Annotated in this window: 53 protein-coding genes and 1 pseudogene (1 of these 54 cut by a window edge); 25 read left to right on the top strand and 29 right to left on the bottom strand. The window is 67.4% G+C overall.

The window, feature by feature from the left end; genetic code table 11:
• Positions 1-717, bottom strand: partial view of a LysR substrate-binding domain-containing protein gene (locus tag G3N62_RS02190; protein ID WP_124668785.1) — the 5' portion only. The gene continues 201 nt to the left of window position 1, outside the view; the window shows 717 of its 918 coding nt (coding positions 1-717); the start codon lies at positions 715-717; the stop codon falls past the left edge of the window.
• Positions 718-935: 218 nt separating this feature from the next.
• Here G3N62_RS02190 and G3N62_RS02185 point away from each other — a divergent pair, with 218 nt between their 5' ends.
• Positions 936-1,724, top strand: a complete 789-nt coding sequence (locus G3N62_RS02185) for a hypothetical protein (RefSeq protein WP_206141133.1) — start codon at positions 936-938, stop codon at positions 1,722-1,724.
• A 15-nt stretch (positions 1,725-1,739) separates the two neighbouring features.
• On the top strand, positions 1,740-3,026 hold the full coding sequence (locus G3N62_RS02180) for a Xaa-Pro peptidase family protein (RefSeq protein ID WP_206141132.1): 1,287 nt from the start codon (positions 1,740-1,742) through the stop codon (positions 3,024-3,026).
• Positions 3,027-3,071: 45 nt separating this feature from the next.
• On the opposite strand, the gene G3N62_RS02175 is transcribed toward G3N62_RS02180, so the two are convergent.
• The 4 genes from G3N62_RS02175 to G3N62_RS02160 all read right to left on the bottom strand — a co-directional run bounded on the left by G3N62_RS02175 (position 3,072) and on the right by G3N62_RS02160 (position 6,219).
• Positions 3,072-3,839, bottom strand: a complete 768-nt coding sequence (locus G3N62_RS02175) for an ATP-binding cassette domain-containing protein (protein WP_034185621.1) — start codon at positions 3,837-3,839, stop codon at positions 3,072-3,074.
• A 33-nt stretch (positions 3,840-3,872) separates the two neighbouring features.
• Positions 3,873-4,586 (bottom strand): ABC transporter permease, encoded by a 714-nt coding sequence (locus tag G3N62_RS02170; protein ID WP_034185620.1) that lies wholly within the window; start codon positions 4,584-4,586, stop codon positions 3,873-3,875.
• Positions 4,583-5,272 (bottom strand): ABC transporter permease, encoded by a 690-nt coding sequence (locus tag G3N62_RS02165; protein WP_034185619.1) that lies wholly within the window; start codon positions 5,270-5,272, stop codon positions 4,583-4,585. Before G3N62_RS02165 ends, G3N62_RS02170 begins: the two co-directional genes overlap by 4 nt.
• A 173-nt stretch (positions 5,273-5,445) precedes the next feature.
• Positions 5,446-6,219, bottom strand: coding sequence for an ABC transporter substrate-binding protein (locus G3N62_RS02160; protein ID WP_034185618.1), 774 nt, complete (start codon positions 6,217-6,219; stop codon positions 5,446-5,448).
• A gap of 550 nt (positions 6,220-6,769) precedes the next feature.
• Between G3N62_RS02160 and G3N62_RS02155 the strand changes: the two genes are divergently transcribed.
• The 3 genes from G3N62_RS02155 to hutC all read left to right on the top strand — a co-directional run bounded on the left by G3N62_RS02155 (position 6,770) and on the right by hutC (position 9,222).
• Complete coding sequence (locus G3N62_RS02155) at positions 6,770-7,084, top strand: hypothetical protein (protein WP_080287695.1); 315 nt, start codon at positions 6,770-6,772, stop codon at positions 7,082-7,084.
• A gap of 132 nt (positions 7,085-7,216) precedes the next feature.
• Complete coding sequence (locus G3N62_RS02150; protein WP_124668784.1) at positions 7,217-8,344, top strand: porin; 1,128 nt, start codon at positions 7,217-7,219, stop codon at positions 8,342-8,344.
• A gap of 182 nt (positions 8,345-8,526) precedes the next feature.
• Positions 8,527-9,222, top strand: a complete 696-nt coding sequence (hutC, locus tag G3N62_RS02145; RefSeq protein ID WP_034185960.1) for a histidine utilization repressor — start codon at positions 8,527-8,529, stop codon at positions 9,220-9,222.
• 15 nt (positions 9,223-9,237) lie between these two features.
• Here hutC and G3N62_RS02140 read toward each other — a convergent pair.
• Positions 9,238-10,474, bottom strand: a pseudogene (locus tag G3N62_RS02140) (glycosyltransferase).
• A gap of 93 nt (positions 10,475-10,567) precedes the next feature.
• On the opposite strand from G3N62_RS02140, the gene G3N62_RS02135 reads away from it, so the two are divergent.
• Together G3N62_RS02135 and G3N62_RS02130 are read left to right on the top strand one after the other, a co-directional pair.
• Positions 10,568-11,188, top strand: a complete 621-nt coding sequence (locus tag G3N62_RS02135; protein WP_049031889.1) for a TetR/AcrR family transcriptional regulator — start codon at positions 10,568-10,570, stop codon at positions 11,186-11,188.
• A gap of 192 nt (positions 11,189-11,380) precedes the next feature.
• Positions 11,381-11,734 (top strand): hypothetical protein, encoded by a 354-nt coding sequence (locus G3N62_RS02130; protein ID WP_034185614.1) that lies wholly within the window; start codon positions 11,381-11,383, stop codon positions 11,732-11,734.
• A gap of 37 nt (positions 11,735-11,771) precedes the next feature.
• Here the strand turns inward: G3N62_RS02130 and G3N62_RS02125 are convergent, their stop codons facing one another.
• The 4 genes from G3N62_RS02125 to G3N62_RS02110 all read right to left on the bottom strand — a co-directional run bounded on the left by G3N62_RS02125 (position 11,772) and on the right by G3N62_RS02110 (position 15,812).
• Positions 11,772-12,569 (bottom strand): alpha/beta hydrolase, encoded by a 798-nt coding sequence (locus tag G3N62_RS02125; protein ID WP_059558527.1) that lies wholly within the window; start codon positions 12,567-12,569, stop codon positions 11,772-11,774.
• A 109-nt stretch (positions 12,570-12,678) separates the two neighbouring features.
• Entirely contained in the window at positions 12,679-13,596 is a 918-nt protein-coding gene (locus tag G3N62_RS02120; protein ID WP_021157347.1) for a LysR family transcriptional regulator, read from the bottom strand.
• 171 nt (positions 13,597-13,767) lie between these two features.
• Positions 13,768-14,013, bottom strand: a complete 246-nt coding sequence (locus G3N62_RS02115; RefSeq protein WP_031399027.1) for a DUF3717 domain-containing protein — start codon at positions 14,011-14,013, stop codon at positions 13,768-13,770.
• A 263-nt stretch (positions 14,014-14,276) separates the two neighbouring features.
• Positions 14,277-15,812, bottom strand: a complete 1,536-nt coding sequence (locus tag G3N62_RS02110) for an amino acid permease (RefSeq protein ID WP_124668783.1) — start codon at positions 15,810-15,812, stop codon at positions 14,277-14,279.
• A 587-nt stretch (positions 15,813-16,399) separates the two neighbouring features.
• Between G3N62_RS02110 and G3N62_RS02105 the strand changes: the two genes are divergently transcribed.
• From G3N62_RS02105 to G3N62_RS02080, 6 genes are all read left to right on the top strand, one after another.
• Positions 16,400-17,932 carry a sensor domain-containing diguanylate cyclase gene (locus G3N62_RS02105; RefSeq protein ID WP_059558532.1) on the top strand — a complete coding sequence of 511 codons (1,533 nt, stop codon included), beginning with the start codon at positions 16,400-16,402 and terminating at the stop codon, positions 17,930-17,932.
• A gap of 129 nt (positions 17,933-18,061) precedes the next feature.
• Positions 18,062-19,132: an FUSC family protein gene (locus tag G3N62_RS02100; protein ID WP_124609035.1), complete on the top strand. Its 1,071-nt coding sequence runs from the start codon at positions 18,062-18,064 to the stop codon at positions 19,130-19,132.
• A gap of 329 nt (positions 19,133-19,461) precedes the next feature.
• Positions 19,462-20,796, top strand: coding sequence for an argininosuccinate synthase (gene argG / locus G3N62_RS02095; protein ID WP_034185610.1), 1,335 nt, complete (start codon positions 19,462-19,464; stop codon positions 20,794-20,796).
• A gap of 212 nt (positions 20,797-21,008) precedes the next feature.
• Positions 21,009-21,506, top strand: coding sequence for a shikimate kinase (locus G3N62_RS02090; RefSeq protein WP_124668782.1), 498 nt, complete (start codon positions 21,009-21,011; stop codon positions 21,504-21,506).
• Between the two features lie 362 nt (positions 21,507-21,868).
• Positions 21,869-22,663 (top strand): polysaccharide lyase family 7 protein, encoded by a 795-nt coding sequence (locus G3N62_RS02085; RefSeq protein ID WP_124668781.1) that lies wholly within the window; start codon positions 21,869-21,871, stop codon positions 22,661-22,663.
• Positions 22,664-22,748: 85 nt separating this feature from the next.
• Entirely contained in the window at positions 22,749-23,231 is a 483-nt protein-coding gene (locus G3N62_RS02080; RefSeq protein WP_206141131.1) for a LysR substrate-binding domain-containing protein, read from the top strand.
• 27 nt (positions 23,232-23,258) lie between these two features.
• Here the strand turns inward: G3N62_RS02080 and G3N62_RS02075 are convergent, their stop codons facing one another.
• From G3N62_RS02075 to G3N62_RS02065, 3 genes are all read right to left on the bottom strand, one after another.
• Positions 23,259-24,308 carry a LysR family transcriptional regulator gene (locus G3N62_RS02075; protein ID WP_124668779.1) on the bottom strand — a complete coding sequence of 350 codons (1,050 nt, stop codon included), beginning with the start codon at positions 24,306-24,308 and terminating at the stop codon, positions 23,259-23,261.
• Between the two features lie 99 nt (positions 24,309-24,407).
• Positions 24,408-24,827 (bottom strand): ATP--cob(I)alamin adenosyltransferase, encoded by a 420-nt coding sequence (locus tag G3N62_RS02070; protein WP_034185607.1) that lies wholly within the window; start codon positions 24,825-24,827, stop codon positions 24,408-24,410.
• A gap of 124 nt (positions 24,828-24,951) precedes the next feature.
• Positions 24,952-25,752, bottom strand: a complete 801-nt coding sequence (locus G3N62_RS02065; protein WP_034185606.1) for a helix-turn-helix transcriptional regulator — start codon at positions 25,750-25,752, stop codon at positions 24,952-24,954.
• A gap of 169 nt (positions 25,753-25,921) precedes the next feature.
• Between G3N62_RS02065 and G3N62_RS02060 the strand changes: the two genes are divergently transcribed.
• Positions 25,922-26,548 (top strand): LysE family translocator, encoded by a 627-nt coding sequence (locus tag G3N62_RS02060; RefSeq protein WP_034185605.1) that lies wholly within the window; start codon positions 25,922-25,924, stop codon positions 26,546-26,548.
• Between the two features lie 13 nt (positions 26,549-26,561).
• Positions 26,562-27,314 (top strand): class I SAM-dependent methyltransferase, encoded by a 753-nt coding sequence (locus G3N62_RS02055; protein WP_124668778.1) that lies wholly within the window; start codon positions 26,562-26,564, stop codon positions 27,312-27,314.
• Between the two features lie 20 nt (positions 27,315-27,334).
• Here the strand turns inward: G3N62_RS02055 and G3N62_RS02050 are convergent, their stop codons facing one another.
• The 4 genes from G3N62_RS02050 to G3N62_RS02035 form a co-directional block, all read right to left on the bottom strand.
• Positions 27,335-28,024, bottom strand: coding sequence for a DUF2848 domain-containing protein (locus tag G3N62_RS02050; protein ID WP_049035523.1), 690 nt, complete (start codon positions 28,022-28,024; stop codon positions 27,335-27,337).
• A gap of 72 nt (positions 28,025-28,096) precedes the next feature.
• Entirely contained in the window at positions 28,097-28,483 is a 387-nt protein-coding gene (locus G3N62_RS02045) for a cupin (protein ID WP_124668777.1), read from the bottom strand.
• Positions 28,484-28,528: 45 nt separating this feature from the next.
• Entirely contained in the window at positions 28,529-30,007 is a 1,479-nt protein-coding gene (locus tag G3N62_RS02040; protein WP_124668776.1) for a 4-hydroxyphenylacetate 3-hydroxylase N-terminal domain-containing protein, read from the bottom strand.
• 36 nt (positions 30,008-30,043) lie between these two features.
• Positions 30,044-30,571: a flavin reductase family protein gene (locus tag G3N62_RS02035; protein ID WP_226193648.1), complete on the bottom strand. Its 528-nt coding sequence runs from the start codon at positions 30,569-30,571 to the stop codon at positions 30,044-30,046.
• Between the two features lie 273 nt (positions 30,572-30,844).
• Here G3N62_RS02035 and G3N62_RS02030 point away from each other — a divergent pair, with 273 nt between their 5' ends.
• Complete coding sequence (locus tag G3N62_RS02030) at positions 30,845-32,056, top strand: IscS subfamily cysteine desulfurase (protein ID WP_124668774.1); 1,212 nt, start codon at positions 30,845-30,847, stop codon at positions 32,054-32,056.
• A 40-nt stretch (positions 32,057-32,096) separates the two neighbouring features.
• Here the strand turns inward: G3N62_RS02030 and G3N62_RS02025 are convergent, their stop codons facing one another.
• On the bottom strand, positions 32,097-32,639 hold the full coding sequence (locus G3N62_RS02025; protein WP_034185598.1) for a MarR family winged helix-turn-helix transcriptional regulator: 543 nt from the start codon (positions 32,637-32,639) through the stop codon (positions 32,097-32,099).
• 129 nt (positions 32,640-32,768) lie between these two features.
• Between G3N62_RS02025 and G3N62_RS02020 the strand changes: the two genes are divergently transcribed.
• The gene (locus G3N62_RS02020; RefSeq protein ID WP_059558579.1) at positions 32,769-33,362 is read left to right on the top strand and encodes a nuclear transport factor 2 family protein; all 594 of its coding nucleotides are present in this window, start codon (positions 32,769-32,771) and stop codon (positions 33,360-33,362) included.
• A 28-nt stretch (positions 33,363-33,390) separates the two neighbouring features.
• On the opposite strand, the gene rtcR is transcribed toward G3N62_RS02020, so the two are convergent.
• Positions 33,391-35,007: an RNA repair transcriptional activator RtcR gene (gene rtcR, locus G3N62_RS02015; RefSeq protein WP_069704556.1), complete on the bottom strand. Its 1,617-nt coding sequence runs from the start codon at positions 35,005-35,007 to the stop codon at positions 33,391-33,393.
• Positions 35,008-35,672: 665 nt separating this feature from the next.
• On the opposite strand from rtcR, the gene G3N62_RS02010 reads away from it, so the two are divergent.
• The 4 genes from G3N62_RS02010 to G3N62_RS01995 all read left to right on the top strand — a co-directional run bounded on the left by G3N62_RS02010 (position 35,673) and on the right by G3N62_RS01995 (position 40,317).
• Positions 35,673-36,812 (top strand): slipin family protein, encoded by a 1,140-nt coding sequence (locus G3N62_RS02010; RefSeq protein ID WP_034185957.1) that lies wholly within the window; start codon positions 35,673-35,675, stop codon positions 36,810-36,812.
• A 62-nt stretch (positions 36,813-36,874) separates the two neighbouring features.
• Positions 36,875-38,098 (top strand): RtcB family protein, encoded by a 1,224-nt coding sequence (locus G3N62_RS02005; protein WP_069704604.1) that lies wholly within the window; start codon positions 36,875-36,877, stop codon positions 38,096-38,098.
• A gap of 55 nt (positions 38,099-38,153) precedes the next feature.
• Entirely contained in the window at positions 38,154-38,969 is an 816-nt protein-coding gene (locus tag G3N62_RS02000) for a nucleotidyltransferase domain-containing protein (RefSeq protein WP_034185595.1), read from the top strand.
• Positions 38,970-39,165: 196 nt separating this feature from the next.
• On the top strand, positions 39,166-40,317 hold the full coding sequence (locus tag G3N62_RS01995) for a DUF1176 domain-containing protein (protein WP_185733014.1): 1,152 nt from the start codon (positions 39,166-39,168) through the stop codon (positions 40,315-40,317).
• Between the two features lie 9 nt (positions 40,318-40,326).
• Here G3N62_RS01995 and G3N62_RS01990 read toward each other — a convergent pair whose 3' ends face one another.
• Positions 40,327-40,995 (bottom strand): O-methyltransferase, encoded by a 669-nt coding sequence (locus tag G3N62_RS01990; protein ID WP_124668772.1) that lies wholly within the window; start codon positions 40,993-40,995, stop codon positions 40,327-40,329.
• A gap of 148 nt (positions 40,996-41,143) precedes the next feature.
• On the opposite strand from G3N62_RS01990, the gene G3N62_RS01985 reads away from it, so the two are divergent.
• The gene (locus tag G3N62_RS01985) at positions 41,144-42,439 is read left to right on the top strand and encodes an aminotransferase class I/II-fold pyridoxal phosphate-dependent enzyme (protein WP_034185592.1); all 1,296 of its coding nucleotides are present in this window, start codon (positions 41,144-41,146) and stop codon (positions 42,437-42,439) included.
• Between the two features lie 163 nt (positions 42,440-42,602).
• The gene (locus G3N62_RS01980) at positions 42,603-43,328 is read left to right on the top strand and encodes a hypothetical protein (RefSeq protein ID WP_034185591.1); all 726 of its coding nucleotides are present in this window, start codon (positions 42,603-42,605) and stop codon (positions 43,326-43,328) included.
• Between the two features lie 14 nt (positions 43,329-43,342).
• Here the strand turns inward: G3N62_RS01980 and G3N62_RS01975 are convergent, their stop codons facing one another.
• Entirely contained in the window at positions 43,343-43,846 is a 504-nt protein-coding gene (locus G3N62_RS01975) for a hypothetical protein (RefSeq protein ID WP_124668771.1), read from the bottom strand.
• A 66-nt stretch (positions 43,847-43,912) separates the two neighbouring features.
• Positions 43,913-44,188 (bottom strand): DUF4148 domain-containing protein, encoded by a 276-nt coding sequence (locus G3N62_RS01970; RefSeq protein WP_034185589.1) that lies wholly within the window; start codon positions 44,186-44,188, stop codon positions 43,913-43,915.
• Positions 44,189-44,504: 316 nt separating this feature from the next.
• Here G3N62_RS01970 and G3N62_RS01965 point away from each other — a divergent pair, with 316 nt between their 5' ends.
• On the top strand, positions 44,505-45,665 hold the full coding sequence (locus G3N62_RS01965; RefSeq protein WP_124668770.1) for a porin: 1,161 nt from the start codon (positions 44,505-44,507) through the stop codon (positions 45,663-45,665).
• A gap of 201 nt (positions 45,666-45,866) precedes the next feature.
• Here the strand turns inward: G3N62_RS01965 and G3N62_RS01960 are convergent, their stop codons facing one another.
• Positions 45,867-46,262 (bottom strand): hypothetical protein, encoded by a 396-nt coding sequence (locus G3N62_RS01960; protein ID WP_226226888.1) that lies wholly within the window; start codon positions 46,260-46,262, stop codon positions 45,867-45,869.
• A gap of 140 nt (positions 46,263-46,402) precedes the next feature.
• On the opposite strand from G3N62_RS01960, the gene G3N62_RS01955 reads away from it, so the two are divergent.
• On the top strand, positions 46,403-46,690 hold the full coding sequence (locus G3N62_RS01955; RefSeq protein WP_034185587.1) for a DUF4148 domain-containing protein: 288 nt from the start codon (positions 46,403-46,405) through the stop codon (positions 46,688-46,690).
• Between the two features lie 79 nt (positions 46,691-46,769).
• Here the strand turns inward: G3N62_RS01955 and G3N62_RS01950 are convergent, their stop codons facing one another.
• The 6 genes from G3N62_RS01950 to G3N62_RS01925 form a co-directional block, all read right to left on the bottom strand.
• Positions 46,770-48,200, bottom strand: coding sequence for a heavy metal sensor histidine kinase (locus tag G3N62_RS01950; protein ID WP_034185586.1), 1,431 nt, complete (start codon positions 48,198-48,200; stop codon positions 46,770-46,772).
• The gene (gene irlR / locus G3N62_RS01945) at positions 48,197-48,880 is read right to left on the bottom strand and encodes a heavy metal response regulator transcription factor IrlR (protein WP_006490455.1); all 684 of its coding nucleotides are present in this window, start codon (positions 48,878-48,880) and stop codon (positions 48,197-48,199) included. The genes G3N62_RS01950 and irlR overlap by 4 nt, the downstream gene beginning before the upstream one ends.
• Positions 48,880-52,092, bottom strand: a complete 3,213-nt coding sequence (locus G3N62_RS01940) for a CusA/CzcA family heavy metal efflux RND transporter (protein ID WP_124668769.1) — start codon at positions 52,090-52,092, stop codon at positions 48,880-48,882. Before G3N62_RS01940 ends, irlR begins: the two co-directional genes overlap by 1 nt.
• A 125-nt stretch (positions 52,093-52,217) precedes the next feature.
• Positions 52,218-53,687, bottom strand: a complete 1,470-nt coding sequence (locus G3N62_RS01935; protein ID WP_185733013.1) for an efflux RND transporter periplasmic adaptor subunit — start codon at positions 53,685-53,687, stop codon at positions 52,218-52,220.
• Positions 53,688-53,713: 26 nt separating this feature from the next.
• Positions 53,714-55,024, bottom strand: a complete 1,311-nt coding sequence (locus tag G3N62_RS01930; RefSeq protein ID WP_124668768.1) for a TolC family protein — start codon at positions 55,022-55,024, stop codon at positions 53,714-53,716.
• A gap of 240 nt (positions 55,025-55,264) precedes the next feature.
• Complete coding sequence (locus tag G3N62_RS01925) at positions 55,265-56,455, bottom strand: phosphotransferase (protein WP_124668767.1); 1,191 nt, start codon at positions 56,453-56,455, stop codon at positions 55,265-55,267.
• Positions 56,456-56,518: the final 63 nt, after the last annotated feature.

The raw sequence follows: 56,518 nt of genomic DNA, 5'->3' as shown, positions 1-56,518 counted from the left end.
CACCGCCGCACCGTGATTGACGGCGACCTTGATGCCGGTCGGGCTCTGGCTCGTGTAGATCACGTGATACTGCCGCCCGAGTGCCGCCAGTGCCGCGAGTCCACGCTGACGGTAGCAGCATGTTTCCGGAAACAGCGCGAGCGGCACGGACGCGCCGTCCGGTAACACGAAATCGCGATGCGCGGCCCACACCACGTCCTCGCGGCCGAGATGACGCCCACCGCTTTGCGCGCCGTGCCTGACGACCAGTGCCAGATCGAGTTCGCCCGCCTGCAGGCGCTCGATCAGCTCCAGCGACATTCTGCAATCGATATGCGGGCGCGCATCCGGCCGCAGGCGATAGAACTTTTCGAGCAGATCGGGCAACCAGAGCTCCGCGTAATCCTCAGGCAAGCCGAAGCGAATCACGCCATGAGCGCTCGTGCGTTTGAGTGCCGCTATCGCTTCGTTCTGCACCTGAATGATGCGGCGCGCATGGATCAGGAAGTTTTCCCCGTCTCGCGACAATGCCAGACGGCGACTGTCGCGCAGAAACAGGTGCGTTTCCAGCCGCTCTTCGAGCGTACGGATGCGAAGGCTGATCGTCGATTGCGTCCGGTGCATCTGCCTGGCTGCGGCGGTCACGCCGCCGCTGTCGACCACCGTGATGAACGCGCGCACCAGTTCTCCGTCGAGCGAGCTGAGTTGAGACCAATCGGGTTCGCTGATGTCAGTCATCGAAATTACTCGTTATCCAAGGGAATTTGTCGATCGAATCATTGACGCATCGATAGGCCGATTGTTGTCGAAAACAATTCAGGCCACAAACGCCTCACCCCTCGAAACTGGAGCCAACCGTGCAAGCAAGCCCGCCTCTCGCCGACGCAGAATGTACTGATCTGAGCGATATCGTCGATACCGACCACTATCCGTTGCATGACCCCGGGCACGCCGGAATGCGCGACCTGCTCGCAACGTGCCGGGCCCAGCTGACCGCCAGCGGCAGCGCGGTGTTGCGCGGCTTCCTGCGCCCCACCGCACTGGAACAGGCGCGCGTCGAAGGGCTCGGCTTCGCGAAAAAAACCTATTTCTCGAGCCGCAAGGTCAATGCGTATTTCACCGCCGACGATCCGTCGTTGCCCGCCACGGATCCGCGCCGCATCTTTATGGATCGCACGAGCGGCTTCGTCACGCGCGACGTGATCCCGGCCGATGCAATCGTTCACCGGATTTACGTGGCGCGTGCGATGAAGCAATTCGTCGCTGCATGTCTCGGCGAAACGCAGATCTGGGAATACGCGGACCCGTACGCCGGACTGGTTCAGAACGTCATGCCGCCGGGCACCGAACAGCCGTGGCACTACGACACCAACGAATTCATCGTGTCGATGATGACGCAGCAGCCCACGGCAGGCGGCGATTTCGAGTACTGCCCGAACATCCGGTCGCCCGAGGGTGAAAACTACGATGCGGTCGGCGCGGTGGTGCGCGGAGAGACGCGCACGCCGATCAGCGTGATTACGCTGCAGCCGGGCGATCTGCAACTGTTCAAGGGCCGTTTCTCGCTGCACCGCGTGACCCAGGTGCGCGGCGACATCGATCGTCACACTACGATCTTCGCCTATTCGAAGAAGCCCGGGGTGGTCGGCCGCCTCGAGCGAACCCGCCAGCTGTACGGCCGCGTATCCGAAATGCATCTGGAAGCCGAACAGACACTGGTCCGCGCGGACAACCTGGTCGACTGACGATGCGATTTCCCGATGGGTAGATCCATCCCATTACTTCGTTGTACTGACACTTATAACGTTACCCCTGCCATCATGACGATGCTTCGACCGACTCACCGCCCGGAAGATTGCGAGCCTACCGCCGACGAAATCGCCCAGATCCAGCGCGACCGGCTTGCCGCGGTTCGCCGCGAACTGAAGAAACGCGACCTGACCGCCGCTATCCTGTTCGACCCTACCCACATGCGATACGCCACCGGCTCTCGCAACATGCAGGTGTATTCGATGCGCAATCCCGCACGCTATCTGTTCGTGCCGGCCGAGGGAAAAGTCGTGCTGTTCGAATACGCGGGATGCGAATTCCTGGCCGACGGACTCGATACCGTGGATGAAGTCCGGCCCGCGACCGCGATTTCGTACTACTTTTGTGACGACATGCTGCGTCAGATCACGGAGCGCTGGGCTGACGAGATTGACGATCTGGTTCGCTCGTGCGGTGGCGGCAAGCGGATCGCGATCGAAAGTGCGACATCGGCGGCCGCATTTGCGTTGCAAGCGCGCGGCTACGAGATTTCGGACGCCCAGGAGCCGCTCGAACGCGCCCGTGCAATCAAGGTGCCGAACGAGATCAAGATGATCCGCGCGTCACTGCGCGCGGCGGAAGCGGGTGTGCGCAAGCTCGAGGCCGCCCTCGTGCCCGGCATCAGCGAGAACGAGCTGTGGTCGTACCTGCATCAGCATGTGATCGAGACCGACGGTGACTATGTCGAGACCCGCTTGATAAGCTCGGGCCCGCGCACGAATCCATGGTTCCAGGAAAGCAGCCCACGCAAGATCCAGGCGGGAGAACTGGTCGGGCTCGATACCGACGTGGTGGGCCGCTTCGGCTACTACGCGGATTTCTCGCGCACTTTTCTTTGCGGCGACGGTCCCGCGTCCGCCGCGCAAAAGACGCTGTACCGCCTCGCCTATGAGCAGATCCACACGAACATGGAGAACGTAAGGGCCGGCACCACGTTCCAGGAATTCATCGCGAAGGCGTGGCAGATCCCGCAGCCGTATCGCGCACGCCGCTATTTCGCGCTGGCCCACGGCGTCGGGATGACAGGCGAATACCCGTATATCTGTCATCGCGAGGACAACGATGCAAAGGGCTACGACGGCGTGATCGAACCCGGCATGACGCTGTGCATCGAGAGCTACATCGGCCACGAGGACGGAGGCGAAGGCGTGAAGCTCGAGGAACAGGTCTACGTCCGCGACGACGGCCAGCTCGAACTGCTGTCCGACTACCCGTTCGAGCGCCGCCTGCTCGCCTGAACGCCGCGCGAGACCGATCCCACGGGGCCTTTATGAAGCCGTCTCCTACTTCAAGCGCCCCGACAGAAACTGCCCGAGCCGCTCGCTCTTCGGATTCACGAGAATCTCCTGCGGATCGCCTTCCTCCTCGATCTTCCCCTGATGCAGGAAGATCACGTGATTCGACACGTTGCGCGCGAAGCCCATCTCGTGCGTGACGACGACCATCGTGCGGCCTTCCTCGGCGAGCTTCTGCATCACCTTCAGCACTTCGCCCACCAGTTCGGGATCGAGCGCCGACGTCGGTTCGTCGAACAGCATCACCTCCGGCTCCATCGCGAGCGCACGCGCGATCGCGACGCGCTGCTGCTGGCCGCCCGACAGGTGCGACGGATACATGCCCTCGACGCGCGGCGCGAGCCCGACCTTCTCCAGATACGTGCGCGCGCGTGCGATCGCTTCGTCCTTGCCGATCCCGAGCACGGCCATCGGCGCCTCGATCACGTTCTCGAGCACCGTCATGTGCGCCCACAGGTTGAAGTGCTGGAACACCATCGACAGCTTCGTGCGCATCCGTTGCAGCTGCTTCTGGTCGGCCACGCGCAGCGCGCCGTTGCGGTCGCGGGTGGTCTGGATCGGCTCGCTGCCGATCGTGATCTGCCCCGAGCACGGCTGCTCGAGGAAGTTGATGCAGCGCAGGAACGTGCTCTTGCCGGAGCCGCTCGAACCGATGATGCTGATCACGTCGCCGGCCTTCGCCTTCATCGACACGCCCTTCAACACCTCGTTGTCGCCGAATTTCTTGTGCAGGTTGTCAACGGTAAGCTTGTACATGCTGGGTCCTTCGTTGCGAATCGTGCGGATGCGTTAATGGCTGCGCGGCGCGAGGTACGCGAGCCAGCGCGTCTCGAGCTTGCGGAACGCCCAGATGAGCGTGAACACGACGGCGGCGTACAGCACGGCAGCGATGCCGTAGGCCTGGAACGACATGTAAGTCGCCGAATTGACGTCGCGCGTGACCTTCAGGATGTCGGGCACGGTGGCGGTGAACGCGAGTGTCGTTGCGTGCAGCATCAGGATCACTTCGTTGCTGTAGCTCGGCAGCGAGCGGCGCAGCGCGGACGGCAGGATGATGCGCGTATACAGCTTGAAGCGCGACATCCCGTAGGCCATCCCGGCCTCGATCTCGCCGGCCGAGGTCGCCTTGATCGCGCCCGCGAAGATCTCCGTCGCATACGCGCATTCGTTCAGCACGAACGCGAGCAGCGTGCAGTTCATCGCGTTGCGGAAGAACGTGTCGAGCAGCACGTGGTCGTGCACGACCTGCAGGCTGTAGATGCCCGTGTAGCACATCAGCAACTGCACGTAGAGCGGCGTGCCGCGGAACACGTACGTGTAGAGCCAGACGGGGCCCGAGATCCAGCGATTCGACGACGCACGCGCGATCGCGAGCGGCACGGCGAGCGCGAAACCGAGCGCGATCGACACGACCAGCAGCCACAGCGTGATCGCGAGGCCGCTGAAGCGGTAGCCGTCGGAATAGAGATAGCTTTGCCAGTACTGGCTGACGAGTTCGATCACAGTGCGAGCCTCCGGACACCGACGGAATAACGCTTCTCGAGGTGATGCAGCACGACGTTCGACACCGTCGTGATCGCGAGGTAGATCGCGCCCGCAGCCAGCGTGAAGAAGAAGAAATCGAGCGTGCTCTTGCCCGCGTCCTGCGACGCCTTCACGACGTCGGCCAGGCCGATGATCGACACGAGCGCGGTCGCCTTGACGAGCACCTGCCAGTTGTTGCCGATGCCGGGCAGCGCGAAGCGCATCATTTGCGGAAACAGGATGCGATGGAACACGCGCCAGCCGCTCATCCCGTACGCGAAGCCGGCTTCGAGCTGGCCGCGCGGCACCGCGAGGAACGCGCCGCGAAACGTCTCGGTGAAGTACGCGCCGTAGATGAAGCCGAGCGTGATGACGCCCGCCACGAACGGGTCGATGTCGATCTGGTCCCAGCCAAGCATGTCGGTGAAGTTGTTCAGCAGGATCTGGATCCCGTAGAACAGCAGCAGCATCAGCACGAGGTCCGGCACCGCGCGGATCAGCGTCGTGTAGAAGGTGCCGATCGACTTGAGCATGCGGTTCGTCGACAGTTTCGCGCTCGCGCCGATGAGGCCCAGCACGAGCGACGCGGCGAGCGACAGCACCGCGAGCTTCACGGTCTCGACCGTGCCGGCCCACAGCAGCGGGCCAAATCCTTGGAAGATCATATGTGGGGTCCAGAGCGAGGTGGCTGGATTGTCAATAGCCATTAGCCGTGCATCAAACGATATCTGCGCACAACCTGATGCACGCTGCTCATCAAGTCGGACGCATCGCGTGAAGCGGGTTGCACCCGGTCACTAACGCGGCGCGCCACAACCGATGCGCGCCGCATGGACGTTCAGCCGCCGTAGACGTCGAACGCGAAGTACTTCTTCTCGAGCTTCCTGTACGTGCCGTCCTTGATGATGTCGGCGATCGCATGGTCGATCTTCGCCTTCAGGTCGGCGTCGTCCTTGCGCAGGCCGATGCCGGCGCCGTTGCCGAGCGTCTTCGGATCGTCGATGTCCTTGCCGGCGAATGCGAAGTTCGCGCCGCGCGGCGTCTTCAGGAAGCCGATGTCGGCCTGCACCGCGTCCTGCAGCGCCGCGTCGAGACGGCCCGACATCAGGTCCTGGTACACGCCGTCCTGGTTCTGGTACGGCACGACCTGCACGCCCTTCGGTGCCCAGTAGGCCTTCGCATAGGTTTCCTGGATCGTGCCCTGCTCGACGCCGACCGACTTGCCCTTCAGCGATTCGGCCGTCGGCTGCAGATTCGCGCCCTTCCTCGCGACGAGGCGCGTCGGCGTGTTGAACAGCTTGTCGGAGAACGCGATCTGCTCGGCGCGCGCCGGCGTCATCGACATCGACGACAGCACGCCGTCGAACTTCTTCGCCTTCAGCGCCGGGATCATCCCGTCGAAGTCGTTCTCGATCCATACGCATTTCGCCTTCAGGCGGGCGCAGATCTCGTTGCCGAGATCGACGTCGAAGCCGACGACCTTGCCGCTTGCATCCTTCGATTCGAACGGCGGGTAGCTGGCGTCGACGCCGAACCGGATCGTCGACCAATCCTTGGCGTGAGCACCGACCGCGATGCAGGCAAGGGCAATACTGAGCGCGAGTTTCTTCATCGTGTTCCTGTCAAAGGCGAACTGGGCCGGGTTCCGGCCGGACTGCCCGCCGCGAACCCTTCCAACCCGGATATCGCCCCTTTCGGCGACGCTCCAAGTTGTACATACAACTTTGCCTTTTTCGGGAGGGTGCCAGCAATCCGTGTTTATCTCTAATTGTCGGCCGATTATGGTCGTGGTCCGGAATTTTCCTTAACTTTCAATTAATTAACGATTACACGATGTTGAATGAAGGCTTTCTCGCGGCAGACTGCCCCAGCCTGGAGCCGCGCTAAACCTGTCTAGACCTCGTGCCGCATGCCGTCCGCTTCCCAACCCGACCAGCCGGTAACCGGACAGCAGCTCCGTCAACGGGTGCCACGGCCGAGGGCGCGGCGCGTCGACGCATCGCGGGGATCGATCCGGGGCCGGCCAATGCCGTTTTTATGCGTTCTTTTCAGGCCCGGCGCGAGTCTATACACCGTATCGTCACCGCGATTCCTAGAATGGGCGTCATGTCAAAGACGAGATCGCCACGCTGCACGGCACGAGGCGACCCGGGGATGCATGCATGAAACCGACCAGAACCGAATCCGCCGCTTCACACGATCTGCTGCCCGTGCGTTCGCGGCGCACGTGTCCCGACGACGACCTCGTGCTGCTGTCGATCCGCGTCGAATCGGACAACCTCGCGGCCGTGCGGCGCCGGCTGCATCGGGCCGTCGGCGCCGCGCTCAATTTCTATACGGCCGTGATCGACCGCCGCACCGGGCGCGCGTGCATCGAGTTCGAAGTCGCGCGATCGCAGGCGTCGCCGGCCATCCTGTCGATCCTGCGCGAACTGCCGGCCGCCGAGTTCGGCACGATCCGCCTGTTGCAGCACTAACCGGCGTTCGCCGCCGCGCGTGACTCGCGTCACGCGCTCCCCCTTTCATCGATTCGAACGCGCGGATCCGCACGGACCCGCGCGGCGAATCGTCGTTCCCGTCTCGACGGGCCTTTCCAGGAAGCACACTCAATGAAAAAAGCAGTCGTCGGCACCCTCTCCCTCGCGTTCTTCGGCGCCGCCGCGCATGCGCAAGGCAGCGTCACGCTCTACGGGATGCTGGATGCCGGTATCGCCTATACGAACAACCAGTCGGGCAAAAGCGCGTGGCAGCAAGGCAGCGGCCTGCTGTCGAACACGGTCTTCGGCCTGAGCGGCAACGAGGATCTCGGCGGCGGCCTGCATGCGCTGTTCCGCCTCGAGAACGGCTTCAACCTGAACAACGGCACGCAGTCCTACAAGAACACGATGTTCGGGCGCCGCGCGTACGTCGGCCTGCAGAGCGACCGATACGGCGCGCTGACGCTCGGCCGCCAGTACGACGCCGTGGTCGACTATCTCGGCCCGCTCGCGATGGCCAACAACGGCGACGGCAACAACCTCGCGTCGCACCCGTTCGACAACGACAACATCGACGATTCGTTCTACATCGACAACGCGGTGAAATACACGAGCCCGACGCTCGCGGGCTGGCAGTTCGGCGGCCTGTACGGGTTCAGCAACGCGGCGGGCGGCTTCGCGAACAACCGCGCGTACAGCGCGGGCGTGTCGTATGCGAACGGGCCGGTCAGCCTCGGCGCCGCTTACCTGCAGCTCGATCGCGGCGGGCTGACGGCGAGCGGCGCGCTGTCGACCAACGACGGCGCGAACCTCCCGGCCGTGCGCCAGCGCGTGATGGGCGCCGGCGGCAGCTACGCGTTCGACCGGCTGACGGTTGGCGCGCTGTGGACGCATTCGATGTTCGACGAAACGGCCGCGTCGTCGCTGCCCGGTGCACTGAATGCGCTGCGGTTCGACAACTACGAGGTCAACGCGCGTTATGCGCTGACGCCGGCCGTCTCGCTCGCGGGCGCCTATACGTTCACCGACGGCCGCTACGACGACGCGGCCGGCAGCCACCGGCCGAAATGGCAGCAGGTGACGCTGATGGCCGATTACGCGCTGAGCAAGCGCACCGACGTGTATGCGGAAACCGTGTACCAGCACCAGTTCGGCGTGCCGTCGGGCGCGACGCTCGGGTTCGCGAACGTGACGGGGCTCGCGGCATCGTCGACGAATACGCAGGTCGTCGCGACGGTCGGCATCCGGCATCGGTTCTGACCGCGCGCCGGCTGTCGCGGGCCGGCCGCTCTGTGCAATCCCGCATGGACGCGCGCCGGCCGAACAGGGATCATTCGGGGCATCCGGGCCGGCGCGTCCGCGAAACCGGTACACTCGGCGCCGGGCGCGCGCCGGATCGGCATTCGGCGGCGGGCCGCTGCCGACTCTGGAATCGTGATCCCATGACCACACCGATCTATCAGGAAATCAAGGACTTCATCCTCGCGCGCATCCACGCCGGCGAATGGGCGGAAGGCGACCAGGTGCCGTCGGAGAACGAGCTTGCGCGCGAATTCAACGTCGCGCGGATGACCGTCAACCGCGCGCTGCGCGAGCTGACGGCCGAGCAGGTGCTCACGCGCACGCGCGGCTCCGGCACGTATGTCGCGTCGCCGAAATACGAATCGACGCTCGTCGCGATCCGCAGCATCTCGGACGAAGTCGCCGCGCGCGGCCACGGTTATCGCGCGCAGGTGCTGCAGGTCGGCGCGGCCGTCGCCGACGCGAAGCTCGCCGACGAACTGCAGCTCGATACCGGCCGCCCGATCTTTCATTCGCGCGTGCTGCATTTCGAGAACGACACGCCCGTGCAGCTCGAGGAACGCTGGGTCAATCCGGCCTGCGCGCCGGAATACGCGCTGCAGGACTTCACGACGACGACGCCGAACCAGTACCTGACGCGCGTCGCGCCGCTGCAGCGCGTCGAGTACCGGATCGAGGCCGCGATGCCCGACGCCGAAACGCGCCGCCACCTGACGATGGACGACCGCGAACCATGCCTGATGCTGCATCGGCGCACGTGGTCGCAGGGATTGGTCGCGTCGGTCGCCAATCTGTGGCATCCGGGCAGCCGTTACCGGTTCACCGGGCATTTCTGATGCCGGTGCGCGGGTTCACCGCGCACCAGCACGCGCCCATCGTTCGATCGCGCTGATGGCCAGCGCCAGACCGTCCTCTTGCGCGATGCGCGTGCCAAGCTCCGTCGCGCGCGCCTGCGTCTCGCTCCGTTCGGCGAACGCAATGGCCCGCGCCAGTGCGGCGGCATCCACGCGCCGTCCCGCCACGGGCGCATCGGCCACGCCGAGCCGCTGCAACCGGTTCGCCCAGAAGAACTGATCGCCCGCAAACGGCACGACGACCGACGGAATGCCGGCCCGTGCGGCCGAATGCGTGGTGCCCGACCCGCCATGATGAATCGCCATCGATACGCGCGGAAACAGCCAGTCGTGCGGCGTGTCGCCGATCACGCGAACGTGTGCCGGCAGCATCGACGCCTCGATGCCGCTCCAGCCCGGATAGAACAGCGCGCGCCGGCCCGCGAGCGCACGGGTCAGCGCGTCGGCCATGGCGGCCCGGTCGAAGCCGGCCATGCTGCCGAAGCCGATGTACACGGGCGGAACGCCCGATTCGAGAAACGCCGACAGATCGCACGGCGGCGCCCATGCACGCCCGTCGACCCGCCATTGCCCGCATGCCCACACATTCGGCGGCCAGTCGGCCGGGCCTGACAGCAGCGCCGGCGACACGCCATACAGCATCGGATGATCGGTCCACACATGCTTGCGCGGCGGCAACCCGCACACGCCGGCGCGTGCCGCGTTCGTCGAGTTCCGGAACGCCTGCCACAACAGCGCATTCACGAACCGATGGCTCGCACGATTCAGCCAGCCCGGCACCTTCCCCGGCGGCAGGAACGGCGACGCGAATCCGGCGGTCGGCGTGATCGGGATCATGCCGGCGCCGATCGCAGGCACGCGGCGATATTCGGCGACCGACAGCCCGACGAACGACGCAAGCCCCGAGGAGCGCGTCGCAGCCGTCCGATGCATCCGCGACTTCGCGCATCCACGCGGCCGTATTCGCATTCGCGATTGCCGCGAGCGCCTTCGACGTGTCGTGGAGGCCGCCGCGCCCGCGCACCGCGTCGGCCAGCGCGCCTTGCGGCGCGATCGCGCGGCGGATCTCGCCGGACAACGGCGCCGACGGCACGCCGAGCGCCGCGGCCGCCCCGAGTGTCGCGGCGTCCGCGAGCAACCGGACATCGTGGCCGGCGTCCATCAGCGCGCGGCCAAGCGCCGCGAGCGGGCGCGTATCGCCTTCGGTGCCATAGGTGGCGATGACGAGCTTCATGCACGACTCCTTGCACGGCGGAAACGGGGTGGATTCACAAAAATGCACGTCGTATACTAATGTAATTCGTGCATTTTCAGCCAATCCCCCACCATGCCGATTCAGACCGACGATCCGGGCCGCCGCGCACGCAAGCGCATCCAGATGCTCGCGCATCTCGCCGCCACCGCCGCGCGCCTGTTCGACGCGCACGGCTACGAGGCCGTCACGATGGAGCAGATCGCCGCCGAGGCCGATGTCGCGAAGCGCACGCTGTACAACCACTTTCCGACGAAGGAAGCCGTGCTCGCGCACTGGCTCGAAGGCGAACTCGCGCGCGATCTCGCGCCTCTTCAGCGCGACGTCGCACGGCGCAAGACCTTCGCGTCGCGCATCGGTTGCGTGCTCGACGCATCGGCCGCGTGGTGCGAGCGGCATCCCGCGTACCTGCTCGCGTATCTGCGGCACCGGCTCCTGAGCATCGGTGCGGCCGAACCGGAAAGCGCGGGACAAAATGGCAGCGACATCGCGCGGGTGTGGCAGCAACTGATCGTCGCCGCGCAGCAGGCCGGCGAACTGAACGGCACGCTGCGGGCCGATCAGCTCGCGACGTGGTTCCATCACCTGTATCTCGCGGCGATGCTGCGCTGGCTGACCGTACCGGGGTTGTCGCTGAAACGGGAGTTTCAGTCGGTCGCGAAGCTGTTCATCGAAGGAGCGGAAGCAAAACGCTGACGGGCCGCGGCCGACCCGCGTCGTGCGATGTACACACCTTTTTGCGGCGAACACACGCACCGCATGCCAAATTTCCCGCGCGGCAGTATGCTGATGTCGTACGGCAGCGCACTGTGCATAGGGCAATCCCGTAGTCTGCCTGGACTCGCGCCGCCGTCGCGACCGCAATCATGCGTTGCAAGGAGGGTTGTGATGGCTACCACGCATCAGCACTTCCACCTCGAACTACGGCACGCCACCGCGCCGACCTACTTCATCAGTTACCTGTTCCCTGCGTTGCTGTTCGCGTACGAACTGCTGCGCGTCGGCCAGTGGATTCGCGATCACGGGATGCACTTCGCCGCGTTCAAGCAAATGGGCTACGAGTACCTGCTGATGCTGCTATTCGTCGGGCTGCAGATCGCCGTCGAGGCGATCTTCCTGCTCGGCGCCGCGATGCGCCGCGACAATCGCGACTTCGAGCACCGGCTGCCGAACGTGATCCTCGGGATCGGCTGCTCGATCGCGCTGCTCGCGATCGATCTCGCGATCCAGTTGTCGTTCTGACGTCCGGCGGGCACCCGCCCGCCGGGGGCGGGCGTGCTCAGGCGCCCGCGTCGCGCAGCAGCGTCGCGACGGCGGCCAGCACGTCGTCCGGCCGCTCGCGGTGCGGCATGTGCCCGCATCGTGCGAGCAACAGGAACGACGACGGCCCCGCGACGCGCGCGGCGATCCGCTTCGGATGCACGTCGGAGCCGTATTCGTCGTCCTCGCCGTGAATCGCGAGCGTCGCGCATCGCACGCGCGGCAGTTCGTCGTCGAGACGCCAGTCGCGAAACGCCGGCGACAGCCACGTGTCGACCCACGCGCGCAGCACCCATTCGGCCTTGTCGCCGTGATAGCGCGCGAGCCGGTCGAGCTGCCCCGGTTCGTCGAACTGCCGCGCCGCCTCGCGAATGCCGGCGAGCGTGCGATCCTCGACGAACGCCTGCGCGGCGACCGTCACAAGCGCACGGCAACGCTCCGGATGCGCGGCCGCACAGCCCACCGCCATCCCGCCGCCGACGCTATGCCCGAACGCGACGAACGCATCGACACCCAGTTGCGCGAGCACCGCGGGGAACGCATGGTCGGCCTCGTCGCGCACGAACGTCGTGCCGAGCGCCCCCGGATGGCGATCCGAGCGGCCGAACCCGAGGCGGTCGTAGGCGATCACGTCGCGTTGCGTCGCGCGGGCGAGCTGTGCGGGGAAATCGCGCCACAGATCGACGCAGCCGAGCGAATCGTGCAGCAGCACGATCGGCGCGGACGCGTCGTGCGCCGCACGCGCACGCCAGCGTTTCGCGAAGAGACGCCCTTGCGGCGTCCCGACGGTCGTCTCCTCGGTCACGATATCGGTCATGGGTCGGTCGTCTGCGTGAAAGCGGCCGCACACCGGCGGCCGCATCGAATCGGGTCATGGTGGCCTGCCGGCGCGCACCGCGTCAAGCAAGCCCCTACCGCCCGCGCGCTCATTCGGGCTGCGGCGGCAGGTACTCCATCTGCGCTTCGTCGTACAGCCGGTAGATCAGCGCCTGCATCGCGCGGATGTCCTCCGATTCGTCGAGCATCCGCATGCTCATGATGATCGGCGACACGAGGTTCGGATCGTCGAGCGGCTTGTAGCTGATGTCGTCGCGCTTCAGCCCGTACACGCTGTGCGGCACGACCGACACGCCCTCGCCCATCGCGACGAGGCCGAGCGCGATCTGCAGCTCGCGCGTCTCGTAGATCTTGCGCGGCTGCAAGGCGCGATCGTGGAAGGCCGCGAGCACCTGGTCCGCATAACTCGGGCGCGGCGCCTTCGGGAAGATGATCAGCGTGTCGTTCACGAGATCGTGCAGCGACAGCACGGGTTTCGCGCTGTCGAGCACATGGCCGACCGGCAGCGCGACGATCATCCGCTCCTCGCGCAGCACGACGCGCCGCACGCTCGGATCCTCGTGGCGGATGCGGCCGAACCCGACGTCGATGCGCCCTTCCTTCAGCGCCTTGATCTGGTCCATCGTCGACATCTCGTGCAGGCTCAGCTCGACCGCCGGATACTCGCTGCGAAAGCGCCGGATGATCTTCGGCAGCATCCCGTACAGCGTCGAGCCGACGAAGCCGACCGACATGCTGCGCTCGATCTTGCCGACCCGCTTCGTCATCGATTCGAGCTCGGTCGTCTGCGCGAGCAATTGCACCGCGTGCGAATAGAAGAAGCGCCCCGCGTCGGTCAGCTTCAGCGGCCGCGCGTTGCGCTCGAACAGCGGCACGCCGAGCGCCTCCTCGAGCTGCTGGATCTGCCGGCTCAGCGGCGGCTGCGCGATGTGCAGCCGTTCCGCCGCCCGCGTGAAATTCCGCTCTTCGGCCACCGCGACGAAGTAGCGGAGATGTCTCAACTCCATGTTGATGTCTCCCGGACAGCCATCCGGCGCACACCCCGGCCGGACGATGTCGTCACGATACCGCAGGCGGCGCCCGCCGCCACGCGCCGCACCGCGCAAAGCAAAACGGGAAGCCCGCGGGCTTCCCGTCGTTTCATCGCGGTGGCATCGCGATGACGTCGCGACCGCGCATCACACCTCGGTCGCGTAGAGCGCGTCGCGCTGCGCGTCGCTCAGCGTGTCGAGCGGCACGTCCGGCAACCGATAGCAGATCATCGTGCCGTACAGCTCGGCGAGGCAGTTGCTGCCGGCGTCCAGCGCGTAGCCGTCCTCGCCGTCCGGCGCCGGCGGGTACACTTCGCGCCACGCGTTGATCGCGGCTTCGATTCGCACGATGGAAACGGGTCCGGCCTTCCGCTCGGCGGGTGATGCGCTCATGGATTCCTCTGGGTTGCGCGCTCCGCGGGCCAGGCGGCCCGGATGGAACGATGAAAACGCCGGGCATCTCGCCGGCCGCCGCGCGCCGCGCACGCCGGATGCCGATCCGCGCCGCGCGTGTCGCGCCGGCCGGGCCGTGGCCCGGTAGGGTCGGGCAATATAACCGGCTTTGACCCCGTGCAGGCGAAAGCCGGGCAAAAAAAACGGGAAGCGCGCGGCTTCCCGTTTCATCGTCCGTCGCGCGGCCGCCTGCCGCGCCCGCGTCAGCCCGCGGTTTCGCGGTTCGCCACCGGCTGGCGCTGCGCGCCGCGGTTCGCGGCGATCCACGGCGCGATCTCCATGTCTTCGTAGCGCACGAAGCGGCTCTTCTTCAGGAACCGGTAGCCGAGCCACACGATGAGGAACAGCGGAATGCCGACGTAGGTCGCGGCGACGCCGGCCCAGTCGATCTTGTCGGAGAGGAACGCCTGGTAGTCCTGGCCGAGCGCGACGACCGCGCACAGCGCGAACGCGAACAGCGGGCCGAACGGGAACCACTTCGACTGGTACGGCAGCTGGTCGAGCACATAACCCTGCTTCACGTAGCCCTTGCGGAAGCGGTAATGGCTGACCGCGATGCCGAGCCACGCGATGAAGCCCGTCATCCCCGACGTGTTCAGCAGCCACAGGTACACGGTCTTGTCGCCGTACAGCGACGTGAAGAAACACAGCGCGCCGACGGCGGTCGTCGCATACAGCGCGTTGCGCGGCACGCCGCCCCGCGACAGCTTCGCGAAGATCCTCGGCGCGCGGCCTTCGGTCGCGAGGGTGTAGAGCATGCGCGTCGACGCGTACATGCCCGAGTTGCCGGCCGACAGCACGGCCGTCAGGATCACCGCGTTCATCACGCCGGCCGCGAACGCGAGGCCCGCGTGGCGGAACACGAGCGTAAACGGGCTCACGCCGATGTCGGTCACGTCCGTCTTCAGCAGGTTCGGGTCGGTGTAGGGAATCAGCACGCCGATCACGAAGATCGCGAACACGTAGAACAGCAGGATCCGCCAGAACACCTGGCGCACCGCGCGCGGGATCGTCGTGCGCGGGTTCTCCGATTCGCCGGCCGCGACGCCGATCAGCTCGGTGCCCTGGAACGAGAAGCCCGCGATCATCGCGACGCCCATCAACGCCGGCAGCCCGCCCGCGAACGGCGCGTCGCCGATCGTCAGGTTGCCCCAGCCGTTGCCCGGCGCGCCCTTCAGAATGCCGAAGATCATCAGCAGCCCGACGCCGATGAACGCGACCACGGTGACGACCTTGATCAGCGCGAACCAGTATTCGGCTTCCCCGAAACCGCGCACGGTGAGCGCGTTGAGCAGGAACATCACGCCGAGGAAGGCCGCGCTCCACCACACGCCCGGCACGTCCGGAAACCAGTAGTGCATCACGAGCTGCGCGGCGACGAGTTCGACCGCGATCGTCACGGCCCAGTTGTACCAGTAGTTCCAGCCGAGCGCGAAGCCGAAGCCTTCGTCCACGTATTTCGCGCCGTAGGTCGCGAACGAACCCGACACCGGCATGAACGCGGCCATCTCGCCGAGGCTCGTCATCAGGAAGTACACCATCAGGCCGATCAGCATGTACGCGACCATCGCGCCGCCGGGGCCGGCCTGCGAGATCGACGCGCCGGACGCGACGAACAGGCCCGTGCCGATCGAGCCGCCGATGGCGATCATCGTCAGGTGGCGCGCCTTCAGCGCGCGATGAAGCTTGGGTGGGTTCGCGGACGAACCGGGTGGGTCGGAATTCGGAATTGCGGACATAAACGAGACGAACGTTGAGCGGGCCGGCATCCGTAGCCGGCGCATGCGGAACCGGAGCGCGGTGCGCGTCCGGCGATGCATTCGATGCGGCCCCGATACGCGTTGCGCGGCGGGCGCCTGCGGCGAAGCGCGGATTCTACCTGATTCGTCAACGGGACCGGTCGGCCCGGCACGCTTGCCAGCGCGGGGAGATGTCGCGCCGTCGGGGCGTTGGCTGCGTCGGCGCGGTCGCAACCGCATGCCGTCCCCAAAACCCACGCGTTACTCGTGGTTATCCTGTTTTTCATTCCGGCCCGAAAGCAGCCAATCCTGTCGCGATCCGCCAAATACCGCACCGACGCGCAAAATCGACACTTCTTCACTCCATTAATCAGACAAAATGACCTGGTCTGATAATTGATTCAAATCAACCTGCCCGCGCGCGATGCGGTAATGGCGCGTAACGGTTTCGAATTGCCGTTTCCGCATGCATGTTTTGCATGCGCACGCGAAAATCATGATTTCGCGAGATAATGCGGATTAATTCGAAATAATCCGCGCGCGGAACCGCCAGTCACGCGAATATCCGCCGCCCGCCACGCCCGAGGATGAAGTCACTCCCGCTGCCCGCCACGCTGCGCCGCCACACCGCGTCGATCGTGGCACGCGTTCTGTCGCCCCGCGGCGTGCTCGTTGCGGGCATCTTGCTGCTGATGTTCAGTTGGGGACTTTCCACGTCGCTATTAATCGAGGCAAGGCGCGACGCGTATGACCATGCGGTCGAAAATGCGCGCAACCTGATGCTGCTGATCGAGCGCGATATCGCGCGCAATATCGAACTCTACGATTTGTCGCTGCAAAACGTCGTCGACGGCGTCACCGATCCCGAGCTGATGACATTGCCGCCGCGCCAGCGCCACCGGCTGCTGTTCGACCGCGCGGCAACCGGCGAGTATCTCGGCTCGATTTTCGTGATGGATCCGCACGGCAATATCATGATCGATTCGAGTGCGTCGCCTGCCCGGCAAGGCAATTTCGCCGACCGCGACTATTTCGCCGTGCATCGCGACGGCCTCGCCCGCGGCCTCTACATCAGCCGCCCGTACGCTTCCCGGCTGCGCGGCGGCGCACTGACGATCGCGCTCAGCCGCCGGATCACCCTGCCCGACGGCAGTTTCGGCGGCATCGTCGTCGGCACGCTCAGCATCGACTACTTCCGCGCGCTGCTCGACGGCCTCGCGGTCGGCCGGCACGGCAGCGCGGCGATCGTCGAGGACAACGGCACGCTCGTATCGCGCCTGCCGTACGACACCCGCGTGGTCGGCCTCGACCTGCACGACTCGCCGCTGTTCATCGAGTCGCAGCGCAGCCGCATCGGCGAGCTGACCGGCATCGGCGCGATCGACGGCGTCCGGCGCATCTACGTCTACAAGCATCTCGCCGGCCTGCCGCTGATCGTCGACGTCGCGCCGGCCGAGCTCGACATCTACGCGTCGTGGCACTACCGCGCGGTCTGGACCGTCGTGCTGATGTGCCTGTTCACCGGATTCATCGCGTGGGGATCGCTCGCGCTGTCGCGCGAACTGAAGCGCCGGCAGGTCGCCGAATCGAAGCTGTACCGGCTCGCGCACACCGATTCGCTGACGGGCCTCGACAACCGCGGCACGTTCGACACGGTGCTCGCGAAAGAAGCGCAGCGCGCGGCACGCAACGGCCGGCCGCTGTCCGTGCTGTTCGTCGACGTCGATCACTTCAAGGCATTCAACGACTACTACGGCCACCCGGCCGGCGACGACGTGCTGCGCCGCGTCGCGCAATCCGCGTCGGGCTGCCTGCGCCGCAACAGCGACCATGTCGCGCGCTACGGCGGCGAGGAATTCGTCGTCACGCTGCCCGACACCGACGCGCAAGGCGCGGCCACCGTCGCCGAAGCCATCCGGTACGCGATCGCGGAGCTCGGCATCGAGCACGTGAAGAGCCCGTACGGGCGCGTCACGGCCAGCATCGGCACCGCGACCACCGCCGACGGCCGGATGAACGCCGCGACGCTGCTGCGTCGCGCCGACGAAGCGCTGTACCGCGCGAAGTCCGGCGGCCGCAACCGCGTGCTGGAAGCGCTGCCGACTCCGGCCGACGCGTGACGTCGCGTGCCGCCCGGCCGCGCCGTGGACAGCCCGCGCGCGTTCGGTTAGCGTGACGTCTGCTGCGCCAGCGGCGTCGCGCCTGCCCGCGCACGCCGCCGTGCGCGTTCCGGCCACCTCCGTTTCGTCATGACCACCCCGCTCCCTACCCGACTGCCGCCCCTGCTGCGCAATGCGCTCCGCCCGCTGCTCGACCCGTATCGCCGCTACCGGCACGCGAAGCTGATCCATGCGGCGCGCGTCGCGCTCGCGATTCTCGTGTCGATCGCGCTGTCCACCGGCCTGAACGTGCCGCACGGCGAGTGGTCGACGATCACCGTGCTGATCGTCGTCGGCGGGCTGCAGCATCACGGCAACATCCGCAAGAAAGCGGCCGAGCGCGCGCTCGGCACGTCGATCGGCGCGCTCGCGGGGCTCGGGCTGATCGTGCTGTATTCCGTCTTGCATGCGCCCGTCGCGATCTACCTGCTGATGGCCGTCGCATGCGGCATCTGCGCGTATCACGCGATCGGCAAGGCCGGCTACATCGCGCTGCTGTCGGCGATCACGATGGTGATCGTCGCCGGGCACGGCGACAACGAGATCGTCGACGGCCTGTGGCGCGCGGTGAACGTGCTGACCGGCATCGCGATCGCGCTGGCGTTCTCGTTCGCGCTGCCGCTCTACGCCACCTATTCGTGGCGCTACAAGCTCGCCGACGCGCTGCGCGCGTGCGCGGCCGTGCATGCCCGGCTCGCGGGCGACCGCCCGGTCAGCGACGACGCGCACCTGAAGGAAATGGCCGCGCTGAGCGCGCTGCTCGTGCAGCTGCGTTCGCTGATGCCGTCGGTGTCGAAGGAATGCGAGACGTCGATGGCGCAGCTCGAGGCGATCCAGCGCAGCCTGCGCCTGTGCATCGGCTACCTGGAGATCCTGTCGAGCGCGGTGCCGGCCCGCGACGACGTGGCAGCCCGCGAATACATGCGCGCCGAGATGAAGGCCGTGAACCGGCGCATCCGCGACACGCTGGTCGGCGCCAGCCGCGCGCTCAAATTCGGCACGCCGAGCCGGCTTGCGCCGCGCCGCCGGCCGGCCGACCCGCCGCACGACGTGCCGCCGCCGCAGCTGTCCGGCTATGTGTCGATCACGGCCAAGCTGGCCGGCGAAGTCGACCAGTTGCGCGAGAAGCTGCTGGACACCGCGCAGTCGTGGAATATCTGAGGTTCCCGGCGGATGCCGGGTGTCGGGCGGCAGTCTTTCATAATCCTTTCGGAATAATCGACCGGCATTTCCATACGGCTGCCGCATGTTTCGGTCGATCCGGCCCCGCAAATCGGCCCCGCGACCGGACCCGGCACCGGCGGTTTCAGCCGCGATTTCGCGCCTTCCGGTCTCGCGTTCTCCGTGTGGTTAACCGCCCGTCCGGCCCGCCCGACAGGCCGGACGACGATTCCGCACGAAAATCAGCCCTTGCCCCAACTTCCCGGACAGCCGATACTCGCATATTCCGCGAAATACGATCCCACCGGCTTCAATCCACGGTAATTCCTATGAGCACGATTCTCGAAAGCCTCCCGACCGGCCAGAAGGTCGGTATCGCCTTCTCCGGCGGCCTGGACACCAGCGCTGCGCTGCACTGGATGAAACTGAAGGGCGCCGTCCCGTACGCATACACGGCGAACCTCGGCCAGCCCGACGAAGACGATTACGACGCGATCCCGAAACGCGCGATCGAATACGGCGCAGCCGGCGCCCGCCTGATCGACTGCCGTGCGCAGCTCGTCGCCGAAGGCATCGCGGCGCTGCAAAGCGGCGCGTTCCACATCACGACGGCCGGCGTCACGTACTTCAACACGACGCCGATCGGCCGCGCCGTGACGGGCACGATGCTCGTCGCCGCGATGAAGGAAGACGGCGTCAACATCTGGGGCGACGGCAGCACGTACAAGGGCAACGACATCGAGCGCTTCTACCGCTACGGCCTGCTCGTGAACCCGGATCTGAAGATCTACAAGCCGTGGCTCGACCAGACCTTCATCGACGAGCTCGGCGGCCGTGCCGAAATGTCCGAGTTCATGAACCAGGCGGGTTTCGCGTACAAGATGTCGGCCGAGAAGGCGTATTCGACCGACTCGAACCTGCTCGGCGCGACGCACGAAGCGAAGGATCTGGAAAGCCTCGAAAGCGGCATCAAGATCGTGAACCCGATCATGGGCGTCGCGTTCTGGCGCGACGACGTGAAGATCGCCGCGGAAGAAGTGACGGTGCGCTTCGAAGCCGGCCAGCCGGTCGCGCTGAACGGCGTCGAGTTCAAGGATCAGGTCGAGCTGCTGCTGGAAGCGAACCGCATCGGCGGCCGCCACGGCCTCGGCATGAGCGACCAGATCGAGAACCGGATCATCGAGGCGAAGAGCCGCGGCATCTACGAAGCCCCGGGCCTCGCGCTGCTGTACATCGCGTACGAGCGCCTCGTTACCGGCATCCACAACGAAGACACGATCGAGCAGTACCGCGAGAACGGCCGCCGCCTCGGCCGCCTGCTGTACCAGGGCCGCTGGTTCGACCCGCAGGCGATCATGCTGCGCGAAACCGCGCAACGCTGGGTCGCACGCGCGATCACCGGCGAAGTGAAGATCGAACTGCGCCGCGGCAACGACTACTCGATCCTGAGCACGAAGTCGCCGAACCTCACGTACCAGCCGGAACGCCTGTCGATGGAGAAGGTTGCATCGACGTTCTCGCCGCGCGACCGGATCGGCCAGCTGACGATGCGCAACCTCGACATCACCGATACGCGCGACAAGCTGCGCGTGTATGCGCAAGTCGGCCTGCTGACGCCGGGCGAAGCGTCGGCACTGCCGCAGATCAAGGGCGACGACAAGTAAGCCGTCTCGCTCGACGCCGTGCCGCATCGCTGCATGCGGCACGGTCGGGCAGGCTGCATGTGCGACGCCTCGTCGCGCACGCAGCCTGCCGCTCCCCCTCCCGGCCTGGCCGCTTTCCCCCCCTTCGCATTGCACCACGCGACGCCCTTACGGCACCGCGCCGCCGCGCCCGTCATGGCAAGCTGCGAGTCATCCGCTTCCTGCCTCGACCCATGACCGCCCTTACCGTCATCCACCTGAACGGCCCGATCAACAGCGGCAAGACGACGATCGGCCTCGCGCTCGCACGCGTGCTGCCCGATGCGCGCTTCATCGACGGCGACGATCACGATGCGCCCGACGACGCGCCGTTGGACGTGCAGTGGGCACTCGCGCTCGAACGTCTCGTCGCGCAGATCGCGGCCGCGCGCGAACGCCATCTGGTCATCGCCTATCCGATCGGCGAAGCGGAACACGCGCGGCTGCGCACCGCCTGCGACGCGCGTGATGCACGGTTGTTCGTCGTCACGCTCGCACCGCCCGAAGCGATCGCGGCGTCGAATCGCGGCACGCGCGCGCTGACGGACTGGGAGCGCAGCCGGATCGCCGAGATGTATCGCGAAGGCTATGCGTCGCGGCCGTTCAGCCAGATGGTGCTGGACACGGCCGGTACGACGCCCGATGCATGTGCGGCGCGCATCGCGCGGCACGTCGCTACCGTGGCGTCGTAACGCCCACGCCAGCACGCACGCCGCGGTACCGAAACCCGAATGATGCTCGCCGCGGCTCGACGTCACGTGGCGTTGCCATATCCGTATAGGAAAACGTTTACTCTTCCAGGGCTTCTTGCTAGCATCGTCTCCGATCGGCCGACAAGCGTCATCCGGAAAGCCGATCGCAAGCCTCGTGAATATCAGTAGTCCCCGCTTTACAGTCTGGCTTCGGCAGTCGCTTTCGAACCGCACCTGCTTTCTGTGTTTTGGCGTGCTTTCTACAGGCTGTCGACCGCCTTCCCGGCGATCTCAAGCCTAAAAAAAGAAAACGTTATCCATGACGTGGCACCCTGCCACGGACCATCAGAGAGAGAGACATCATGAAGAACCGGATCATCCCGTGCGTCGCCGCCGTGCTGTCCGTTGCGTTCCTTTCCGCCTGCGGCGGTGACGACCCGGCCAGCCCGGCCGCCGCCGCGCGCCAGCAGGCCACCGTCATGGCGCTCAGTCCGTCGAATCCGCCCGGCTCGAACTTCAACCTCGCACCGTTCACGCTGCAGTTGCCGACCGGCGCGCCCGGCAAGGTCGATACCGTGAGCGGTTCGTCGCTCGCGGGCGGCTACGTGAACCCGACGTATTTCTATACGGACGGCAGCGACGGCTCGATGGTGATGATGGACCCGACGCAGGGCTGGACGACGTCCGGCTCGCTGCATCCGCGCACCGAGCTGCGCGAGAACGCGATCTGGCCGACCTCCGGCACCAACCGGCTGAACGCGACGGTGACCGTCATGCAGGTGCCCGATCACACGACGATCGGCCAGATCTTCCAGGGCACCGGCCCGAGCAAGCCGCTGTGCGAGCTGCAGTTCACGTCCGGCGGGGTCGTCCAGTTGCTGCTCGAAAGCACCAACCAGGGCGGCAAGTCGACGACCACGCCGATCACGACGGTCGGCGTCGGCAAGAAGTTCAGTTATGCGCTGAGCCTGAGCGGCACGACGATCACCGTCACCGCGAACGGCACGACCAGGACCTTCACGATGGATTCGAGCTTCGACGGCGAAAGCTTCTACTTCAAGGCCGGCGACTACGACCAGACGGCCGTGTCCGGTACGCCGCTGACGACGCCCGGCACCGTCGTGAAGTTCCATGCGTTGACGCTCACGCACAGCTGAAGCCGGTCGCGCGTCACGACGCATGAAGCCGGACGGGTACGCGATGCGCACCCGTCCGCCGTTTCGGCGCACCTCGCGCTTACGAGTGGTGCCGCTCACTGACGACTCATTCGACGTATGCATCCGCTTCGGCGAGCCGCCCGACACGCGCGTCGTCGCGCGACGGCTCGCATCGAACCGCCGGCTTCTGTGCGCATCTCGCGCGGCACGACCTCACGCGGCACACCTGCATCGGCATCCGGCAAGGCGACGAAGAGTACGGCGCCTGACGAACGGACACGGCTCGACACGCCACACGGAAGCCGTTCGGATCAACGGCAACCGGACGACGAACGACGGCAAGATCGCGGTGAAGTGGGCGCTCGACGGACACGGAATTCTGATGCACGCGGAACGGGACCTGCGCGACTACCTCGCGGACGGGCGTCTCGCCGTCGTGCTGCCCGATCACGAAATGCCGAGCGCCGATGTCTACGCAGTGTATGCGCAGCGTCACCAGACGTCCGCGCGGATTCGCGCGTTCGTGGATTTTCTGGCGGAAGCGCTGGGGCGGTCGAGAGGCGGATAACGCGCCGGAAGCCGATCCGCCGGCCACTCAGCTCGCGGCGACCAGCGCGGCGTGTTCAAGATCGATGCCGGTCGTTGCCGGCGCCGCGCGCACGCTGCTCGCAACAGGCTCACGCGTCACAGCTGCCTCTCGCGCCCGCCACCCTGCCGCCCCCGCCGCCGCCAGCCCTTCATGCTCGTGCGCGGCCTGCACGAAACGCTCGGCGATCCAGTCGACGAACGCGCGCACGCCGGGCGACACATGCGGGCGCTTCACGTAGACCGCCGACACGGCGGCCGGCTCGGGTTGCCAGCACGGCAGCACTTCCCGCAGCCGGCCCGCGTCGATCAGCGGCTGCGCGGCGATGCGCGTCGGCTGGATCAGCCCGAGGCCGTGCACGCCGCAGGCCAGGTACGCCTGCTCGTCGTCCACGCTGACGATGCTGTCGAGCCGGACCTTGCGCACGCCGTCGTCCGCGACGAAATCGAGTTCGGCCGAGCGCTGGCCGGGTACCCGCGCACCGCTGACCGCGCGGTGCGCCGTGAGCGCGTCGAGCGTGCGCGGAACGCCGAAGCGGTCGAGATACGCCGGGCTCGCGCACGTCACGCGTTCGAGCGTGCCGAGCCGGCGCGCGACGAGCGACGAATCGGGCAGCGCGCCCAGCCGGATGCCGCAGTCGACCGTGTCGGCGTCGCGATCGCCCGCGCGCCCGGCCACGCCCAGCATCAGCACGAGATCGGGATGCCGGGCGTGAAACGCGTCGAGCGCCGGCAGCACGATCGCACCGGCCACCGACGCCGGCACCTCGACGCGCAGCGGCCCGCCCGGATGCCGCGCGGCGCCGCGCATGCTGGCTTCGAGCTCGTCGACGTCCGCCGTGATGCTCACGCAGCGCCGGTAATACGCGTCGCCTTCGGACGTCGTCCGCAGCGCGCGCGTCGTGCGCACCAGCAGCGGCGTGCCGAGCGCCGCCTCGAGCTCCTGCACGGTCCGCGTCGCGGTGGCGCGCGAAATGCCGAGCGCCTGCGCCGCGCGTGTAAAGCTGTTCATTTCGACGATGCGCGTGAAGATGCGCATCGCGCGGATCGGATTGTCCACCGGTCACCCCTGCGTGGTTGCGACAGGCCGCGGCGCGCGTGCGCGCGCCGTACACGGTTGTCGATGTCGACGAAAGCCGCGCGCCGCGCGGCGGCCGGGTCAGGCGTTCGCCGCGGCGATGCGGCGCGCGGGTTCGGCGAGCAGCCGTTGCGCGAGCGCCAGCGCGTCTTCGCGGCTCGCCGCCGCGTTCAGCGGATAGCCCCAGACCTTCTCGAACGTGCCCGAGAATGCATCGAGCGCGGCACGCCGGGCCGCATCGGGCTCGATCGCGATCATCGCCGGGATCCATTCGCGCGACTGCGCACGGTTGGCCTTGCTCCACTTCGCGAGCTGCTTGCGCATCTCGTGGTCGGTATCGCCGCGATCGTCGCCGGACGGCGCGTCGTCGGTCAGAAGAACGAAGCGTTCGCCGCGCGCCAGCAACGCGTCGAGCTCGGCGATCAACCGGGCCGGTTCGAAGTGCGTCGAACCGCGGTAACGCAGCCAGACGAACGGGAATTCAGTCGTGGTGATTTGCATGTCGACCTCCAGATGAGAACGATTCTCATTTTATGGATCGAGGCCAAACGCGTCATTTCTCATCCCGGCCAACTGCTTTTTCAATCTGGCCAAACCTGCGCATCCGCGGGCGCGGCCGGCGCGTTCAGCGTTGCCGGTCGGTCAGGAATTGCGTCGGCGACTTGCCGGTCGCCTTGCGGAACATCGTCACGAAACTGCTCGCGCTCTCGTAGCCGAGGTCGATCGCGATCTGGTGCACGCGGCGGCCGGTCGTCAGCATCCGCAGCGACAGCGCGACGTGCAGCCGCCGGCGCCAGTCGCCGAGGCTCATCCCGAGCTCCTTCGTCGCGAGCCGTGTGAGGCTGCGCTCGCTGATGCCCGCGCGCCGTGCGAGTTCGGCCAGCGGCGACTTGTCGGCCGGATCGTCGAGCAGATGGTCGATCAGCTTGCGCAGCCGGCGGTCGGTCGGCATCGGCAGGTACAGGTCCTCGACCGGCGCCGCGACGAGTTCGTCGAGCAGCGTCGCCATCAGCCGCCCCTGCGGCCCGTCGACGTCGTACAGGTTCGGAAAGCTCGCGGCCTTCAGCAGCAGTTCGCGCAGCAGCGGCGACACGGACAGCGTGCAGCAGCGCGCGGGCAGGTCGAGCGCGGCGTCGGGTTCGACCAGCACCGCGTAGAAGGTCGCGCCGGCCGAGCCGCGCGCCGCGTGCGGAACATCGCCGGGAATCCACACCGTGCATTGCGGGGGCGCGCTCCACACGCCGCCGTCGATCTCGCAATAGACGACGCCGCTCAGCGTGTAGAGCAGCTGCGCCTGGCGATGGCTGTGGCGCTCCAGCCGCCATTCCGGCTCGACGACCGAACCGCCGAACACGACGAGCGGACGCGGCACGTGATAGACGTCGGCGTCCGCGGCGGGATGGGTGGTCGGTGGAAGCTCGCGCATGAAACGATAGGCGGTGGAAGAAGCCGGACGCCGTGCCGCACGTCGTTTCGTGCTTATACCAGAAAGGCGCCGGCACGGCCGGGCCGTTCAAGCACGCGTCAGCGGCCGCCCGCCGAACCGAATACAATGCCCCGATCCCCCGCCGCCGCGTCAACCTGCCGGAGCCGCCATGTTCGATCTGACCACGCTGACCACTTTCACCGCCGTCGTCCTGGGCCTGTTCCTGATCCCCGGCCCGGCCGTGCTGCTCGTGCTGAGCCGCACCGTGCAGGGCGGGCGCAAGACCGGCATCCTGACCGGCCTCGGCGTCGCGAGCGGCGACTTCGTGCATACGCTGTTCGCGGCCGTCGGGTTGTCCGCGCTGCTGATGACGTCGGCGCTCGCATTCAACGTCGTGAAGCTGGTCGGCGCCGCGTACCTGCTCTATCTCGGCGCGCGTGCGCTGCTGGAAAAACCGTCGGATCCGTCGCTGCCGCAGGTGGCGCCCGTCACGCCGCTCGTCGCGTACCTGCAGGCCATTCCCGCCGAAGTGCTGAATCCGAAGACCGCGCTGTTCTTCCTCGCGTTCATGCCGCAGTTCGTGCACCCGGAGCGCGGCTCGACGTTCGTGCAGTTCGCGGTGCTCGGGCTGATCTTCGTCGTGCTCAGCTCGCTCTATACGACGCTGATCGCGTGCTCGATCCGCCCGCTCGGCCGCGTCGTGAAGCGGCTGACGTGGCTCACGCGCTGGCAGGGGAAGATCATCGGGTCGATCTTCATCGCGCTCGGGCTGCGCGTGGCCGTGCAGCAGCGCTGATACGCACGGCCGCATGACGCCTGCCGACGCGGACCGCCTCTACACCGACCCGCGCCTCGTCGCGGTCTACGACCTGTTCAACGCGGGCGATCGCGACTTCGCGTTCTATGCAGCCGTGATCGGCCCCGCGCCGCAGCGCATCCTCGATCTCGGTTGCGGCACCGGCACGTTCGCACGCCGGCTCGCGGCGGCCGGGCACGAGGTCGTCGCGATCGATCCGGCGCCGGCAATGATCGATTACGCACGACGCCAGCCGCGCGCCGACACCGTGCGCTGGCACGCATGCGAACTCGGCAGCCTGCCGCCCGCCGCACCGTTCGATGCGGTCGTGATGACCGGGCATGCGTTCCAGTGCCTGCTGTCCGATGATGAAATCGACGCGACGCTGCGCGGCGTGCGACGCGTGCTCGCCGACGGCGGCCGCTTCCTGTTCGACACCCGCAACCCGCACGTCGCACCGTGGCGCGCGTGGACGCCCGCGCGTTCGGCATACAGCGTCGAATCGCGCGACTTCGGCCGCGTCGATCTCCATCACGCGGTGCGTGCGGTCGACGACGCGATCGTGACGTTCGACACGCACTACCGCTTCCGCCGCGACGACACGGTGCTGACGAACACGAGCCGACTGCGTTTCATCGCGCAGCCCGCCCTGCAGGCGCGCGTGTCGGCAGCCGGTTTCGCATCGGCCGAGTGGTGCGGCGACTGGCAACGCGCGCCTTTCGACGAAACGATCAGCGCGGAGATCATCGCGATCTGCCGCGCATGAGCGCGCGTGCGCCGGTGGCGTCAGCCCGCGACCGGTAGCGTGTCCACCGCATACGCATGCCGGATCGTGCGGCCCAGCACCGGATCCTCCAGCTCGATCTCGAACCGCTCGGCCGGCCGGATGCCGCCGATCGCGGCCAGCGTTCCGCACAGCATCGCGGTGCCGTTCTCGAAACGGCCGCCGTGGCGCGCGAACTGCGCGAGCAGATCGTCCGGCGCGCGCATCGCCGTCACCTGGCCTTCCTGATACAGCACGCGCTCGCCGTCGATCGTCGCGTACGCGCGCAGCACGAGCTGATCCCAGTGACCGGCCACGTCGTCGAACTTCCACAGCGTGCTCGCGCACGGCTTGCCGCACATCTGCTTCGACACGGTGATCCCGTATGTCTCGACTTCGCGGTCGGTGTGGTCGGATGCGATGCCGACGAAGGTCTCGCCGCCGGCGCGCACCAGCACGAATTCCGCTTCGCCGCTGCTCTGCCCGCCCGATACCTGGATCGCGGGCGACGGGTCGAGGCGGTCGGCCGCAACGCGGTAGAAAACCGGCGTCGCCGCCGGGCGCCTGACGCCGAGCGCCTCCAGCTCGCGGATGTGCCGCTCCATGGCCGCCGTGTCACGGCCGGTCCAGCCCGCGATCACGAGCGTGTCGATCGCTATCGCGCGCTCGGTGCGGCCGTCGCGACCGTCGATCGCGAACGTAATGGTTTTCATCGAATGCTCCTTGTGGCGGGGCGCGCACGCGTCGCGCGGCGCCGCTCGCCGTGTGTCGTCGACCGGCCGCGCTCAGGCCGGGTCGTAGTAGTGGATCTCGAGCAGCACGCAGCCGCCGTTCGACTTGAACGGGCCGTGCCATGCGCGGGGCGGCCGCACCGCATACGTGTAGCCCTTGAACGGCGTGCCGCCGTTGCCGTGCTCGTCGTTGCCGACGGTCAGGTCGCCCTCGACCAGGAACACCTCTTCCCAGTAGTCGTGCACGAACGGCTTCTTCGTATGCAGCCCCGCCGGCAGGCGCAGCAGGCGCGTGCGGCTGCCGCGCTTGCGCTCGGTATCGAGCGCGCCGGACAGAATCAGCTCCTGTGCGCCGGATGCCGGGTCATACCCTTCCGGCAGCCGCCACTCGCGCTGCATGTCCAGCGTATGGAATTCGTCGTGAAGCTTGTTGATGGCCATCTGTCTCTCCTGAATGCGATAGCGGGTGAAGTCGGGCACGACGCGTCAAGCGGCGTGCGGCGTCGACCGTTCCTGGTTCAGCGAATAGCTGCCGAGCATCGAATCGACGAGATGCGACGCGCGCTGCCAGTCGTACGTGCGGTATGCGTGGCCCTTCGTGACGAACGACGCGCCGGCGTAGAACAGCTCGTACTGGTTGTGGCGCGACGCGAATTCGGAGCCGACCGCGTCCCATGCGAGCTTGAAGAACTTCACGCGCTCCTCGGACGAACACACCGGAGACTTCTGCGTCTTCTCGATGATGCGCAGCAGGTCGGGGTTCTCGAAATCGCGCACGCTGGACGGCAGCATGATCATTCCGCCGCCCGCGAGCTCGCGCAGCGTGTTGAGCACCTTCGAATACAGCTGCTGCGTGACGACCTGCGAGCCGTACAGCATGTTGCGGTCGGGCACGTAGAAGCCGTTGACGACCGTGCCCTTCGCTTCCATCCCGTAGACCCACGCCTCGACCATCGACGCTTCGGCCGCGAGCTGGCCCAGCGTCTCGCGCACTTGCGGGAACGTGTTCGTGCCGTTGATCTCGGAAATCTTCAGGCCGAGCCCGACGAGAAAGCGCAGCTTCGTCATCAGGCGCACCTGGCACTGATAGTTCTGGTACACGTGCGCGGGCGTCGCATGAAACTGCTTCGCGCACATCACCGTGTTGCCGGCGACGAAGATCCGTTCCCACGGCACCTTCACGTCGTCGAAGTACAGCACCGCGTCGTTCTCGTCGAAGCGGCTGGACAGCGGGTTGTCGAACACCGACGTCGCGTGCTCCTCGTACGACTTGCGCGACAGGATCTTCATGCCCTTCGCGTTCATCGGCACCGCGAACGACAGCGCGTACATCTCGTCGCCTTCGCGCAGCGGCTGGATGCAGCTGCAGAACACCTCGTTCGCCATGATCCCGCTCGTCGCGAGCATCTTCGCGCCGCGCACCGTGATGCCTTCGGCATCCTGATCGACGATGCCGACCGCGAGGTACTTGTCCTCCTGCTCGTGTGCGGCTTTCGACTGGTTCGCCTGCGGATTCACGATCACGTAGGTCAGGAACAGGTCGTTGTCGCGTGCATAACGGTAGTAGTCGCGCAGTGCGCCGGCGCGCGCCGGGTCGTATTGTTCGAACACGTCGGCGCCCATATACATGCCGGCGAGACACGACGCGACGTGGTCGGGCGAGCGGCCCATGAAGCCGTAATGCAGCTCCGACCACGCTTCCAGCGCGGCACGGCGCTCGACGAGTTCGTCATAGGACGTCGGCAGCTGCCAGATCCGGCTCACGCGGTTGCCCGTGCCGGGCGACGAGAACGTCATCTTCTCGACGTTCTCGTCGCGCGCCTGGTAGTCGTACAGGCTCGCGTAGCTGCGAATCGAATTGCGGAATGCCGCATGCGCGGTCACGTCGCCGGCCGGCTGGCCGTTCAGGTAGACCTGCCGCCCGTCGCGCAGCGACGCGATGTGCTGAGTCCCGTTCTTGATCATGATGTCCTCCTGGGTGGAATGAATCGTGGGTTGCGTTCACACGGACGGCGCATGCGCGCCGTCGAGCGCGCGGTAGCGACCGCCAAAGAAGATCAGCGGGCGCCCTTCCGAGCGCGCACGGTGCCGCGTCACGCGGCCGACGAAGATCACGTGGTCGCCGCCGTCGTATTGCGCATAGGGCTCGCATTCGAACGTCGCGAGTGCGTCGGGCAGCAGCACCGCGCCGTCGGCGGGCGCCGCGCCGGCGCGCCAGCCCCACTTGTCGCCGTTCGCCTTCGCGAAACAGTTCGACAGGTGCTGCTGCGTCTCGTCGAGCACGTTGACCGCGTAGCCGTCCGCGCCGGCCAGGTCGCCGAGGCTCAGGCTGCGGCGGTCGACCGAGAACAGGATCAGCGGCGGATCCAGCGACACCGAATTGAATGACGCGACCGTGATGCCGACCGGCATCCCCTCTTTGCGCGGGGCGGTAATCACCGCGACGCCCGTCGCGAACATCGACAACGCGGTGCGAAAGCGTCGCTGCTCGTCGGCGCCCGCGCCGGTTCCGGCATGGTTCTCGCTCATCTCGTTCTCCTGGGGTTGCATCGCCGGATTCCGCGGCGGAATCCGGCCAACGAATCACTTCAATTTAGCTTTGTGATTTAGCTTTTATTGAATGCAAACACAAAAGCCGGTTCAAGCTGTCGTAAACCCTGATCTTGAAAGCTTTGTTTGAAAGACAACCCTACTGGCGTGATGGATGTTGCGCGACGCCCGCGAATGTCCACGTACACTGCGGCAACCGTATCCCGCGGCTTTCGCGACCCGCGAGAGATCCCGCTTCCCGGAGCCCATTCGATGCCATCCCGCCCGATCTACATGGACTACAGCGCGACGACGCCCGTCGATCCGCGCGTGGTCGACAAAATGGTGCCGTTCCTGCACGAGCAGTTCGGCAACCCCGCTTCGCGCAGCCACAGCCATGGCTGGGACGCCGAGCAAGCGGTCGAGGAAGCGCGCGCGCACGTCGCCGCGCTGCTCGGCGCGGACCCGCGCGAAATCGTGTGGACATCGGGTGCCACCGAAGGCAACAACCTCGCGATCAAGGGCGCCGCGCACTTCTATCAAGGCACGGGCAAGCACCTCGTCACGGTGAAGACCGAACACAAGGCCGTGCTCGATACGTGCCGCGAACTCGAACGCCAGGGCTTCGACGTCACCTACCTCGACGTGGAGGAAAACGGTCTGCTCGATCTCGATGCGCTGCGGCGGGCGCTGCGCGCCGACACGATCCTGGTGTCGGTGATGCTCGCGAACAACGAAACGGGCGTGATCCAGCCGATCGCCGAGATCGGCGCGCTGTGCCGCGCCCGCGGCATCGTGTTCCACTGCGACGCCGTACAGGCGGCCGGCAAGATTCCGGTGGACGTGAATGCACTGAACGTCGACCTGCTGACGGTGACCGCGCACAAGGTGTACGGCCCGAAGGGAATCGGCGCGCTGTACGTGCGCCGCAAGCCGCGCGTGCGCATCGAAGCGCAGATGCACGGCGGCGGCCACGAGCGCGGGATGCGCTCGGGCACCCTGCCGACACACCAGATCGTCGGGATGGGCGAAGCGTTTCGGCTTGCGAAGGAAGAGATGGAGGAAGAAAGCCGCCGCGTCGGCGCGTTGCGCGACCGGCTGCTGGCCGGCCTGTCGACGCTCGACGAGGTTTACGTGAACGGCGACCTGGCGCGCCGGATTCCGCACAACCTGAACGTGAGCTTCAACTTCGTCGAGGGCGAATCGCTGATCATGGGGATCAAGGGCGTCGCGGTATCGTCAGGCTCCGCGTGCACGTCGGCGTCGCTGGAACCGTCTTACGTGCTGCGTGCGCTCGGCCGAAGCGACGAACTCGCGCACAGCTCGATCCGCTTCACGCTCGGCCGCTTCACGACCGAAGCCGAAGTGGACAGCGTGATCGCACAGGTGCGCGACACGGTCGACAAGCTGCGCGCGCTGAGCCCGCTATGGGACATGCATCTGGAAGGGGTCGACCTCGATACGATCGCGTGGGCCGCGCACTGAGCATGGCCGACGCGTCGCGTCGGCCCGCGGCCGGCGTGCGTCAGCTTTTTTCCTGGCGCGCGATCATGTGCGCGAGATCGAGCGTTGCGCGATCGCCGTTGGTGACGAGGCGGTCGATCACCGAGCACAGCACCTTGAACTCGGTCTTGGTCACGCCCTCGAACAGCACGTTGTTGATCCGCTGCTGGGTGGGCGCCAGCGCTTTCAGCAGCTTCGTGCCGGCCGGCGTGACCGTGACGCGCATCTTGCGCTTGTCGTCCGGGTCCGCCCGCTTGTCGATCAGGCCGAGCTTCTTGAGCTTGCCGGTTTCGATCGTCACGAACGCGCCGCTCAGGTGCAGGTGATCGGCCAGGCGGTTGACGGTCACGACGTCGTCGTGGGACAGGTGCGCGACCGACACGAGCAACGAGTACTGGATACCGGTCAGCCCGGCGATCGAGCCGAAACCGTCGCGTACCGACAGCAGGCGCGCCGCGAACGGCAGCAACCCGTTGATCAGGTGACGAAATTCCGTGTCCGTGCCGTCGATCAGGCAGGCCGGGTTGGTAATGGTCAGAACGGACTCCTCTTGCTGCTTGGCCATGACGTCGACGCTCCGTGCAGTCATGCGAATTTAGCTTTGAAACGAAATTATACGGTAAAGGCACATGCGCTCCCGGCCGGGTCCGGCGACCCGCATGCTGCCCGATTGTCCGGCACCGGAAACTCGATCATGTCCTTTCCGCTTCATCCCGCGACGGTCCGCGCGCTGCTCGAATGTTATCTGCGCGCGAAAGACCTGAACCGTCCGTCACTGATCGCCGACTGCTTCGCAGCCGATGCCGAGCTGAGCTTTTCGCTCGCCAGCGACGATATCGATTTTCCGCCGCGCGTGACGGGCGCGGCCGCCATCGCGCGCACGCTGGTCGAGGAATTCGGCGAGCGGTTCGAGCGGTGCCGGACCTGTTACGTCTGCGCGGAGCCGGACGTCGACGCGCATGGCGTCGCCAACATGCCGTGGCTCGTCGTGATGCGGCAGAAGGACACCGGCGCGCTGCGGATCGGGCATGGCACGTACCGCTGGCAGTTCGCGGGCGACGACACCCGAGACGACGCGGCCCGGATCGCCGCGCTGCACATCCACATCGCGCGAATGGACACGATCGACGATCCGCGGTCGTCGAAGCTCGACGGGCTGCATGCGGCGTTCGGGTATCCATGGCTGCCGGCGCATGCGTTCGCGCGCGGGCTGGCGGATATCGCGGCGGCACACCCGGATTGGGGATTCCTGGCACCGTTTCACGACGCGGCGGCCGCGGCGGCCTGACCGATCGCGCCGGCCGCGCCGCCGCGCGTCATGCCGCGTCAAGCGCCTGCCGCACCGCCTCCCAATCGAGCCCGAACCGCGCGAGATACTTGCGCAGCCGGTCCGCATCGTTCGGTTGCTTCTTGCTCTGCCGCGACACCGCGAACAACGTGCGCCCCGCTTCCGACAGGCTCGCCGACGCGCGGCACACGTCGAGCACGCGTTCGAGCTGCGCACGGTCGAACAGGTCGAGATCCGCGGCGCGCGCACCGAACACCGCGTCGACGCACGGGTCGGCCGCGCCCGCGTCGCGCGGCGACGACCAGGTGCGCGTCAACCGCTCGACTTCCTGCTCGGCGAGTGCCTCGGTAATCCGCCCCGCATCGGCCAGCGTCGCCATCCGCGTGACCGAGGCCGACAGTTCGCGGAAGTTGCCGGCCCACACCGCGCGCGGCGACGCCGCGAACGCGAGATAGCGCCGCTTCGCCTCCACGTTGAATCGCACCTGCTCGCCCTGCTCGCGGCCGAAACGGTCGAGTTCGAATTCGAGGTTCGGCTCGATGTCCTCGCGGCGCTCGGCCAGCCCCGGCAATTCGTACGTCCACAGATTGATCCGCGCATAGAGATCCTCGCGAAACGTGCCGGCCGCCACCATCTGCCGCAGGTCGCGATGCGTACCCGCGATCAACTCGAAATCGCTGCTCGCCTCGACGTCCGCGCCGACCGGCAGGAAGCGCTTCTCCTCGATCGCCTTCAGCAGCATCGCCTGCTCGTCGAGCCCGAGTTCGCCGATTTCGTCGAGGAACAGCAGCCCGCCGTCGGCCGCGCGCAGCAGCCCCGCCCGTGCCGACTGCGCGCCCGTGAACGCGCCCTTCACGTGACCGAACAGCGTCGACATCGCCGCGTCGCCGCGCAGCGTCGCGCAGTTGATCTCGATGAACGCCCCCGCGAGCCGATGGCGGCCGCGCTTCAGCTCGTACACGCGCTTCGCGAGAAACGATTTGCCGGCGCCCGTCGGCCCGACCAGCAGCATCGGTGCGCGCGACCGCACGGCGACGCGCTCCAGTTGCTCGATCAGCGCATTGAAGCGCGCGTTGCGCGTTGCGATGCCGGCCTTCAGGAACGACACCGTTTCGTCGCGCTCGCGCGTGAAGCGCTGCGCGATGCGGTTGTAGCGCGACAGGTCGAGGTCGATCACCGATATCGTGCCCGGCCCGCTCGGCCCTTCGTCGGTCCGCTGCGGCGGCCCCGTCTGCACGAGGCGCGCGGGCAGGTAGCGCGCCTCCGCCAGCAGGAACCAGCAGATCTGCGCGACGTGCGTGCCGGTCGTGATGTGGATCAGGTAGTCCTCATGCTCGAGGTCGAACGGATACGCGCGTGCGTAGTCGTGCAGCGTCGCGTAGACCTCCTCGAAATCCCACGGATCGTGGATCGTGACCGGCACGAGCCGCACGTCGGTATGCGGAGACAGGCGCGCGAGATCGTCCCGCACCTGGTGGGCGAGACGCGTGTAGCCCGGCGCATGCAGCAGTTCGAGCCGGTCGATCGGCAGGTCGGGCTGCTCGCACAGCGAAATCGTCGGCCGCCATTTGCGGTAACGGCGCGGCGCGCGGCCGCCCTGGTCCAGCACGGTGCCGAGAAAACCGATCGCGACGGTCTTGCGCATTTTTTATCTCATGGGATAAGAAGCGATCCGATTGTATCGGATTTCCATGATGAATCCGCACGCCCGGCATCACCGAAAATCGGTTAATGAAATAAATTCCCATTTGTTTTCAACCACTTGAAAAATTATTCGAGCATCAAGGCAGCCACTGGCACGCTCCTCGCTAAATAGAAGACGCCGGATGTCCCGCTGGCCCGCGAGCCAGGGTTCACACGCCCTGCTGGTGCGCCGCCGCCGAACCTCGTTCGTCGCGGCAGCGCATGCCGCCATGGACAGATGAAGGCAAAGGGGCGCGCGCCAGGATGCCTCGTCCGGGTTCGAATCCCGGAGCGCCCGTCGTTCGGAAGCTCAGTCAGGTGGAGCAGCCGGCGAAAGCCGGCCGGTGGCGGGTTCGAATCCCGCTCGAACCCTGTCCGCAAGGACAGTCTCGTGATGAAAGCAGTACCCGCCGGTGCGGGCCGACAGGCCCGCCGCGCGTCGGACCGGTTGCGGTTCCGCGCGATCGGCCGGGCAGCCGCACGGCCCGCGCGAATGCGCACGACGACGCGATGCAGGATGCGTCACCGTGTGCGTCGGCGCCGGCCAGCGCGCCGTCCGCCCGGTTGCGTCGCACCGCGATCCGCACGATGCGCGATCCGGCGGTCGTTGAAAAAAAGGACAAAAATATGTGGAAGCGTCATGTAGTGAAAAAGAACGAACGCGCGCTGCTGATGAGCGAAGGCGATTTCGTGAAGGTGCTGGAACCGGGCGTGTTCAAGGCCTTCGATCCGTTCAAGCGTCTGTCGGTGCAGACCGCGCGTCTCGACGCGCCGCTCGCCGACACCGCGCTGGCCGACTATCTGCGCCACGACGCGCCCGACGTGCTCGCGCGATACTTCGTCGCGATGGATCTCGCCGACGACGAAGCGGGCCTGCGCTATGAAGACGACGTGCTCGTCGAGATCCTGGCACCGGGCACGCGCCGGCTGTACTGGCGCGGCCTGGCCGCGCATCGTCTCGAACGCGTCGATCTCACGCAGGACAGCATGCTGCCGGCCGCGCTCGTCAAGCGCATCGCGCAACCGGCGCTGCGGGCGCGCGGCGTGGCGGGCCTGACGGGCGTGCTGGTGGCGCAGGTGCCGGCGTACCACGTCGGCGTGCTGAAGATCGACGGCAAGATCGAGCGGTTGCTGGACGCGGGTACGTCGGCGTTCTGGCGCTTCAACCGCGACGTCGCGGTCGAACTCGTCGATCTGCGCCTGCAGGCGATCGAAGTCGGCGGGCAGGAAATCCTGACGCGCGACAAGGTTGCGCTGCGGCTGAACCTGTCGGCGACGTGGTGTTACGCGGACGTGCTGCATGCGTTCGGCCAGCTGCAAAAACCGGTCGAGCACTTGTATCGCGAGCTGCAGTTCGCGCTGCGCTCGGCGGTCGGCACACGCTCGCTCGACGAGCTGCTGGAGGACAAGCAGTCGATCGACGCGGTCGTGATCGCGCAGGTGCGCGCCCGTCTCGGCGATTCGGGCGTGGACGTGCGCAGCGTCGGCGTGAAGGACATCGTGCTGCCGGGCGACATGAAGACGATCCTCGCGCAGGTAGTCGAAGCGGAGAAATCCGCCCAGGCGAACGTGATTCGCCGCCGCGAGGAAACGGCGGCCACGCGTTCGCTGCTGAACACCGCGAAGGTGATGGAGGAAAACCCGACCGCGCTGCGGCTCAAGGAGCTGGAAACGCTCGAGCGCGTCGCGGAACGGATCGACCGCATCTCGGTGTTCGGCGGTCTCGACCAGGTGCTGAACGGACTCGTCAGCATCAAGGGCACGTAATGCAGGACACGGCGCGGCACGCGTGTGTCGCGCCGGACAATCGAATGAATCAGGTGAAGCAAATGAGCAACATGGACTATCAGGTGATGGAACTGGCCAACGGCAAGCCGGTGAAGATGTGGACGCAAGGCGTCGCCGTCGAGGACGAAGCGCGCGCGCAGTTGCGCAACACCGCGCAGATGCCGTTCGTCTTCCGCCACATCGCGGTGATGCCGGACGTCCACCTCGGCAAGGGGTCGACGATCGGCAGCGTGATTCCGACGAAGGGCGCGATCATCCCGGCCGCGGTCGGCGTCGACATCGGCTGCGGGATGATGGCCGCGCGCACGACGCTGACGGCGTCGGATCTGCCGGATTCGCTCGCGGGGCTGCGCGGCGCGATCGAACGCGCGGTACCGCACGGCCGCGCGCCCGGGCGCCGCGATCCCGGCGCGTGGGGCGATCGCACGCCGGCCGCCGTGACCGACTCGTGGAAGTCGCTGCAGCCGGGCTTCCAGCGGATCGTCGACAAGTATCCGAAGCTGGAAAAGACGAACCACTACGCGCATCTCGGCACGCTCGGCACCGGCAATCACTTCATCGAAGTGTGCGTCGACGAAGCGGACCACGTGTGGTTCATGCTGCACAGCGGCTCGCGCGGCGTCGGCAATGCGATCGGCAGCCTGTTCATCGAACTCGCGCAGGCCGACATGCGCCAGCACATCGCGAACCTGCCGGACCGCAACCTCGCGTACTTCACCGAAGGCAGCCGGCACTTCGACGATTACGTCGAGGCCGTCGGCTGGGCGCAGGACTACGCGCGGCGCAACCGGCAGGCGATGATGGACGCGGTGATCGCGGCAGCACGCGGCGTGATCGCGAAGCCGTTCGCGCTCGACGAACACGCGGTGAACTGTCACCACAACTACGTGCAGCGCGAACGCCACTTCGGCGAAGACGTGCTCGTGACGCGCAAGGGGGCGGTGTCCGCGCAGAAGGGGCAACTGGGGATCATCCCGGGCTCGATGGGCGCGAAAAGCTTCATCGTGCGCGGGCTCGGCAACCCGGAAAGCTTCTGCTCGTGTAGCCACGGCGCGGGCCGGACGATGAGCCGCACCGAAGCGAAGCGCCGCTTCACGGCCGACGACCAGGTCAAGGCCACCCAGGGCGTCGAATGCCGGAAGGACGCGGGCGTCGTCGACGAAATCCCGATGGCCTACAAGGACATCGACGCGGTGATGGCGGCCCAGCGCAGCCTCGTCGAAGTGGTGCACACGCTGCGCCAGGTGGTGTGCGTGAAAGGATAGCGCGGTGCGCGGCCGATGGCCGGCGGCCGCGCGCAACGAAACGGAAACGACAATCATGAAAACGGAAAAAAACCTGACGCCCGTGCGCAGCGCGCACCCGGTTGCCCCGGCCGTGCGGGCGCGCGTGATGGCGGAACTCGCGGAAGTCGAGCGTCGCCACGATGTGAGCGTCCTGTTCGCGTGCGAATCGGGCAGCCGCGGCTGGGGGTTCGCGTCGCCGGACAGCGACTACGACGTTCGCTTCGTGTATGTGCACCGGCGCGACTGGTACCTGAGCGTCGAAGCGCGACGCGACGTGATCGAACGGCCGCTCGACGACGAACTCGACGTGAGCGGCTGGGAGCTGCGCAAGGCATTGCAACTGCTGCGCCGCTCGAATCCCACGCTGCTCGAATGGCTCGACTCGCCGGTCGTGTATCGCGAAGACGCGCGCTGGGCGCCGCGACTGCGGTCGCTGGCGGCGGCGTTCTTCTCTCCGGTGCGCGGACGCCACCACTACCTTGCGATGGCGAAGAAGAACTTTCGCGGCTATCTGCAAGGCGACACGGTGCGTTACAAGAAGTACCTGTACGTACTGCGGCCGCTGCTCGCGGTGCGCTGGATCGACATGGGGCTCGGCATGCCGCCGATGCGCTTCGCGGATCTCGTCGAAGGCACCGTGCACGAGCCGGCGGTGCGCGCGGAGCTCGATGCATTGCTCGCACTGAAGATGCGCGCGAACGAAAGCGAGTACGGGCCGCGCCGCCCCGCGATCCACGCGCTCGTCGAGTCGATGCTCGCTGATGCGGAACACGATCGCGCATACAAGCGGCCGTGGGGCGACGTGGCGACGCTCGATACGTTCCTGCGCGACGTGGTCGACAGCCGATGACAAACGAACGGCGCGGTGCCGGCGGGCATCGCGCCGTTTGTCCATCCGCCTGACGCGTCGCCGCGTCAAGCGCCGCCCGTTGCAGCGGTATACTGGATGCCGTTCGCGCCACTGCACTCGACCTGCACCGCTTGCTGACGATGCGCTTGCAGTCCGGCATCTTCCGCCCGCCCTTTCCCAGTCGATACGAACCGTCATGTCGCACCGTTTTCCGCTTGCCCTCGCCGTGCTCCTCGCCGTTTCCCCGATCGTCACGCAGGCTCGTCCGCTCGCGCGGCCGCCGGTCGAGCGTGACTTCAAGAGCTGGTCGGTCGTCTGCGACAACGGCAATCGCTGCATCGCGGAGAGTCACGCCGACGATACCGACGATGCACGCCCCAGCCTGATCCTGCGCGTGACGCGCGATGCCGGCCCCGATGCGCAACCGTCGCTCGACCTCTACGCGTCGGCACCGCTGGACTTGCGTACCGCACGCGTCGACGGCCGCCCGTTCGATGCGGTGCCGGCCCAATGGCATGCCTTCGGCGACCCGAACGACGACCAGGCACACCCGTTCCGGATCCGCACGAACGATCCGGCAACGGTCGCCGCGTGGCTGTCTGCATCGCGCAATGCACAGGCGCTGAGCTTCGGCGATCCGGCTTCCGCGCACACCGCACGCACGCCGTTGTCGGGGTTGAATGCCGCGCTGCTGCTGATCGACGATACGCAGGGCCGCGTCGGCACCGTCACCGCGCTGCTGCGCCCGGGCACCCGGCCCGCGTCGTCGGTCCCGCTCGCGCCGGCGCTCCCGCCCGCCGTCACGCCGGCGCCGCCGCCCGTCGCGAACCTGTCGGCCGCCGAACAGCGCCCGCTCGTCGACGCGGTGCTCGCGAAATTCGGCGCCGACGTGAAGCAGTGCGCGGCCGATGTCGAAGACGAAATGTCGGCGAGCGATCGCAGGAAGGCGTCGACCGCCGTCGCGATCTCGGCCGACGAGGCGCTCGTCGCGATCCCGTGCCAGACCAGCAGCATGTATAACCACACCGACCTGTGGTATCGCATTCGCCGCACCGCACCGTACACGCCGACGGCCATGAACTTCGGCGAGAACGCGAATGCGGGGCTCGATTCGGCGTCTTTCCCGAACGAACTGACCGACGCCGGCTACGATCCGGCCAGCGCGATGCTGTCGAGCAAGGTCCGGTTGCGCAGTGCCGGCGATTGCGGGTCGACCGCGTCGTGGATCTTCGACGGCCGGCGCTTCCAGCTCGCCGACATCGCGACGCATGGCACCTGCAACGGCCTGTTCCAGGACCAGTGGCCGCGCCTGTATCGGCGCGCCGACGCGACCGCAAGCGCGCACTGACGCATCCGGTCACGCGCCGACGATCGAGATCGAGAAGCCGTCCCAGCCCTTCTGCCCGACCGTCTGCACGGCCGTCGTCGTGAGCGCCGGCTCGGCCACGAGGCGCGCGAACCCGTCGCGCACGCCGATCACGTCGGGCTCGCGATTGTCCGGATCGGCCACGCGCCCGCCCCGCACCACGTTGTCGACGACGATCACCGTGCCGGGCCGCGACAGCTTCAGCACCGCGTCGAGATAGACCGCGTTGTTGTCCTTGTCCGCATCGATGAAGACGAAATCGAACGGCGCCTCGCCGGCGTCGACGAGCCGCGCGAGGCTGTCCTTCGCGTTGCCGACCACCACCGACACGACCGACGCGAACCCGGCGCGCGCGATGTTCTGCGTCGCGACCTTCGCATGCGCGGGGTTCAGTTCGAGCGTCACGAGCGTGCCGCCGGGCGGCAACGCGCGCGCGAGCCAGATCGTGCTGTAGCCGCCGAGCGTACCGACTTCGAGAATCCGCCGCGCGCCGCGGATCGTCGCCAGCAACTGCAGCAGCTTGCCCTGGTTCGGCGCGACGTTGATCGCCGGCAGCCCAGCCGCGTCGCTCGCCGCCAGCGCGGCGTCGAGCGCGTCGTCCGACGGCACGAGCGTCGCGGAGAAATACGCATCCACCTGGTTCCACCGATCCTGATCCATCGCGCACCTTTCGTCTGCGGAGAAAGCATTCTATGCGCGACGCTCGCATAAGCAACCCACCATTCGTTCTAAGAACCGCAGCGCACGTGCTCCTATAATCGCCGGACGGCAGGCCCCCTCGACCTTCACAACAACAAGCGGAGCACCCATGACCGATCAGACCAAGCCGAACTGGCGCCTCGAAACGATCGCCGTGCACGGCGGTTATCGCCCCGACCCGACCACGCGCGCGGTCGCCGTCCCGATCTACCAGACCGTTGCGTACGCATTCGACGACACGCAGCACGGTGCCGACCTGTTCGACCTGAAGGTCCAGGGCAACATCTACACGCGCATCATGAACCCGACGACGGACGTGCTCGAGCAGCGGATCGCCGCGCTCGAGGGCGGCATCGGCGCGCTGGCGCTTGCATCGGGGCAGTCCGCCGTCACGTACGCGATCCAGACGATCGCGGAAGCCGGCGACAACATCGTGTCCGCGAGTTCGCTGTACGGCGGCACCTACAACCTGTTCGCACATACGCTGCCGCAATACGGGATCACCACGCGCTTCGCCGACCCGCGCGACCCCGCGTCGTTCGAACCGCTGATCGACGCGCGCACGAAGGCGATCTTCGCGGAATCGGTCGGCAACCCGCTCGGCAACGTCACCGACATCGCCGCGCTCGCGGACGTCGCGCATCGGCACGGCATTCCGCTGATCGTCGACAACACGGTGCCGTCGCCGTACCTGCTGCGCCCGTTCGAGCACGGCGCGGACATCGTCGTGCACTCGCTGACGAAGTATCTCGGCGGGCACGGCACGAGCCTCGGCGGCGCGATCGTGGATGCGGGCAAGTTTCCGTGGGCCGAACACGCCGACCGCTTCAAGCGGCTGAACGAGCCGGACGTCAGCTACCACGGCGTCGTCTATACGGAAGCGTTCGGGCCGGCCGCGTACATCGGCCGCGCGCGCGTCGTGCCGCTGCGCAACATGGGCGCGGCGATCTCGCCGTTCAACGCGTTCCAGATCCTGCAGGGCATCGAGACGCTGGCGCTGCGCATCGAGCGGATCAGCGACAACGCGCTGAAGATCGCGCGGCATCTCGCGCGCCACGAACACGTCGAATGGGTGAACTATGCGGGCCTGCCCGATCACCCCGACCACGCACTCGTCGCCCGCTACCTGTCGGGCCGCGCGCCGGGCATCCTGACGTTCGGCGTGAAGGGCGGCCGCGACGGCGGCGCGAAGTTCCAGGACGCGCTGAAGCTGTTCACGCGACTCGTCAACATCGGCGACACGAAGTCGCTCGCGACGCACCCGGCCTCGACGACGCACCGGCAACTGTCGCCCGCCGAACTCGCGAAGGCCGGCGTGAAGGAAGAAACGGTGCGACTGTCGATCGGTATCGAGCATATCGACGACCTGCTCGCCGACCTCGACCAGGCGCTCGCGCAGCTTTGACGCGAACGGGCGTGCCGGCTGGCCGGTGCGCCCTGGATCAAGCCGCTTGACTCTGAAGCGGCTTCAAGGTGTTCAATCCCCGGTTGATGCCGCGGCACAGCCCGGCACGTACGATCCGTGCAATGCCGCTCCCGCGCGGCACGCCGACCGACCGAGAGGCCCCATGACACCGACCGCGAAGCTTGCGCTGCTCACCTTACCGCCCGTGCTGGCGGCCTGTTTCGGCGCGCTTGCGGCCGCATGGCGGGCGCCCGGCCCGAAAACGTCGAGCGTCATCCAGCATTTCACCGGCGGCATCGTGTTCGCGGCCGCGGCGCTCGAACTGCTGCCGCAGGACCGCGCGCATGCGCTGTTTCCGGTCGTCGTCGGGTTCGTGCTCGGCCTCGCGCTGATGCTCGCGATCCGCGCGCTGTCGGGCACGATCGAGGCACGCTTCGAGGACGCGCGGCTGCCCGTGAGCCTGATCATCGTTACCGCGATCGACCTCGTCGTCGACGGCCTCGTGCTCGGCATCGCGTTCTCCGCCAGCGACGAAAGCGGCATCATCCTGACCGTCGCGCTGACGCTCGAAGTGTTGTTCCTCGCGCTGTCGGTCAGCGCGGCGCTTGCCGCGGCAGGCATCGGCCGGACGCTGTCGATCGTCGTGCCGGTCGGGCTGGCCGCACTGCTGAGCCTCTCGGCCGTGGCCGGCAATGCGGCATTCGCCGGCCTGCCGGCGAACATCTACGCGGCCCTGCTGGGGCTCGGCACCGTCGCGCTGCTGTACCTCGTGACCGAGGAACTGCTCGTCGAAGCGCACGAGGTGCCCGAAACGCCGTTCGCGACGGCCGCGTTCTTCATCGGCTTCATCGTGTTCTTCCTGATCGAAGGGTCGGTCAAGGCGGGATAAGCCGCACGCGGCGGCTACCACGTCGTCGCGCCGGCCGGATACGTATCGACGACGCGCGTGCCATTCGCGGGCGTGACGCCCTCGTTGCGCAACGCAGTCCACAGGTCGATCGCATGTTCGCGCGACTTGCGGCTGCCGTCGTCGGTCAGCACGTTCAGCGCGATGACCGTGTCGCGCGTCGTCAACTGCAGTTGTTCCTTCAACTTGCGCGACTGATGCGACGCGGTACGGACCTCGCCGAGCACGATACGCCTCTCCGTCGCAGCCGCCCCGCTCCCCGCTTCGGCCGGCACGAACGTCAGTCGCCCGTTGTCGACCTCGCATTGCCCCTGCGTGAACGTTGCCGTCCACGCGCCGGCAGGCACGGCCGCGAATTCGCACCGCATCCGCTCGTTCGCCCGCGGGCCGACGTCGTGGGCGGGCGCGTGCGACAGCGCACGCTCGGGCCAGCCGGCCGCCATCGCAGCCGTCGTCATCAGGCACCCCGCCAGCACGATTCCTTTCGCGATATGACGCATGACTCGCTCCTCTGCATGGATGAAGCCGGCCGACGGATACGGCCCCGGCCGGCCGTGAATCGTTGATCAAAGCACCGCGAAACCGTTGTCGTGCGCATCGACCATCGGCGCTTTCTCGCCGCGATGCACCGTCGAACGATGGATTTCCCGATTGCGCGCGACAACGGCCGGGCTCGCCGGATAGTCGTGATTCGGGCTCGGGATCACGCCGTCGTGACGCGCGCGCACCAGTTCCCGAACCACTTCCTGACGACTCTTCGGCTGTGCCGACACGGTCTGCGAGAGGGCTGCGGCCGACAGTGCGGCAACGACGGCGACGATCATCGGGCGCGGAATGTTCATGGGGTGTGCTCCTTGCTGAAAAGGCGTGACAGGTGCCTTCACTTTGATCCCGCGCTGGTGCGGATGCGTGATCGCCGCATGACGGTTTCGTCACCATGCGAACGACTTCTGCATCGCAGTGCACATTAAATAATTCGAATGTTCGGGCGTGCATGACACCGCGATGACATTTTTCTCATTTGTCCCTCACCTCCACAATCCGAACGCTTTCCAGAATCGCCAGCGCGATCGCGATATTCCGGGCCGCCGCCGCAAGCCCGGGCACCGGAGTCGAACGATGCGCGAAACGATCATCTTGAACTTCAGGGGAAGCACCATGAAATATCCAGTTCGGCTCGCCATGCTCTCGGGGGCGCTGCTCGCGACCGCCCAACCGGCCCATGCCGCGGAAGTCAGCCTCTACGGCCTGTTCGATACGTCGCTGACCTATGTGTGGAACGCCAATGCCGACGGCAGGAACCTCGTCGGCCTCGGCAACGGCAACCTGCTCGGCAACCGTTTCGGGCTGAAAGGCGCCGAGGATCTGGGCGGCGGCCTGAAAGCGATCTTCACGCTGGAAAACGGCTTCAATCCGAACACGGGCGCGCTCGGGCAAGGCAACCGGATGTTCGGCCGGCAGGCGTTCGTCGGCCTGGAAAGCGCACGCTGGGGCACCTTGACGCTCGGCCGCCAGTACGACGCGCTCGCGGACGTCGCCTGGCCCGTGACCGGCGATTTCTATTTCGGCAGCGTGTACGCGACGCCCGGCGACGTCGACAACTACGACACGTCGTCGCGCACCGACAACGCCGTGAAATACACGTCGCCCGTGATCGGCGGTTTCCAGTTCGTCGGCATGTATGCGCTCGGCGGCGTGGCCGGCAAGAGCGGCGCGGGCCAGACCTGGTCGGCCGGCCTGTCGTACAGCTACGGCCCGCTCGACGTCGCGGGCGGCTACTACTCCGCAGCCAACCGCTCGTCGCTCGAGAACGGCATCCGGACCAGCTGGAACGGCACGTCGGACGGCACGTTCGACGGATCGCTGGTCAACGGCGGTTACCTCTCCGCGAAATCGATCGACATCGCGCGCGGCGCGTTGCGCTACAACTTCGCGCCGTTCGCGGTCGGCATCGATTACAGCAATGCGCAGTACAAGGCCGATGCGATGTCCGCGTTCCGCAGCACGCAGAAATACGACACCGCGCGCGGTTTCTTCAACTTCCAGGCGACGCCCGGCCTGCTCGTCGGCGTCGGTTACAGCTACACGCGCGCCCGCGGCGATACGAGCGCCACCTACCACCAGGTGTCCGCCGGCGCCGACTACATGCTGTCGAAGCGCACCGATCTCTATGCGGTCGGCGCCTGGCAGCGTGCGAACGGCGAACAGCGCACGCTCGACGGCGGCACGCAAACGGCGCAGGCATCGATCGGCTCGTACGGCTATGGCGGCACGCGCACGCAGGGCATCGTCAATCTCGGGTTGCGGCACCGGTTCTGATCGCGGTCGCCATCCATGCGCGCAACGTGACGGAAATTTCATGTTGCGATCAGGTTCGCGACGCATCGCGCCGCTACGATCGAAGACGTGACGGGCCGCGCCCGTTACCACCCACGCAGCGGGTCGCTGCCGCACGGCACGATCACGCATTAGGCCCGGACTCGCTGAGTACCGGGCCTTTTTTTGTTGCCAGCCGGACGATCACGGTGCGGGATCGGGTCGCGGGAACAGGCACGGATGCGTTTTCACGTACAGATTCGGATTGCCGCAGCGGTGGCCCGCATAGTCGATCTGCTCGCCGGGCATCAGGTCGGCCGGCACCGGCTTGCGCGCAGCGGTGGGCCTGGCCTCGGTCGTGCCGGAACGTGTCGACACGCAGCCCGCGAACAGCGGGACGATCAGGACTGCGATCAAGGCTAGACGGATGGCGGGACGATGCACTTTTTGATCCGGAATGAAAGTCTGAACAGGACCGCCCGCTTTCCATGCTGCTGTCGCGAACGGCACGCATGCCGCCGGCCACGTCGGCCATCGGCAGGCTTCATGTTCCGCTTCCCGCTCGTCGCGCCCATGACGCGAACATGACGGTTGCGTCATGCCGGCCGGATCCCGACGGCACGCTGCCTGCTCGCGCAATCTGACGTTTTTTTCATCTCGCGATCACGATGACGCACGGCCGCTTTCGCATACTGGGTCCATGGTTCGCCACCCGGCGACCTGATCAAGGAGAACACTCGATGAAAACGGCAAAACTCGCAGCACTGTTCGTCACCGCCACGCTGTCGCTCGGCATGGCCACGCAGGCCGCGTTCGCGCAAACGCAACCGCAGGGCAAGAGCCGCACGCAGGTCGTCAACGAACTGAAGCAGGCGCAGCACGACGGCGTCGTGCCGACGGGCAAGACACAATACCCGCCGACCGGCGAGATCGTCGCGCGCAACAAGGAGCTTCACGGGATTTCGGTGCACGGCGGCGAGAAAAAGCCGCAGACCGACAACCACGACAACCTGACCGCACGGCAATGACGCTCGGCCACACGCGTGCGGGCAGCACGCCGCGCGCGGCCACCACCGGGCGAACGCGCGAACGTGCCCGCCCGCGCTGTCAGGTGCCGATGGCCGCCGGCCGGTTCGGCTCGGCCGGCCGGCGCGGAAAGCGCAGCCAGAACGTCGTGCGGCGGCCGGGATCGCTGTCGACGCCGCATTCGCCGCCGTGATTGTCCATGATCGACCGGACGATCGCGAGGCCGAGCCCGGTGCCCGACGCGGAATTGTGCCGTGACGGATCGACACGATAGAAGCGCTCGAAGATCCGCCCGACATGCTCGGCCGCGATGCCGGGCCCTGTATCCGACACGGCGATCGTCGTCGCGCCGCCCTGCTCGACGCAATCGATCGTCACGACGCTGCCGCGCGGCGCATAGGTCAGCGCATTGGACAGCAGGTTGCTCAGCGCACGCTGGTACAGCGTGAGGTCCGCGTCGACCCACGCGTGGCCATCGACCTTCACCGTCACGCCCTCGTCCTCCGCAAGCGGCTCGTAGTAGCCGGCCACCCGCTCCGCCTCCTCGGCCGCATTCAGGCGCCGCACGCCGATCGACGTGCCGGCCTGTTCCGAGCGCGCGAGAAACAGCATGTCCTCGATCATCCGCGACAGCCGCTGGTATTCGTCGATACTCGACTCGATCACGCTCCGGTATTCGTCCGCGCCGCGCGGCTGCGACAGCACGACCTGCGCGGCCGCCTGCAGGTTCGTGAGCGGCGTGCGCATGTCGTGCGCGAGATTCGACGAGAACTGGCTCAGCCGCGTGAACGACTCGTTCAGACGTTCGAGCATGCCGTTGAACGCATGCTCGAGTTCCTTCAGCTCGCCGGACGTATCGAGTTCCGGCAGCGGATGCGCGAGCCGGCTCGTCGACATCTGCTCGGCCCGCGCCGCGAACCGCCGCAGCGGGCTCAAGCCGAGCGCGGCGATACCGTAGGCCATCGCGGCGGCGAGCACCACGCCGAACACCTCGATCACGACGATCGTATAGGCATGCGTGCGCAGCAGCAGCAGGTCGGCGCTGCGGTCGTACTGCACCGCGACGCGCACCACCGGGCCACCGGCCCCCGCGCCGGCGAGCGGCACGTTCGTCACGAGGTACTGGTGCCGCGCGCCGGGCGGCGCGATGCCGACCGGCACGCGCCCGGCCTCCAGCGACATCAGCGGTGCATACGGGCGGAAACCGGGCGTGCCGACCAGGCGCGTGCCCGTGGCGTCGAAGATCGCGAGATCCATGTTCGGATGGCCGTGCAACTGGTCGATCCAGATGTCGGCGTTGCGCGCGACGTCGGCCGGCGTGCGCACCCCGGCCAGGTGGGCGCCCAGCGCGGCGGACGTGCCGGCCATCTGCTCGGCCGCCGTCGTTTCGACGCGATTGCTCAGCGCCTCGTAGAGCGCAACACCGCTCGACGCGAGGATCACCGACGTCGACAGGATGATCAGCGCGGTCAGGCGTCCGCGCAGCGTACGCGGCAGCAGATGCGCGATCATGCGGCCGCGCCGCCGCGCGCTTCGAGCACGTAGCCCATGCCGCGCACCGTGTGGATCAGTTTCGGCTCGTACGCGTCGTCGATCTTCGAGCGCAGCCGCCTGATCGCCGAATCGACGACGTTCGTGTCGCTGTTGAAGTTCATGTCCCACACTTGCGACGCGATCGTCGCGCGCGGCAGGATTTCGCCTTCGCGGCGCATCAGCAGCCACAGCAGCGCGAACTCCTTCGCGGTCAGCAGGATCGTGTCGCCCTGCCGCGTGGCCTTGCGGCGCGTCAGGTCGAGTTCGAGATCGGCCACGCGCAGCGTGTTCGAGTCGCGCGGCTGGCCGCGCCGCAGGATCGACTTGATGCGCGCGGTCAGCTCGACGAAGTCGAACGGCTTCGCGAGATAGTCGTCGGCGCCAAGCTCGAGCCCCTTCACGCGATCGCCGACATCGTCGCGCGCGGTGAGGAACAGCACCGGCGTCGACTTGCTGCGCCGCAGGTTCTGCAGCAGCGTCCAGCCATCCTGGCCGGGCAGCATCACGTCGAGCACGAGCAGGTCGTACTCCTCGGTCTCGGCCTGATGCTGGCCCGTGATGCCGTCCTCGACCCAGTCGACGACATAGCCGGCCTCGGTGAGACCCTTGCGCAGATACGCGCCCGTCTTCGGTTCATCCTCGACAATCAGAATTCGCATCACGCATGACCCTTGAAGAAACCCAGCCGGCGCAGCACGCCCGCACCGAGGCCGCCGCGAAACGCGGCGCGCCACGACACCGCATGGCTGACGCGGTACAGCACAGGCAGCACCAGCAGCGTCAGCGCCGTGGACGACAGGATACCGCCGATCACGACCGTCGCGAGCGGCCGCTGCACCTCGGCGCCGGTGCCGGTCGCGAACGCCATCGGCAGGAAGCCGAGCGACGCGACGAGCGCGGTCATCAGCACCGGCCGCAGCCGCGTCAGCGCGCCGTCGCGCACCGCGGCGTCGAGCGGCATCCCCTCGTCGCGCAGGTTGCGGATGAACGAGATCATCACGAGACCGTTGAGCACGGCGACGCCCGACAGCGCGATGAAGCCGACCGCCGCCGTGATCGACAGCGGAATCCCGCGCAGCCACAGCGACACCACGCCGCCGCTCAGCGCGAACGGAATGCCGGTGAACACGAGCAGCCCGTCCTTCACGTTGTTGAACATCACGAACAGCAGCACGAACACCATGAACAGCGCGAGCGGCACGACGAGCTTCAGGCGCTCGCTCGCGCTCTGCAGCTGCTCGAACTGGCCGCCCCACGACACCCAGTAACCGGCCGGCACGCGCACGTCCTGCTGCAGCTGCTCGCGCGCATCGGCGACGAACGAGCCGACGTCGCGGCCGCGTACGTTCGCGCTGACGACGACGCGCCGCTTGCCGTCCTCGCGGCTGATCTGGTTCGGGCCCGGCGCGACGTCGATCGTCGCGAGCTCCGCGAGCGGCACGTACGGCGCCGCCGCAATCGGCCCGCTGGCGCCCGCCGCCGGCGCGGGCAGCGCGATCGGCAGCCGCTTGATCGCCTCGATGTCGGAACGCAGCTCGTCGGGCAGCCGCACGACGATGTCGAAGCGGCGGTCGCCCTGGAACAGCGTGCCGGCCTTCTGCCCGCCGACGGCCGCGGCCACCGAGTCCTGCAGGTCGGCGACGCTCACGCCGTAGCGCGCGAGCTTGTCGCGGTCGAGGTTGACGGTCAGCACCGGCAGCCCGGTCGTCTGCTCGACCTTCACCTCCGACGCGCCCGGCACCTTCCGCAGCGCGGCCGCGATCTGCTCGCCGGTCTGGTTCAGCACGGCCATGTCGTCGCCGAAGATCTTCACCGCGACGTCGCTGCGCACGCCCGAGATCAGTTCGTTGAAGCGCAGCTGGATCGGCTGCGAGAACTCGTACGCATTGCCCGGCAGCGCGGCGAGCGCGGCCTCGATCTCGCGCACCAGTTGGTCGCGCGGCTTCTTCGGGTCGGGCCACCGGTCGGCCGGCTTCAGCATGATGTAGCCGTCCGACAGGTTCGGCGGCATCGGGTCGGCCGCGATCTCGGCCGTGCCGGTGCGCGCGAACACGCGCTCGATCTCGGGGAAGCGCGCCTTCAGCGTCTTCTCGATCGATTTCTGCATCTCCACCGACTGCGACAGGCTCGTGCCGGGAATCCGCAGCGCGGAGACGGCCAGGTCGCCTTCGTTGAGGCTCGGGATGAACTCGCTGCCGAGCCGCGTGGCCAACCCGAGCGTGACCAGCACGATCGCGCCGGCGCCGATCATCACGCGCGCCGGGCGCATCATGAACGCGGCAAGCACCGGTTCGTACGCGCGCCGCGCCCAGCCCATCAGCCGGTTCTCCTTCTCCTCGACCCGCTCGCCGATGAACAGCGCGACGGCCGCGGGGATGAACGTGACGGTCAGCACCATCGCGGCGGCGAGCGCCATCACGACGGTGATCGCCATCGGGTGGAACATCTTGCCTTCGACGCCGGTCAGCGCAAAGATCGGCAGGTACACGACCATGATGATCAGTTGCCCGAAGATCAGCGCGCGGCGCGCTTCCTGCGATGCACCGAACACCTCGGCGAACCGCTCCTCGCGCGTGAGCGGCCGCCCGGCCGCCGCCTGCGCATGCGCGAGCCGCCGCACGCAGTTCTCGACGATCACGACCGCGCCGTCGACGATGATCCCGAAGTCGAGCGCGCCCAGGCTCATCAGGTTCGCGCTCACCTTCGCGTTGACCATGCCGGTGAAGGTCATCAGCATCGACAGCGGAATCACGAGCGCGGTGATCAGCGCCGCGCGGATATTGCCGAGGAACAGGAACAGCACGGCGATCACGAGGATCGCGCCTTCGAGCAGGTTCTTCTTCACCGTCGCGACGGCCTTCTCGACGAGCACGGTGCGGTCGTACACGGGAATCGCCTTCACGCCGGCCGGCAGCGTGCGGTTCACGTCCGCCATCTTCGCGGCGACGGCCTTCGACACCGTCCGGCTGTTCTCGCCCAACAGCATGAAGACCGTGCCGAGCACGACCTCCTCGCCGTTCGACGTCGCGGCGCCGGTACGCAGCTCGCGGCCGATGTCGACCACGCCGACGTCCTTCATCCGCACCGGCACGCCGCCGACGTTGGTCAGCACGATGTTCGCGATGTCGTCGACTGTGCGCGCCTGGCCCGGCACGCGCACCAGGTACTGCTCGCCGCGTTTTTCGATGTAGCCGGCGCCGACGTTGTCGTTGTTGCGTTCCAGCGCGCGCACGACGTCGGCGAGCGTCAGCCCGTACGACATCAGCTTCGCCGGGTTCGGCGCGACGCGGTACTCCTTCACGTAGCCGCCGATCGAGTTGACCTCGGTCACGCCGCGCACGTTGCGCAGCTGCGGCCGGACCACCCAGTCCTGCAATTCGCGCAGGTCGGCCGCCGTATAACGCGTGCCGTCGGGTTTGCGCGCGCCGGCGTCGGCCTCGACGGTCCACAGGTAGATCTCGCCGAGGCCCGTCGACGTCGGCCCCATCGCGGGCGCGATGCCGGCCGGCAGCTTGTCCTTCGCCTCCTGGATGCGCTCGTTGACGAGCTGCCGCGCAAAGTAGATGTCGGTGCCGTCCTTGAAGATCACGGTGACCTGCGACAGCCCGTAGCGCGAGATCGAGCGCGTCTGCTCGAGGCCCGGCAGCCCGGCCATCACGGTCTCGACCGGATAGGTGATGCGCTGCTCGGCCTCGAGCGGCGAATAGCCGGGCGCGGACGTGTTGATCTGGACCTGCACGTTCGTGATGTCGGGCACCGCGTCGATCGGCAGCTTCTGGTAGCTGAACACGCCCAGTGCGGCCACGGCCGCGATCGCCAGCATCACGAGCCAGCGGTGCGCAATCGCAAAGCGGATCAGGCGCTCAAACATGTCGGAATTCCTTGAAACGGGGAACGGTCGCCCGCACCGGACGAGCCGCCCGGCCGGTCACGCGGCGCGCCGGAAAGCGGGCCGCCAGTCGGGCCGCCATCCGCGCAATGGCGCACACATATCGCTCATTCATGTTCGGCGCTCCCCTTGCCGAGTTCGGCCTTCAGCACGAAGCTGTTCGACGCCGCGTATTCCTGGCCCGGCTTCAACCCCTTCAGCACCTCGGTCGCGCGCTCGTCGCGCCGCCCCGTCTCGACGGCCTGCGCGACGAACCCCTTCGGCGAGCGCACGAACACCGACGGCGCGCCGTCGACATCCTGCAGCGCCTCGCTCGCGACCGCGAGCGGTACGCCCTGCTTGCCCGCGTCGACCGACACGTTCACGAACATCCCCGGGCGCCACACGCCGTCCGGGTTCGGCAGCACGACACGCGCGGGCGCGGTACGCGTCTGTTCGCCGAGCAGCGAGCCGACGTATGCGATCGGGCCGCTCGAACGCGATTCGAACGCGGTCGCGCTGACGGTCGCGTCGCGGCCGACGCGCACGTCGTTCAGCCGCTGCGCCGGCACGGCCATCTCGGCCCAGACGGTCGACAGGTCGGAAATCACGAACAGGCTCGCATCGGCGGCGATCGCCTCGCCGGGCGTCGCGTGTTTCTCGACGATCGTGCCCGCGAACGGCGCACGCAGTTCGTAGCGGTTCAATGCCCCCGCGCCGGCCGGCGCATTCAGCGCGGCGAGCTTCTGCCGCGCGTTCTGCACGGCGATCTCGGCCTCGCGCAACTGCACCTGCGCCTGCTGGTAGTCCTGCTCGGCCGAGATGCGCTCCTGCCACAGCGTCCGTTCGCGCGCGTAGGTCGCACGCGCGCCCGACAGCCGGCGCTCGGCCGTCAGCAGTTCGCTGCGGCGGTCGGCCAGGTCGGTGCTGGCGATCACCGCGAGCACCTGCCCCTTCGCGATGTTCTGCCCGAGCGATACCGACACCTGCTCGACGATGCCGGCCACGCGCGGCACGACGTGCGCGGTGCGGTCCTCGTTGAACTTGATCTCGCCCGGCAGCTGGAATGGCGTCGCGATCTGCGCGGGGCCGGCCTTCGCGAGTGCGATCCTCGACGCCGTCAGTTGCGCGTCGGTCAGCGCGATCGCGCCGTCGGCGCGCGCGAACGGGAACGATGCGGCGTCGCTGCCGGCCTTCACGTCGATCGTCGCGTCGAACACGTGCGGCTTCGCGATCGACTGGGCGGACACGAACTTCGGGCCCGACGCGTCGAAACGCAACGGCTCGTGCGTGCGGTCGTACCGCACCAGCGTGCCGGACACGGTGACGCCCTGGTCGGCCGGTTTGCCGTCGACGAACGGATAGACGACGAGCCGCGCGTCGCCGGGCTTTTCCGTCATCACGATCTCGACGGACAGCTTGCCGCGCTTCAGCACGACACCGCCGTGCGCGCCGGCGCCATCGGCCGGCTGCGCGGCTTCGGCGCCCGCGGGCGCCGAAGGGTTGCTCCCGCCGCGTGTAACGGCGAGCGCGCCGATCACGATCCCTGCGCCGCCGAGCACGGCCGCCGCGATAACGAAGATTCTGCTGCGTGACATGATGATCCTTCCGGTAAGAGTGCCGCTTATTGCGCGACGGCCGCGAGCGGCGTGCCGACGAGGCGGCCGATATCGGCGCGGGCCGAATGGGCGTCGGCGAGCGCGCGCACGTATTGCGACTGTCCCTGGAACAGCGTGCGCTGTGCATCGAGCACGTCGAGGAAGCTGAACTTCCCGAGTTCGTAGCCGCGCGACATCGCGTCGAGCGCGACGCGCGCGGCCGGCAGGATGTCGAACTTCAGCCGCTGCGCTTCCTGCTCGGCGGCCTCGAAATTCGCGTAGGCTTGCGTGAGCGCCAGCCGCAGGCGCATGCGTTCGCGATCGAGATCGGCATTCGCGCGCTCGGCCTTGTGCGTCGCCTCGAGCAGCGCGCCCTTGTTCGTGTTGAACAGCGGAATCGGGATCGATACGCCGACCACGGCCTGGTTGTCGGGCACGCCGCCTGTCGTCACGCGCTTCACGCCCGCGCTGACCGTCACGTCCGGAATGCGCCTCGCACGTTCGAGCGACACGGCCGCGTTCGAGCGCAGCATCTCGGCGCGCGCGATCCGCGCGAGCGGCGCATCGTCGAGCTGCGCGGTCAGCGCGGGCAGCGGCTCGACCGGCGGCACGGTTTCGAGGTCGCCGAGCACGGCGAGCCGGTCGCCGCGCGCTTCGCCCATCACCGCGTTCAGCTTCTCGCGCGCGACGTCCACCTTGCCGCGCGCCGTCACGACTTCGATCTGCACGCCGGCCGCCGCCACCTGCGCCTTCGTCGCCTCGACCGGCGACACCTTGCCGGCCTGCGCGCGGCGCCCCGCGAGATCCGCGGAGCGCGCGGCGATCGCGGCCGATTCCTCGGTGACCTGGAGCTGCCGCTGCGCGGCGAGCAGCCCGTAGAACGCGGCGATCACGTCGGCGCGCACGACCGCACCCTGCTCGTCGAGCGACGCGCCGGCCGACTCGCGGCCGTACGACGCGACGTCGAGCCGCGCGCGGCGCTTGCCGCCCAGTTCGATGGTCTGGTTGATCAGCGCGGTCGACGTACGTTCGTTGCTGCGGAAGCTCTCCTGCAGGAACGACACTTCGGGATTGGGGCGCGCGCCGGCCTGCAGCAGCGCGCCGGCCGACGCATCGACGTCCGCGCGCGCGCCGCGCAGCGACGGATTGTTCCGGGCCGCGACGGCGAGTGCATCGGAAAGCGTCAACGACGGGGCGGGACGTGCGTCGGACGGCGGTGCGCCGATCGGTGCGGCGCTGCCGGCGGCAGCTGTCGCCGGCGGCGGCAGCGACGGCTGCGCATACGCCGTCGCGGCCATCGCGAAGGCGACGGCCGCGGAGAGAGGGAGCTTGAGCATGTTCGGTTCTGCGGTAACGGTTGCGACCGATGCTACGGTCGGGCCGCAGTGCGAACATGAGGCGAAGATGATATTTCCGTCATGTTGGACGCAGCCGCACGCAGACGCGCGGCGCCCCGCGGGGACGGCGCCCCGTTTTGACGATCGGGAAGGTTCGGTGAGCGCGCGGCGCGACGGCCGCGCGAAAGACTGCGAAGGCTCGGGGCTTCGGCACGCGCGGGCCGCCGCCCCGCACGCGAATCAGGTGACGGGTTGTTTCGCGCGCCGGCGTTGCACGAGCCAGTCGAGCAGTTGCCGCCCGTCGCGCTCGCCGAACCAGCGCGCGTGCCCGATCAGGTAGCCGTCGTACGCGATGTCGACGATCGCCGGCGCATCGATGATGCAGCCGAAATACGCGACTTCCGACAGCGCGAACTCCGTATGCACGATCGGCAGCAGCGCGACCAGCGCGGCATACGCGTCGTCGTTCAGCGGTTCGAGCGCTTCGTAACCGTCGAGCAGCGCGTCGATCTGGTCGTACTCGATGCGCCGCGCATCGGCCGGCGCCATCCAGTCGATCGTATTGCGCTCGATCGCGAGCGCGAGGTCCATCACCGCGCAGGTACGATCCGACAGGCCGAAATCGAGCACGGTCCGCACCTGTGCGCCGGGGCCCGCCCCGGTCCACAGCAGGTTCGACGCATGCCAGTCGCCGTGCGTCCACAACGGCGGCAACGCGGTCAGCAGCGGCACGAGGCGCGCGTGATACGGGCCGATCGCGTCGGCCACGTCGCCGCGCCAGTCGCGCGAACCGAGTGCACGCACGAGCAGCGGCTGCGCCTCGACCCAGCGTTCGAGCGCGCCGGCCAGATCGGCGGACGACAGCACGCGAAAACTCGACAGCAGCGTCCGTACGGGGCGCGCCGGCGCAGCGTAACCGGCCGACGCGCGATGCAGCTCGGCCAGCGCGCGGCCGGCCGCGTAGGCGTGCGAAGGATGCATGAACGGTTGCCACGACATCACGCCGCGATACGGATCGACGCCGGGCGCGAGCACGTGCACCTCGTACGTCCACTCGCCGGACGCAAACGCGGTCGCGCCGTCGCGACCGGCCAGCACGTCCACCACGGGGATGCCGCGTTCGCGCAGATGCGCGATGAAGCGATGCTCTTCCTCGAGGCCCGCGACATCGCGCAGGCTCGCATGATGACGCTTGACGAACAATCCGCGCCCGTCCGCCATCCGCACGAGCACCGCCGCCGCGAACTGCCGCGGGCTGTGCCACGTCAGCCGCGCCGGCTCGCCCGCACCATCGATCCGCGCGAGTATGGCCGCCACCTCGTCGTGCGTCATCAGCGGCCAGTCGCGTTCGGCCTGCTCGCCGTCGACGCCGAATTGCGGCGGTGCGACGTCACGCGACAGGGGGCCGTCCGGCTCGAGGGGGAATGACATGAACGACGTTGCTCCGTGGTTGAATCCGTGCGTGAATCAGCGCGCGCCGCCGCCCGGCGCCAA

The organism is Burkholderia sp. Tr-20355, from assembly GCF_017104685.1.
GTDB classification, from domain to species: domain Bacteria; phylum Pseudomonadota; class Gammaproteobacteria; order Burkholderiales; family Burkholderiaceae; genus Burkholderia; species Burkholderia seminalis.
This window is presented reverse-complemented; position numbering and strand designations above follow the sequence as displayed.

Excerpts from the sequence above, each read along its gene's own strand:
- G3N62_RS02185 (WP_206141133.1), top strand. The coding sequence starts at position 936 with ATGCGCGACCTGCTCGCAACGTGCCGGGCCCAGCTGACCGCCAGCGGC.
- G3N62_RS02180 (WP_206141132.1), top strand. The coding sequence starts at position 1,740 with ATGGGTAGATCCATCCCATTACTTCGTTGTACTGACACTTATAACGTT.
- G3N62_RS02175 (WP_034185621.1), bottom strand. The coding sequence starts at position 3,839 with ATGTACAAGCTTACCGTTGACAACCTGCACAAGAAATTCGGCGACAAC.
- G3N62_RS02165 (WP_034185619.1), bottom strand. The coding sequence starts at position 5,272 with ATGATCTTCCAAGGATTTGGCCCGCTGCTGTGGGCCGGCACGGTCGAG.
- G3N62_RS02160 (WP_034185618.1), bottom strand. The coding sequence starts at position 6,219 with ATGAAGAAACTCGCGCTCAGTATTGCCCTTGCCTGCATCGCGGTCGGT.
- G3N62_RS02155 (WP_080287695.1), top strand. The coding sequence starts at position 6,770 with ATGAAACCGACCAGAACCGAATCCGCCGCTTCACACGATCTGCTGCCC.
- G3N62_RS02150 (WP_124668784.1), top strand. The coding sequence starts at position 7,217 with ATGAAAAAAGCAGTCGTCGGCACCCTCTCCCTCGCGTTCTTCGGCGCC.
- hutC (WP_034185960.1), top strand. The coding sequence starts at position 8,527 with ATGACCACACCGATCTATCAGGAAATCAAGGACTTCATCCTCGCGCGC.
- G3N62_RS02135 (WP_049031889.1), top strand. The coding sequence starts at position 10,568 with ATGCCGATTCAGACCGACGATCCGGGCCGCCGCGCACGCAAGCGCATC.
- G3N62_RS02130 (WP_034185614.1), top strand. The coding sequence starts at position 11,381 with ATGGCTACCACGCATCAGCACTTCCACCTCGAACTACGGCACGCCACC.
- G3N62_RS02125 (WP_059558527.1), bottom strand. The coding sequence starts at position 12,569 with ATGACCGATATCGTGACCGAGGAGACGACCGTCGGGACGCCGCAAGGG.
- G3N62_RS02120 (WP_021157347.1), bottom strand. The coding sequence starts at position 13,596 with ATGGAGTTGAGACATCTCCGCTACTTCGTCGCGGTGGCCGAAGAGCGG.
- G3N62_RS02115 (WP_031399027.1), bottom strand. The coding sequence starts at position 14,013 with ATGAGCGCATCACCCGCCGAGCGGAAGGCCGGACCCGTTTCCATCGTG.
- G3N62_RS02110 (WP_124668783.1), bottom strand. The coding sequence starts at position 15,812 with ATGTCCGCAATTCCGAATTCCGACCCACCCGGTTCGTCCGCGAACCCA.
- G3N62_RS02105 (WP_059558532.1), top strand. The coding sequence starts at position 16,400 with ATGAAGTCACTCCCGCTGCCCGCCACGCTGCGCCGCCACACCGCGTCG.
- G3N62_RS02100 (WP_124609035.1), top strand. The coding sequence starts at position 18,062 with ATGACCACCCCGCTCCCTACCCGACTGCCGCCCCTGCTGCGCAATGCG.
- argG (WP_034185610.1), top strand. The coding sequence starts at position 19,462 with ATGAGCACGATTCTCGAAAGCCTCCCGACCGGCCAGAAGGTCGGTATC.
- G3N62_RS02090 (WP_124668782.1), top strand. The coding sequence starts at position 21,009 with ATGACCGCCCTTACCGTCATCCACCTGAACGGCCCGATCAACAGCGGC.
- G3N62_RS02085 (WP_124668781.1), top strand. The coding sequence starts at position 21,869 with ATGAAGAACCGGATCATCCCGTGCGTCGCCGCCGTGCTGTCCGTTGCG.
- G3N62_RS02070 (WP_034185607.1), bottom strand. The coding sequence starts at position 24,827 with ATGCAAATCACCACGACTGAATTCCCGTTCGTCTGGCTGCGTTACCGC.
- G3N62_RS02065 (WP_034185606.1), bottom strand. The coding sequence starts at position 25,752 with ATGCGCGAGCTTCCACCGACCACCCATCCCGCCGCGGACGCCGACGTC.
- G3N62_RS02060 (WP_034185605.1), top strand. The coding sequence starts at position 25,922 with ATGTTCGATCTGACCACGCTGACCACTTTCACCGCCGTCGTCCTGGGC.
- G3N62_RS02055 (WP_124668778.1), top strand. The coding sequence starts at position 26,562 with ATGACGCCTGCCGACGCGGACCGCCTCTACACCGACCCGCGCCTCGTC.
- G3N62_RS02050 (WP_049035523.1), bottom strand. The coding sequence starts at position 28,024 with ATGAAAACCATTACGTTCGCGATCGACGGTCGCGACGGCCGCACCGAG.
- G3N62_RS02045 (WP_124668777.1), bottom strand. The coding sequence starts at position 28,483 with ATGGCCATCAACAAGCTTCACGACGAATTCCATACGCTGGACATGCAG.
- G3N62_RS02040 (WP_124668776.1), bottom strand. The coding sequence starts at position 30,007 with ATGATCAAGAACGGGACTCAGCACATCGCGTCGCTGCGCGACGGGCGG.
- G3N62_RS02035 (WP_226193648.1), bottom strand. The coding sequence starts at position 30,571 with ATGAGCGAGAACCATGCCGGAACCGGCGCGGGCGCCGACGAGCAGCGA.
- G3N62_RS02030 (WP_124668774.1), top strand. The coding sequence starts at position 30,845 with ATGCCATCCCGCCCGATCTACATGGACTACAGCGCGACGACGCCCGTC.
- G3N62_RS02025 (WP_034185598.1), bottom strand. The coding sequence starts at position 32,639 with ATGGCCAAGCAGCAAGAGGAGTCCGTTCTGACCATTACCAACCCGGCC.
- G3N62_RS02020 (WP_059558579.1), top strand. The coding sequence starts at position 32,769 with ATGTCCTTTCCGCTTCATCCCGCGACGGTCCGCGCGCTGCTCGAATGT.
- rtcR (WP_069704556.1), bottom strand. The coding sequence starts at position 35,007 with ATGCGCAAGACCGTCGCGATCGGTTTTCTCGGCACCGTGCTGGACCAG.
- G3N62_RS02010 (WP_034185957.1), top strand. The coding sequence starts at position 35,673 with ATGTGGAAGCGTCATGTAGTGAAAAAGAACGAACGCGCGCTGCTGATG.
- G3N62_RS02005 (WP_069704604.1), top strand. The coding sequence starts at position 36,875 with ATGAGCAACATGGACTATCAGGTGATGGAACTGGCCAACGGCAAGCCG.
- G3N62_RS02000 (WP_034185595.1), top strand. The coding sequence starts at position 38,154 with ATGAAAACGGAAAAAAACCTGACGCCCGTGCGCAGCGCGCACCCGGTT.
- G3N62_RS01995 (WP_185733014.1), top strand. The coding sequence starts at position 39,166 with ATGTCGCACCGTTTTCCGCTTGCCCTCGCCGTGCTCCTCGCCGTTTCC.
- G3N62_RS01990 (WP_124668772.1), bottom strand. The coding sequence starts at position 40,995 with ATGGATCAGGATCGGTGGAACCAGGTGGATGCGTATTTCTCCGCGACG.
- G3N62_RS01985 (WP_034185592.1), top strand. The coding sequence starts at position 41,144 with ATGACCGATCAGACCAAGCCGAACTGGCGCCTCGAAACGATCGCCGTG.
- G3N62_RS01980 (WP_034185591.1), top strand. The coding sequence starts at position 42,603 with ATGACACCGACCGCGAAGCTTGCGCTGCTCACCTTACCGCCCGTGCTG.
- G3N62_RS01975 (WP_124668771.1), bottom strand. The coding sequence starts at position 43,846 with ATGCGTCATATCGCGAAAGGAATCGTGCTGGCGGGGTGCCTGATGACG.
- G3N62_RS01970 (WP_034185589.1), bottom strand. The coding sequence starts at position 44,188 with ATGAACATTCCGCGCCCGATGATCGTCGCCGTCGTTGCCGCACTGTCG.
- G3N62_RS01965 (WP_124668770.1), top strand. The coding sequence starts at position 44,505 with ATGAAATATCCAGTTCGGCTCGCCATGCTCTCGGGGGCGCTGCTCGCG.
- G3N62_RS01960 (WP_226226888.1), bottom strand. The coding sequence starts at position 46,262 with ATGACGCAACCGTCATGTTCGCGTCATGGGCGCGACGAGCGGGAAGCG.
- G3N62_RS01955 (WP_034185587.1), top strand. The coding sequence starts at position 46,403 with ATGAAAACGGCAAAACTCGCAGCACTGTTCGTCACCGCCACGCTGTCG.
- G3N62_RS01950 (WP_034185586.1), bottom strand. The coding sequence starts at position 48,200 with ATGATCGCGCATCTGCTGCCGCGTACGCTGCGCGGACGCCTGACCGCG.
- irlR (WP_006490455.1), bottom strand. The coding sequence starts at position 48,880 with ATGCGAATTCTGATTGTCGAGGATGAACCGAAGACGGGCGCGTATCTG.
- G3N62_RS01940 (WP_124668769.1), bottom strand. The coding sequence starts at position 52,092 with ATGTTTGAGCGCCTGATCCGCTTTGCGATTGCGCACCGCTGGCTCGTG.
- G3N62_RS01935 (WP_185733013.1), bottom strand. The coding sequence starts at position 53,687 with ATGTCACGCAGCAGAATCTTCGTTATCGCGGCGGCCGTGCTCGGCGGC.
- G3N62_RS01930 (WP_124668768.1), bottom strand. The coding sequence starts at position 55,024 with ATGCTCAAGCTCCCTCTCTCCGCGGCCGTCGCCTTCGCGATGGCCGCG.
- G3N62_RS01925 (WP_124668767.1), bottom strand. The coding sequence starts at position 56,455 with ATGTCATTCCCCCTCGAGCCGGACGGCCCCCTGTCGCGTGACGTCGCA.